Annotated in this window: 38 protein-coding genes and 1 pseudogene; 14 read left to right on the top strand and 25 right to left on the bottom strand. The window is 70.0% G+C overall.

All coding sequences use genetic code 11. The annotated features are described in order from the left end of the window. Positions 1 to 466: pseudogene (locus FL344_RS24565) on the top strand (hypothetical protein); the annotation flags it as partial. Between the two features lie 3 nt (positions 467 to 469). Continuing rightward, a complete protein-coding gene (locus tag FL344_RS24570; protein ID WP_090485852.1) occupies positions 470 to 1,033 on the top strand; it encodes a hypothetical protein in 564 nt (187 codons plus the stop codon). A 3-nt stretch (positions 1,034 to 1,036) separates the two neighbouring features. On the opposite strand, the gene FL344_RS24575 is transcribed toward FL344_RS24570, so the two are convergent. The 5 genes from FL344_RS24575 to FL344_RS24595 form a co-directional block, all read right to left on the bottom strand. Beyond that, positions 1,037 to 1,837 carry a hypothetical protein gene (locus FL344_RS24575; protein WP_141620228.1) on the bottom strand — a complete coding sequence of 267 codons (801 nt, stop codon included), beginning with the start codon at positions 1,835 to 1,837 and terminating at the stop codon, positions 1,037 to 1,039. Beyond that, entirely contained in the window at positions 1,834 to 2,784 is a 951-nt protein-coding gene (locus FL344_RS24580; RefSeq protein WP_194858560.1) for a hypothetical protein, read from the bottom strand. Before FL344_RS24580 ends, FL344_RS24575 begins: the two co-directional genes overlap by 4 nt. A gap of 1 nt (position 2,785) precedes the next feature. Then, positions 2,786 to 4,324 (bottom strand): pilus assembly protein, encoded by a 1,539-nt coding sequence (locus FL344_RS24585; RefSeq protein ID WP_141620229.1) that lies wholly within the window; start codon positions 4,322 to 4,324, stop codon positions 2,786 to 2,788. Next, positions 4,303 to 5,112: a TadE/TadG family type IV pilus assembly protein gene (locus FL344_RS24590; RefSeq protein WP_090485864.1), complete on the bottom strand. Its 810-nt coding sequence runs from the start codon at positions 5,110 to 5,112 to the stop codon at positions 4,303 to 4,305. The genes FL344_RS24585 and FL344_RS24590 overlap by 22 nt, the downstream gene beginning before the upstream one ends. 145 nt (positions 5,113 to 5,257) lie before the next feature. Continuing rightward, the gene (locus FL344_RS24595) at positions 5,258 to 8,311 is read right to left on the bottom strand and encodes a helicase-related protein (protein ID WP_194863236.1); all 3,054 of its coding nucleotides are present in this window, start codon (positions 8,309 to 8,311) and stop codon (positions 5,258 to 5,260) included. Positions 8,312 to 8,541: 230 nt separating this feature from the next. On the opposite strand from FL344_RS24595, the gene FL344_RS24600 reads away from it, so the two are divergent. From FL344_RS24600 to FL344_RS24635, 8 genes are all read left to right on the top strand, one after another. Beyond that, positions 8,542 to 10,386, top strand: a complete 1,845-nt coding sequence (locus tag FL344_RS24600; RefSeq protein WP_141620231.1) for an ATP-binding protein — start codon at positions 8,542 to 8,544, stop codon at positions 10,384 to 10,386. 225 nt (positions 10,387 to 10,611) lie between these two features. Beyond that, positions 10,612 to 12,507, top strand: a complete 1,896-nt coding sequence (locus FL344_RS24605) for a cytochrome C (protein ID WP_141620232.1) — start codon at positions 10,612 to 10,614, stop codon at positions 12,505 to 12,507. 29 nt (positions 12,508 to 12,536) lie between these two features. Further along, positions 12,537 to 13,697 (top strand): FIST signal transduction protein, encoded by a 1,161-nt coding sequence (locus tag FL344_RS24610; RefSeq protein WP_020478996.1) that lies wholly within the window; start codon positions 12,537 to 12,539, stop codon positions 13,695 to 13,697. Positions 13,698 to 13,700: 3 nt separating this feature from the next. Beyond that, positions 13,701 to 16,646 carry a response regulator gene (locus FL344_RS24615; RefSeq protein ID WP_141592798.1) on the top strand — a complete coding sequence of 982 codons (2,946 nt, stop codon included), beginning with the start codon at positions 13,701 to 13,703 and terminating at the stop codon, positions 16,644 to 16,646. After that, on the top strand, positions 16,639 to 17,049 hold the full coding sequence (locus FL344_RS24620; protein WP_090485883.1) for a response regulator: 411 nt from the start codon (positions 16,639 to 16,641) through the stop codon (positions 17,047 to 17,049). The genes FL344_RS24615 and FL344_RS24620 overlap by 8 nt, the downstream gene beginning before the upstream one ends. 85 nt (positions 17,050 to 17,134) lie before the next feature. Then, on the top strand, positions 17,135 to 17,983 hold the full coding sequence (locus FL344_RS24625; RefSeq protein ID WP_011550857.1) for a tryptophan 2,3-dioxygenase family protein: 849 nt from the start codon (positions 17,135 to 17,137) through the stop codon (positions 17,981 to 17,983). Beyond that, a complete protein-coding gene (locus FL344_RS24630) occupies positions 17,980 to 19,014 on the top strand; it encodes a methyltransferase (protein ID WP_141620233.1) in 1,035 nt (344 codons plus the stop codon). Before FL344_RS24625 ends, FL344_RS24630 begins: the two co-directional genes overlap by 4 nt. A gap of 198 nt (positions 19,015 to 19,212) precedes the next feature. Then, on the top strand, positions 19,213 to 20,001 hold the full coding sequence (locus FL344_RS24635) for a dienelactone hydrolase family protein (protein WP_228565339.1): 789 nt from the start codon (positions 19,213 to 19,215) through the stop codon (positions 19,999 to 20,001). A gap of 177 nt (positions 20,002 to 20,178) precedes the next feature. Here FL344_RS24635 and FL344_RS24640 read toward each other — a convergent pair whose 3' ends face one another. After that, a complete protein-coding gene (locus tag FL344_RS24640; protein WP_141620235.1) occupies positions 20,179 to 20,841 on the bottom strand; it encodes a response regulator transcription factor in 663 nt (220 codons plus the stop codon). A gap of 150 nt (positions 20,842 to 20,991) precedes the next feature. On the opposite strand from FL344_RS24640, the gene FL344_RS24645 reads away from it, so the two are divergent. Beyond that, positions 20,992 to 21,399, top strand: a complete 408-nt coding sequence (locus FL344_RS24645) for a response regulator (protein WP_026114312.1) — start codon at positions 20,992 to 20,994, stop codon at positions 21,397 to 21,399. Between the two features lie 13 nt (positions 21,400 to 21,412). Here the strand turns inward: FL344_RS24645 and FL344_RS24650 are convergent, their stop codons facing one another. From FL344_RS24650 to FL344_RS24735, 18 genes are all read right to left on the bottom strand, one after another. Then, a complete protein-coding gene (locus FL344_RS24650) occupies positions 21,413 to 22,717 on the bottom strand; it encodes an AarF/ABC1/UbiB kinase family protein (protein ID WP_141620236.1) in 1,305 nt (434 codons plus the stop codon). Positions 22,718 to 22,793: 76 nt separating this feature from the next. Continuing rightward, positions 22,794 to 23,840, bottom strand: coding sequence for a serine/threonine-protein kinase (locus tag FL344_RS24655; RefSeq protein ID WP_141620237.1), 1,047 nt, complete (start codon positions 23,838 to 23,840; stop codon positions 22,794 to 22,796). Between the two features lie 385 nt (positions 23,841 to 24,225). Then, entirely contained in the window at positions 24,226 to 24,759 is a 534-nt protein-coding gene (locus tag FL344_RS24660) for a hypothetical protein (protein ID WP_141620238.1), read from the bottom strand. 260 nt (positions 24,760 to 25,019) lie between these two features. Continuing rightward, positions 25,020 to 25,823, bottom strand: a complete 804-nt coding sequence (locus tag FL344_RS24665) for an ABC transporter permease (protein WP_141592790.1) — start codon at positions 25,821 to 25,823, stop codon at positions 25,020 to 25,022. 2 nt (positions 25,824 to 25,825) lie between these two features. Continuing rightward, a complete protein-coding gene (locus FL344_RS24670) occupies positions 25,826 to 26,602 on the bottom strand; it encodes an ABC transporter ATP-binding protein (RefSeq protein WP_141620239.1) in 777 nt (258 codons plus the stop codon). Then, positions 26,587 to 29,094, bottom strand: coding sequence for an ATP-binding protein (locus FL344_RS24675; protein ID WP_228565340.1), 2,508 nt, complete (start codon positions 29,092 to 29,094; stop codon positions 26,587 to 26,589). The genes FL344_RS24670 and FL344_RS24675 overlap by 16 nt, the downstream gene beginning before the upstream one ends. Positions 29,095 to 29,197: 103 nt before the next feature. Next, positions 29,198 to 29,470 carry a DUF5985 family protein gene (locus tag FL344_RS24680; protein ID WP_194858561.1) on the bottom strand — a complete coding sequence of 91 codons (273 nt, stop codon included), beginning with the start codon at positions 29,468 to 29,470 and terminating at the stop codon, positions 29,198 to 29,200. Between the two features lie 9 nt (positions 29,471 to 29,479). Beyond that, entirely contained in the window at positions 29,480 to 29,740 is a 261-nt protein-coding gene (locus FL344_RS24685; RefSeq protein ID WP_011550845.1) for a DUF5985 family protein, read from the bottom strand. Continuing rightward, positions 29,733 to 30,134, bottom strand: a complete 402-nt coding sequence (locus FL344_RS24690; protein WP_141620241.1) for a hypothetical protein — start codon at positions 30,132 to 30,134, stop codon at positions 29,733 to 29,735. Before FL344_RS24690 ends, FL344_RS24685 begins: the two co-directional genes overlap by 8 nt. A 55-nt stretch (positions 30,135 to 30,189) precedes the next feature. Next, positions 30,190 to 31,326 (bottom strand): two-component system response regulator, encoded by a 1,137-nt coding sequence (locus tag FL344_RS24695; protein WP_141620242.1) that lies wholly within the window; start codon positions 31,324 to 31,326, stop codon positions 30,190 to 30,192. Next, the gene (locus FL344_RS24700) at positions 31,323 to 31,883 is read right to left on the bottom strand and encodes a chemotaxis protein CheB (protein WP_141592785.1); all 561 of its coding nucleotides are present in this window, start codon (positions 31,881 to 31,883) and stop codon (positions 31,323 to 31,325) included. Before FL344_RS24700 ends, FL344_RS24695 begins: the two co-directional genes overlap by 4 nt. After that, on the bottom strand, positions 31,880 to 32,716 hold the full coding sequence (locus FL344_RS24705) for a protein-glutamate O-methyltransferase CheR (protein WP_141592784.1): 837 nt from the start codon (positions 32,714 to 32,716) through the stop codon (positions 31,880 to 31,882). Before FL344_RS24705 ends, FL344_RS24700 begins: the two co-directional genes overlap by 4 nt. After that, the gene (locus FL344_RS24710) at positions 32,713 to 39,168 is read right to left on the bottom strand and encodes a HAMP domain-containing protein (protein WP_194863237.1); all 6,456 of its coding nucleotides are present in this window, start codon (positions 39,166 to 39,168) and stop codon (positions 32,713 to 32,715) included. The genes FL344_RS24705 and FL344_RS24710 overlap by 4 nt, the downstream gene beginning before the upstream one ends. Before the next feature lie 231 nt (positions 39,169 to 39,399). Continuing rightward, positions 39,400 to 40,224 (bottom strand): hypothetical protein, encoded by an 825-nt coding sequence (locus FL344_RS24715; protein ID WP_141592783.1) that lies wholly within the window; start codon positions 40,222 to 40,224, stop codon positions 39,400 to 39,402. Positions 40,225 to 40,229: 5 nt separating this feature from the next. Next, positions 40,230 to 40,595 (bottom strand): response regulator, encoded by a 366-nt coding sequence (locus FL344_RS24720; RefSeq protein ID WP_011550838.1) that lies wholly within the window; start codon positions 40,593 to 40,595, stop codon positions 40,230 to 40,232. A gap of 28 nt (positions 40,596 to 40,623) precedes the next feature. Then, the gene (locus FL344_RS24725; protein ID WP_141592782.1) at positions 40,624 to 42,099 is read right to left on the bottom strand and encodes an ATPase domain-containing protein; all 1,476 of its coding nucleotides are present in this window, start codon (positions 42,097 to 42,099) and stop codon (positions 40,624 to 40,626) included. An 87-nt stretch (positions 42,100 to 42,186) separates the two neighbouring features. Continuing rightward, a complete protein-coding gene (locus FL344_RS24730) occupies positions 42,187 to 42,540 on the bottom strand; it encodes a DUF3703 domain-containing protein (RefSeq protein WP_228565341.1) in 354 nt (117 codons plus the stop codon). 64 nt (positions 42,541 to 42,604) lie between these two features. After that, positions 42,605 to 43,417, bottom strand: coding sequence for an AraC family transcriptional regulator (locus FL344_RS24735; protein WP_228565342.1), 813 nt, complete (start codon positions 43,415 to 43,417; stop codon positions 42,605 to 42,607). Between the two features lie 220 nt (positions 43,418 to 43,637). On the opposite strand from FL344_RS24735, the gene FL344_RS24740 reads away from it, so the two are divergent. Beyond that, the gene (locus FL344_RS24740) at positions 43,638 to 45,179 is read left to right on the top strand and encodes a PAS domain-containing sensor histidine kinase (protein ID WP_141620244.1); all 1,542 of its coding nucleotides are present in this window, start codon (positions 43,638 to 43,640) and stop codon (positions 45,177 to 45,179) included. 6 nt (positions 45,180 to 45,185) lie between these two features. Here FL344_RS24740 and FL344_RS24745 read toward each other — a convergent pair whose 3' ends face one another. Next, the gene (locus FL344_RS24745; RefSeq protein WP_141620245.1) at positions 45,186 to 47,309 is read right to left on the bottom strand and encodes an FUSC family protein; all 2,124 of its coding nucleotides are present in this window, start codon (positions 47,307 to 47,309) and stop codon (positions 45,186 to 45,188) included. 177 nt (positions 47,310 to 47,486) lie between these two features. Between FL344_RS24745 and FL344_RS24750 the strand changes: the two genes are divergently transcribed. Continuing rightward, positions 47,487 to 48,830 carry a short-chain fatty acid transporter gene (locus FL344_RS24750; protein ID WP_141620246.1) on the top strand — a complete coding sequence of 448 codons (1,344 nt, stop codon included), beginning with the start codon at positions 47,487 to 47,489 and terminating at the stop codon, positions 48,828 to 48,830. A gap of 82 nt (positions 48,831 to 48,912) precedes the next feature. Next, positions 48,913 to 49,413, top strand: coding sequence for a hypothetical protein (locus FL344_RS24755; RefSeq protein WP_141592777.1), 501 nt, complete (start codon positions 48,913 to 48,915; stop codon positions 49,411 to 49,413). The last annotated feature ends 293 nt before the right edge of the window (positions 49,414 to 49,706 follow it).

Genomic DNA, 49,706 nt, shown 5'->3' on the forward strand with positions numbered 1-49,706 from the left:
GCCCCGCACAAAGAAGGTGAAGGCCCCCGCGCCCGCGCCCTTCCACCCGGGGACGCCCACGGGCGAATTCGTGGAGGCCGCCTGGCGTTATTTGGAGGACGACGAGAAGACGCGCACGCGCTTCACCCATGCCTTCGAAAACCGGCAGGACGCGCTGCTGGGCGCGCTTGACGCGGCGGCGCTCACGGACGAAGGATATGGCGTCGCCCGCCACCTGCTCCTCGAGCTGTACGCCATGCTGGAGCTGGGCTGGCCGCCGGGACTCACGTCCATCAAGCCGGCGGTGCTGGAGGCGGACACGGATGCCCCGCCAGTGCCTCAGCCGCTGAAGGACTACGCGGACGAGGCGCTCTTCGAGGCGGAGCAGGACGAGGAGCAGCCCCTGTCCTCCCAGGAACTGGAGGTGGTGCGGCGCCTCGTCCATCGCGGACTGGCGGCGCTGTGGGGCGCTCGCAAGGAGAGATGAAGGATGGCCAAGGACAGGGACGACAACGGCGGCGGCGGCTTCTCCGGCAAGCGCAACAAGAGCTGGCGCGAAATCGACGCGGGGCGCGGCAAGGGCAGCAAGTACGCCTCCCGCCAGGACGACCCCGCGCAGCAGAAGCTGGAGCGCAGCGCGAGCTACCAGAAGTACAAGGCCGCCGCGGACGCGCTCTTCACCGGCGGCGAGCTGCCGGAGGGGCTGGCGAAGACGTTCGACCCCGAGGGCAAGCGCAAGGCCCAGAAGCAGGCCATGCAGAAGGTCACCGAATCGGAGACGCGCGCCGACTGGGTGAAGGCCGTGGTGGACTACCTGGAGAAGTACCCGGAGCTGCCCGAGGATGCGTACTTCCTCGACAGCCTGCTGGACCACCCGCGCGAGCGCATCGTCGACAAGGCGCTGGCGAAGCTGGAAGTGCTCGGGGAGGAAGGCAAGCTGAAGACCAAGGTGCCGCAGAGCCTGGACCAGCGCCTGAAGTCCGTCGAGCTGACGAGCATGGACCCAGACATGCAGGGCCGCGCCAAGGCGCTGCGCGAGAAGCTGCGCGCCTGAGCTTCAGCGCACGACGGCGGCGGGCCCAGGTGGCGGCGGTGGCACGCTTCGCCCGCCTCGGTACACCAGCACCACGGCCCGCTGATTCCCCTCGCCCGGCTCGTGCACCACGCGCAGCTCCTCGCCCGTGCGCACGTAGAAGGACGTCTCCCCTTCCTCCAGCCTCCAGCCCGCGCGCGTGAGCGCCTGGGCGTAGAAGGCGTCCACGGCCTCGCCAGACAATGGGACGTGGAAGGCGAGCGTGCGTGAGCTCTCGCTGTTGACGCGCAGCACCTGACTGGCCTGGGGCGGCATGGGCGCGAAGTCCCCCGCCGCCGCCGGGTCCCTGCGCAGGGCGTGATTGGCCTCACCGAGGTACATCATCGTGGTGCGGTCCGGCTGCGGCTGGAAGATGACGGTGTAGGTGATGCCCCGGTGGCCGTCGATGGCGGTGAGCATCACCGCGCCGCTGGCGAGCTGCGGCTGCTCGTGGCCCGGTGGCAGGTGCAGGCCCGCCTGGATGAAGGCGTCCGCGAAGCGCTGCACCAGGGCATCCATCCGCTCCTTGGCGTGCACGGCGCGCAGCGCGACAGGGATGCCCCCTGCCTCGACGATTTCGTTCGACTCGACGGTGTCGATGACCTGCACGCGGGGCCAGGCGAAGCGCGGCCGCGCGGGAGCCTCGGGCTGCGCCGGGGACGCGGCGGGTGCCTTGCCCGCCGGGCCCTGTGCGGCCACGGGTGCCTTCGCCGCCGTGCCCTGGGCCACCACCGGCGCCGCGCCGAGCAGGCACGCCGTGACGAGCAGCCCCCGGCGCCACGTCACCGCGGCACCCCGAGCCAGTGGTTCGCGCGGCCCACCTTGTACGAGCGGATGTTGGGCGCGTCGAAGGGCGTCACCTCCCAGCGCGTCTGGCCGCCGGCGTGCGTGGAGCCGAGGTTCTCCTCGTAGTTGTCCTCCTCGCCGCGGAAGCTCATGAAGAACTGGTCCTCGTTGACGCCGGCCGCGCCGGTGATTGCCGCGAGCATGGAGCCGGCGTTCCCCCCCGCACCGTTGGCCCGGTACACGCGCTGCGCCCACTCGTAGTAGTCCGGGTTGGCGCACCGGCGCGCGCCGTTGACGTTGAGCGCGCAGGCCCGGCCCTCCTCCACGCCGCCCAGCCCCCAGTCATCCAGCAGCATGCCGAAGCGCGCCGTGCAGCGGCCGCCCGAGGCGCGCCCGGCGGCGCACACCGTGAAGGCATCAGCGGCCCGGCGCTGGGACACCTTGAAGAACCCCTCCCGGCCATTCTCCAGATAGCGGCCAATCCGGACGCCGCGAATGCTCGAGGACGCGGTGCACCCCATGCCCTGCGTCCCCATGGCGATGGTGCCGGCCAGGTCCGGGTCGGCGTCCGCCATGGAGAGGCCGCGCACGGTGCCCGGCAGCTCCGGGCGGCAATCCACCTGGATGGGCTGCGCGCGGGCAATGGCCTGCTGGACGGCCACGCCCGTGCGGCCCATGCGCTGACGTCCGTCGAAGTCCGCGTAGCGGCCATTGGCCTCCGCCTCGGCGGCGAGCACCGTGCCCCGTCGGCCCCACTCGTTGTCCTGCGGGTCGTGCATCACCCGACCGGTGGCGTTCCACATCGCGAAGTTGGCGGCCTCCTGCACCTTGAGCGTCAGCGCGCCCACTTCGGCGAAGTAGATGCCGAACAGCAGGATGGTGACGAACACCATCACCCCCAGCGCCGTCTCCACCAGCGACTGGCCTCGTGCATGGCGAACCCGCATGTCAGTAGCCCCTGTCGCCGGGGCCACCGCCCCGGTAGCCCACGGAGTGCAGCTCTCGCAGCGCCCGCGCGTGCCCGGAGAAGCCAGCGGCGGACAGGCTGTCCGCGGGCCGGTCATCCCGGGCGCCCTCCGCGCTCACCAGCGTGGCGCGCCAGAAGGGGTTGAGGAAGTTGGGAGGCTCGCGCCAGCCGCCGCCCTGCGCCGCGGGCCGGGGCCGGTGGTAGTAGACCATGCCGGCGGAGAGGGCCACCTGGTTGCGGTGCACGTCCTCGCGGCCCGTGGGGCGGATGCGGCCCAGCGGGCTGCTGTTGTCGAACTCTGTTTCGGTCCCCGCGAAGCGGAAGCGGAAGAAGAGGTTCCACGGGTCCGGGCGGGCCCGGCGCTCCGCGCTCGCGTAGTCCCGGTACAGCATGCTGTACAGCTTGGGCTGGCCGTAGTGGTTGGACGCGCCCGCGTGCAGTTCGTCCACGTTGTAGCCAACGGAGTAGGGCCAGATGCCGGGGCACACCACGCACGCGCCCAGCGTGTGCGTCTCGTAGGTTGGCTTGCCGTCCTCCGGCGCCTGGCCCGGGGGCATGCGCGCGCCGTAGACGTGCTGGTCCTCGTGCGTCTGCTCCTCGTCGGACATCACCCACGCATCCGTCGCGATGGGCGGAAGCGTCGGAGCTCGGGTGCAGCGCGTGGGGATGACGACGCGCCCGTGGTCATGCGCCGTCGAGTTGCGGCCCGACACGGTGTCGTACGTCGCGGGGTCCATCTGCGACACCGAGCCGTAGCGGCGAAAGCTGGTGGAGATGGCGGCGCCGCCGGTGCCGAAACCGGCGGTGCCTCCCGGACGGTTGTGGACCCACGTCCACCCCATGCTCCCCATGGTGGCGTTGAGCGCGGGGGTGCCGCCGCCCGAAGGGCAGAGCGCGCCGTCCCCCACGCCGCAGCCATAGGTGCCCGCCTTGATGGACTGGATGACGGCATCGCGCTCGGGGACGTCGTTGCCACCATTGAGCTCGGAGAAGCTCTTGGCCGCGCCAGCGGACGGCGCGCGGAGCTCCGGGTTGACCGCCTGCGCGACACGCCGGGTGAGTTCCTGCTCCGCGATGTGCTCGCTCAGGAGCTTGCCGTAGATGTTGAGCCCGGCCTGGAACAGGTTGCCGGCCCGCCCCTGGAGCTGCTGCACCTGCACGGCGGCGGCCGCGTCCGCGGCGAACCACACCGGCGGCGGGATGGAGCCGGGGCAGGCCACGTCGTGCGCCGCGTATTCCTGGCTGCTGTGGCTGATGAGCGACTGGGTGCCGGCCATGGCCACCATGTGCGCCACCTGGGCGCGGTTCATCACCGCGATGGCGTTGAAGGCGCGCGCCGTGGCCACCGCCTGGCTGTAGGCGGCCGCGTCGGCGGCCATCTGGATTTCGACGCGCTCCTTGGCGCGCATGCCGAAGCCCAGCGTCATCAGCACCATCAACGTCAGCAGCAGCAGCGTCAGCGCGAACAGCACCAGCGCCTGACCTCGCCGCGAGTGCCTCACGAGCCGTGGAGATTGCACGCGGGACCTCCCATGAAGTACTCGGACATGACGGGCGTCATCATTCGCATGGCCGCGTTGACCTGGATGGGGAACACGAAGTGTCCCTGGTCGCTCCAGCGCACCATGCGCGTGCCCAAATCACCGCCGGGCCAGCCGTCGCGCCCCAGCGTGGCGCTCGTCTCACCCCACCACGCGGAGCGGCGCTGCACCGGCATCAGCGGGTTGGCCGCCGTGTAGCGCCGGAGCCGGAAGTGGGCCAGCAGCATGCGGCTCATCACCCAGTTCGCGAAGGGGACGCGCATGTAGTACCAGGCCACCATGCGTATCTCCAACGTGCGGGCTCGCAGCGCCGCCGCGTTGTCCGTGGGCTGATCAAAGAGCAGGTCCTCGCCCCCCGTCAGCTCCTGCGCCCAGCCGGCATCCGGCGACTCCCGGACGATTTCAATCAACGGCTCGTTGAAGTCGCGCCCGTAGGAGTTGCGCACCCGGAATTGGTTGTGACGGCGGGGGGAAAAGGCCGCCGCCAGGGTTGCCGAGCTGTCCGTGCGCGCCACCGTGGGCAGCATGGTCACCAGCGCCGCGTGCATCATCGGCAGGCAGTTGCCGTGGTTGATGCTACCCGCGCGCACCGCCCGGTATGCCGCCACCTGCGCCAGGATGCGGGCCTGAAGCATCATGAAGAGCTGCAGTGTCCCCAGGACAAGGAACACCACCAGCGGAAGGGTCAGCGCCGCTTCCACCGCGGCCTGTCCCGACTGACGTCGTGTGCGTGGGGTGCCTCGGTGGATCATACGAGCCTCCACCATCCTATTTCTCGTTGATTGAGGAATCGGTCAAATGGCCCGTTGTCCTGAAGACGCGCGATTTCACTAGGAGAACAAAACCAGCAATTCTTGAAGTCCCAGCAATACGGCGCAGCGCGTCAACAAGCGGACCTTGGGCGAGGCGCCTTCAGCGGTTGAGGACGAAGCCGCAGGCGGAGTCGAGCACCACCTTGGCACCTGCCAGGGCGTCCAGCAGCCGGGCGTAGTGGGTGCGCTCCGCGTCCAGTTGCGCCTCCACGGCCTCGGTGGAGAGGCCCTGGTGCCCCAGGGACAGGCGCAGGCGGGCCACGGCGGCGTCGCGCTCGGCTTCAATGGCCTTGCGCGCCCGGGTGGCCAGCTTCGCCAGCTCCGCCTCGGCGGCCTTCTGGCCCACGGGCACCGCCGCGTCCACGAAGTCCGCGAAGCCGGGGAAGGCAAGCGACACCTCGTCACCCTTGAGCGACTTCCCTTCCTTCTCCAGCGCGGGCAGCAGCGTGGGGTCGGACTTGGGCTTGCCGCCCGCATCCACCACCGCGACGTGCACCAACGTGCGCTCCAGGAAGCGCGCCAGTTGGCGGCTGGGCACGCGGGCTCCCGGGGACGTGTCCTCCGGCTCCGGCAGCTGGACGTGGAAGAGCAGCTCCACGCCGCGTCCCTTCTGGGGTCCACGCCGCTCGATGAAGCGGAAGGCGCTGCGCCCGTAGGGGCCGTCACGCAGGAAGCCGAAGAGCGCCTCCACCAGCGGGTGGCCGGTGGCGAAGTACTCCAGCTCCTCCGCCTCCACCGCGGTGTCGCGCCAGAAGGTGCCCAGCTGCGTGCGGTCCTCCATCACGTCGATACCCGGCAGTCCGTCCACCTTCAGCGCGTGGCCGAACTGGAAGGCCACCTGGAAAGCCTCCACCTGCTCGTCGGTGTCCACGCCGATGCCCACCCGGCGCGCCAGCTCCGTCACCGTCTCCTCCAGCCGCTCGTCCAGGTCGCGCGCGATGCCCCACAGGCCATCCTCCACGCTGGACGCCTCCGCCTCGCCGTCCTCGTCCTCCTCGTCGGCCTCGATGCCCATGCGCTCCTGGGCACGCTTCACCAGGCGCTCCACCGCGGGCCGGTCGAAGCTGCGCACGTCCAGGAGCGGGTCATAGGCGCGCTTCACCTGCGCGCGCGCCGCCTCCACGCGGGCCTTCAGCTCCTGCGCGTAGGCCATGCGGGCCTCGCGCGGCATCAGCGCCAGCTCGGCGAGCCGCGCCTCCACCTCTTCCAGCACCGCGTCCAGGCCGCCCACCGTCTCGCCGAAGACGCCCACGGCGTCCGCCAGCAGCATCAGCACGTCGGAGGCCAGCGTGCCCGCCGGGTCGAAGACGTGAATCTCCACCGGGTGCGTCTGGCCAATGCGGTCCAGCCGGCCAATGCGCTGCTCCACCGTGGCCGGGCTCCAAGGCAGGTCGTAGTGCACCAGGTGATGCGCGAACTGGAAGTTGCGGCCCTCGCCGCCCACCTCCGTGCACAACAGCACCTTGGGCCCTTCCGGGTCACGGAAGCGCGCCACCTGCCGGTCGCGCTCCACCAGGGGCAAGTCACCGTGGTAGCCCAGCGCCTCCACGCCCTCGCGGCCCAGCTCGGACTGGAGCGCGTCCAGCGTGTCGCGGCTCTCCGTGAAGACGAGCACCTTCGCCGCCGGCTCCGACTTCCAGACGCCGCGCAGCACGCCCAGGAAGGCGCTGAACTTCGCGTCGCGCGACGGCAGCCGCAGCGCGTCCGCGTGGCCCTTGAACACGGGGTTGGCGCGCACCGCGCCCGCGAAGGCCGCGGGGCTGGACTCCAGCCGGCGCAGCACGTTGCCCAGCGGCGCGCCGCGCAGGCTGGCCCCGGCGAGCACCGCCAGCGCGGCGTCGCGGACCTTCAGCTCCTCGGCGGGCAGCGTCACCGGGTGGCGGTGCAGCCGGCGCGTGGAGAAGCCGCCCACCACCGCGCGGCGGTTGCGCACCAGCCGGTCACTGAGGCTGTACGTCTCCGACAGGTGTTGCAGCAGCGCGTCCCGGTCCTTCAGCGAGGACAGCTTCGCGTCCTCGGGGAAGCGCTTCGCCAGCGCCTGCACCGCGGCGGACGGCTTGCCGCCCTCCATCAGCGCGCGCACCGCGGCCGACAGCTCCTCCTGACGCTTGAGGCGCTCCTCGAAGCCCGCGACGGAGGGCGCCGTGGCCGCGTCGATGAGGGTGAGCAGGCCGTGGTACTCCGCCGGGTCCAACTGCATGGGCGTGGCGGTGAGCAGCAACAGGCCCCACGTGTTCTTCGCCAGCACCTGCGCGGCCTCGAAGGCGCGCTCGCCCTTGAGGTGGTGCGCCTCGTCGATGATGACCAAATCCCAGAAGGCGTCCTCACCGGCCAGCGCGCGGCGGTGCTCCTCGCTGCGCTGGAGCATCTCCAGGCTGGTCACCACCAGCGGGAAGCGCGCCCAGGGGGACACCTCCGGCGCTTCCTTCAGGGACTGCGCGTAGCGGTCCGAATCCATCAGCGTGAAGAGCTGGTTGAACTTGTGGAACAGCTCCACCAGCCACTGCACGGTGAGGTGGCTGGGCGCCACCACCAGACAGCGGCGCGCCAGTCCGGACAGGCGCAGCGCGCTGAACACCATGCCCGCCTCAATCGTCTTGCCCAGGCCCACCTCGTCCGCCAGCACGAAGCGCGGACGGCTGGCGGACAACACGCGCTGCACCACGCCCACCTGGTGCGGCTTCACCATGATGCGGCTGGCCAGCAGCGCGCCCAGCGCGTCGCAACGGCGCTCGTCGTCCAGCACCAGCGCCTGCTTGCGCAGCGTGAAGGCCCGCGCCTCGCCCACGCGGCCCTCGCGCAGGGTGGACAGCAGGTCGGAGCGGGGCGGCAGCGCACGCAGCGAGGACTCAGGGAGCTCGTCCTCCTCGTCGTTTTCCACGTAGCGCAGCACGTAGCGGCGCAGGCCGCGCGCCCCCGGCTCCTCGCGCACCACCAGCGCCAGGCGGCCCTTGTAGGTGATGACCGGCTCGCCTGGAGGCAACGGGTACTGCACCAGGGCTCCACCCTTGGTGGACACCAGCACCGGGGCGTCTTCCCGAGCGGGAAAGGCGACGAGCGCCTTGGCGCCCTCCTCCTGCAGCGACAACAGATGCCCCACACCCCATTCGGGCTGCGGGAGGTAACGGACCTTCGAACCTTCGACTAGAGACATGGAGCGTCCGCTCATAACCCCCTGTCCGGACGAAGGCCATTCCATGACGGCTTCCCGTGACGGCCATTCGTCGGACGAAGCGCCCTCCGGAGGCCCGCACCGCACCGCCCGAGCGCCCCTGGGGTGGACCCACCCCGTCCACCAGGACGATGTCTTCCAGCAGGCAGTCTGGGTGATGCTTTCCTCACCGACGGCACGCCCGGAAGGATGCCTTGGGGGGGAGTCACCACATGATGCGCCGTTGGACGTTCGCCCAGCGAGTGAGCGCCGGCCTGTCCGCCTGCCTGTTCGCCGGGTTGCTGCTGCTCGCGACGCTGCTGTCCGCCGTCTACGCGCAAGCCAGCATGCCCCCGGGCCACGGCGCCCAGCCCCAGGCCGTCCTGGCGGGGCTGCTGGGTCTGGCCTGCGTGGCGGCGCTGGGCTTCGTGCTCCACCGCGCGCTGGCGCCGCTGCATGCGCGCCACCAATCCAGCGAGCAGCACCTGCAGCTCCTCATGGACGGGGTGACGGACTATGCGCTGTGCTTCCTGGACCAGCACGGCCGGGTGACGGCGTGGAACGCGGGCGCCGAGCGCCTCACGGGCTGGTCCGAGGTGGAGCTCGCCGGACGCGACGCGGACCGCATCTACCCGGTGGACGAGGTGGCCGCGGGCGTACCCCGCGCGCACCGTGAGCGGGCCGCGCGCGAGGGGCGCCTGCTGGCGGAGGGCTGGCGGGTGCGCCGCGACGGCAGCCGCTTCTGGGCGGAGACGCTGCTCACCGCGCTGTACGACGCGCACGGGCGCCTGCGCGGCTTCGTGAAGGTGACACGCGACATCACCGAGCGCCGCCGGATGGAGCGGGCCCAGGCGCTCTTCGCGGAAGCCGGCCGCGTGCTCCAGCCGCTGTCGGGCGCGCGCGAAGTGGGCGAGGCCCTCACCCGGCTGTGCGTGCCCGAGGTGGCCGACGCCTGCATCCTCTTCCTCTCCTCCGAGGACGGCACGGTGCGTCCGCACGCGGTGGCCTGCGAGGACATCGCCGCCACCCACCGCATGTGGGAGCCGCTGCTGCGCTGTCCGGAGGATGACGAGGTGGGCCCCTCCCGCGTGGTGCGCACGGGCCGCAGCGAGCTGCTCCCGGAGCTGGACGGCGCCCGACTCCCGCCGGCGCTGGAAGGCAGCGCACACGGCGAGCTGCTGTGCGCGCTGGGCGTGACGTCCGCCCTCACGGTGCCGCTGGCGGTGGGCTCCCGCGTGCTGGGCGCGCTGTGCCTGCTGTCCACCGGCACGCACCGCCGCTTCGGCCAGGTGGACCGGGCCTTCATGGAGGAGCTGGCGGCGCGCGCCGCGCTCGCGCTCGACAACGCCCGGCTGCTGGGGCAGGCGCAGGACGCGCTGGAGCTCATCGGCATCGCCGCGCATGACCTGGGCAACCCACTCAGCTCGCTCCAGCTACGGCTGCGGCGCCTGTCCATGCAGAGCGCCGGCACCTCCGACACGCGGCTGCGCGACGGCCTGGCCGGAGCCGAGGGCGAAACGCGGCGCCTGGGCCGGCTGGTGCACAACCTCCTGGACCTGTCCCGCCTGTCAGCGGGCCGCATGGTGCTGGACACGGAGCCGCTGGACCTGGCGCACCTGGTGCGCGAGGTGGTGGAGCGCCACCGCGACCAGGCCAGCGCCGCGGGCTGCGCCCTCAGCATCCGCGTGGAGGAAGGCGCCACCGGCCAGTGGGACCGGCAGCGCCTGGACCGCGTCGTCACCAACCTGCTGAGCAACGCCCTCAAGTTCGGCCGCGGCCACCCCGTGGAGCTTCGCGTCCAGGCCGACACCCGCTGCGTCCGCCTGGCCATCCGGGACGGCGGCATCGGCATTGGCGTGGAAGCACAGCAGCGCCTGTTCCGCCGATTTCAGCGCGTCCATGCCGGCGGGCAGCACCCCGGCACCGGCCTGGGGCTCTACATCGTCCGCCAGCTCGTCGAGGCCCACGGGGGCACCATTCACGTCCAGAGCCGAACCGGGGAAGGTTCGGAATTCACGATTGAGCTTCCACGCAGGACAAACAAGGAATCCTGCTCAGTGAATGAAGTGCAGGTATGACCTTGTGGGTGAGGCAGCCCTGCGGGGCAGGCATTCATCTCCTTGAAAACACAGCAGGTTTGACCCCAGGCGGATTGTTTTCCCAGAAGTTGAACAAATCTGTTCGTTGCAGATAATCTTCGTACGGCTAAAAAGACCTGAACCGGGGAAACCCGGAAACGGGAGAGGCCCGGCCCACACCGCCCCACAGGCGACGGGTAACACGGCCCACTGGCCCCAGACGCCATGGCGGCGTCGGCTTTTACACGTACGAGGAGTTGCACCATGGGTGGACTTGGAGCCCCCCGGGCCCTGCTCGCGTCGCTCGCAGGGCTGATGCTCGCCTGCGGCGGACAGGACACCCCGGACGCAGCCTCGCTGGACACGCAGGCGCCGGACGCGGTCTCGCTGGAGACACGCGCACTGGAGACACGCTCGCTGGACACGGGGTCCGCGGAGAAGACGCTGCTGGACGCGGATCCCCAGTCGCTGCTCGGTGGCTGGCCCTGGCCCGGCAACAAGACGCCCGCGGTGGCGCTGGCGCTCGAGGTGAAGAACGGCGTGGGACAGCCGCTGCGCGTGCGCGAGGGCTCCACCTTCTTCATCAACCAGATTGATATCCGCACCTTCGTCACGTCCACCAAGGACGAGGGCCTGCGCAACCTCATCGCCCAGAGCGACTTCGGCGGCCTGGGCTGGTGGGGCGTGCGTCAGGTGGACCAGGAGTCCATCGGCGCCCCGGGGCCCTACACCCGCCGCCGCTTCTTCCGGAACGCGGCGTGGATGGACCTGCCCAGCCACTTCATCGTGGAGCCGGTGGACTCGCGCGGCCGGCTCACCGGCGTCCCCATCCTGCTCAACGCGGGCACCGAGCATCAGCGCCGTGCGGGCATGGATGACTTCTTCATCCGCCGCTTCCGCGGCATCCAGACGGCCTCCGGCTGCGCCACGCCCGACGACTGCTCGGCCTCCACCCAGTTCGAGGAAGAGGCCATCCTGGAGCTGCGCAACGCGTACGAGCACGCCCAGCGTCAGACGCTCACGCTGCGCTCCGACACCCGCACGCTGCGCCTGCGCTGGAGCCTGCGTCCGGCCGCGCCCTACGAAATCCCGGTCGAGCAGGTGCGCGACGCGCGCTACACCTACGGCTTCCGCATTGGCGTGGAGGCCCTCACCCCGCCTCGCCCGGACGGCACCTATGCCCCCGGCACGGAAATCAGCTTCCAGCTCACCCTGCGGGACGGTGCGGGCAACCGGCTCCACGACAAGGGATACCTGCCGCCCTACAACGAAGTGGCCCCCGACGGCACCGAATCCGGGCTGCAGTACTACCGGGCCTTCTTCGACGCGACGACCACCTACTACCGGCGCAAGCACCGCGAGCGGATGCTGATGACGCAAATCATCGGGCCGGCGCAGAACATCCAGCCCATCCGCTCCATCGTCGCGCTGGAGGCGTTCCTGGACCCCGAAGTGGACGAGCAGGTGGTCGCCACGCCCGAGCGCGACGGCGTCTTCTCACAGTTCGCCACCCTGCCCTTCGCCAACGTCCTCTTCGGCGGCGCGTTCATCGACCCGAACCTCTGGAACCAACCCAACACGGACACCTGGCAGTTCAAGCTGCCGGACAACGCAGCCCCCGGCACCTACCTGGTGACGGTGAAGGGCCGCCGCGTGTACCTGGGCGAGGACCTCCCCGGGTCGACGACCATTGAAATCCAGGTGGGGACCCCGCAGCGCACCCAGCCCAAGCACACCACCGGCCCCTGCACCTCCTGCCACAGCAAGGGCGGTGAGCTGGGCGTGGTGCTGCACGCCAACGACAACCGCGCCGCGTGCGCCGGGTGCCACGCCCCGCTCGCCTTCGAGCTGGAGGGCCCCATCTTCGTGCGCACCCACTTCATCCACTCGCGGTCCAACCGCTTTGACGCACCGCTCCAACAGTGCTCGTCATGCCACCTGACGAAGGAGAGCATCCAGCGCACCAGCAAGGCCGCCTGCCTGTCCTGCCATAAGAGCTATCCTGACAGTCACGTGGCACAATTCGGCCCCATCGAGAGCATGTATGTGGGGGGCGGCGCCGAGTCTTTCCAGCAGTGCACCGGCGCCTGTCATACTCGGCACCCCGGCAGCGGCCTCTAACCCCCGCTCGCGCACCTCGGAGTTCCTCCATGGCTCAGGTCAAGATGCAGACGGCTCGCACCACGCTGAGGGAGCCAGATGCCGCCGCGGAGGACCTCCTGAGTCAACTGGGCAGCGACACGCCCCGCCTGGTGACGATGTTCGCCTCGCGGGAGCGTGACCAGCTCGCGCTCAACCGCGCCGTGCGTCAGCGGCTTCCGGCGGACACGCGCCTGATTGGCGCCACCACCGCGGGCGAGCTGGACAACACCGGCATCCACGAGGGCAGCGTGGTGATGAGCGCCCTCTTCGGTGACTTCGAGGTGGGCCTGGGCCTGGGCACCGGCCTGTCCGTGGACGCCATCAGCGCGGGCGCGGCCGCCATCAAGCGCGCGTGCGAGGACCTGGGCGTGCGGCAGCAGGACCTGGACCCGCGCCGGTTCGTCGGCCTCGTGATTGACGACGGCTTCCGCTACAAGAAGGAAGAGCTGCTGCTCGGCATCCTGGAGAAGTGCCAGACGCTGGTGCTGGTGGGCGGCGGCGCCAGCGACGCCAACCGCGACCCGGCCAAGCAGTCCGCCATGGTCCACGTGGATGGCGAGGTCGCCACCGACGCGGTGCTGGTGGCGCTCTTCAAGACGAGCGCGCCCTGGGCCGCGCTCCGCTCCCACTGGTACGTGCCCACCGGTGAGAAGCTCACCATCACCAAGGTGGATGAGAGCCACACCCGCGCGCTCGAAATCGACGGGCACCCGGCGGCCAAACGCTACGCGGAAATCCTGGGCGTGGGCGTGGAGGAGCTGGAGTTCGGCACGCCCCGGGGCTTCGCCGTGCGCCCCACCGCGCTGCGCGTGGGCCGGGAGTACTTCATCCGCGCCGCCTGGAGCCCGCAGGAGGATGGCTCCATCCTCTTCGCCAACCTGCTGGAGGAAGGCACCGAGCTGGAGCTGATGAAGCTGGGGGACATGGCCGGCATGACGCGCAGCTTCTTCACCGACGAGGTACCCCGCAGGGTCCAGAACCCCCAGGCCGCCCTGCTTTTTCACTGTGGTGGACGCATGTGGTACGCCAGCGCCACCAACACCGCGCAGCAACTGGCGGAAACGCTGAAGGCCGCGCCAACCGCCGCTGGGATGAACGTGCACTTCGAAATCTATTCGGGGTTCCACATCAACACCACGCTGACCGCGCTGGTCTTCGGGGCGAACTGAGCCATGGCCTCCTCGCAGCCTCCCTCTGACTCTCCGGCGGACAATGCATCGCTCCTGCTCGTGGCCAGCGAGCGTGAGTGCCAACGCGTGGAGGAAGCCCTCCAGCACGCGGGCGTGGCGGTGGTGACGGAGCGCGCCACCACGGCGGCCGCGGCGGAGGCCGCGCTGTCACGCACGTGGGGCCTGGTGCTGTGCGGCTCGGAAGTCCCCGACATGGGCTTCGCCGAGGTCCAGGCGCTGTGGAGCAAGCACGGCAAGGAGCTGCCCTTCGTGGTGCTGTCGCGCGACTGGTGCGAGGCCACGCTGGAGGCCAGCGTGCGCGCCGGAGCGCTCGACTACATCACCGAGGACCGCTTCAGCCGCCTGGCGCCCGTGGTGCAGCGCGAGCTGCGGATGACGGCGGACCGCCGCCGCCACACCGCCACCGCGGTGCAGTTGGAGCGCACCAACTACCTGATGGAGAACATCATCGACGCGATTCCGTTCGTCCTCTTCGTGAAGGACGCACAGACGCGCCGGTTGGTGGTGGCGAACAAGACGTTCGCGGACGCCTTCCGCGTCACCAAGGAATGGCTGCTGGGGAAGCTGGACCACGACTACTTCCCCAAGGAGCAGGCCGAGTCGTTCATCGCCATCGACACGGAGATTCTCGAAACCAAGCAGATGAAGTCCTTCGAGGAGGTGGCCCGCGCCGACGGCGTGGACCGCATCTTCGCCACGCGCAAGCTGCCCCTGCTCGACGAGCACGGCGTGGCCCGCTACGTGATGGGCGTCACCGAGGACATCACCGAGCGCAAGCATCACGAAGAGATGCTGCGCGCGTCCAAGGCGGAGCTGGAGGCGGCCAACAAGCAGCTCGCCGCCAGCCTGGAGGAAATCAAGCGCACCCGCGCCGTGTCCGCCCGCTCGCTGGCGTCCTACCAGCAGCGCGCGCTGCAGATGGAAATCATCCGTCAGCAGAACGAGGACCTGGACCGGCTGGCCCAGGAGCTGGCGGTGGCCAAGCGCAACGAGGAGGAGCGCGCCCGGGAAGCCGAAGCCGCCGCCCGCCTCAAGAGCGAGTTCCTGGCCAACTTCAGCCACGAAATCCGCACCCCGCTCAACGGCATCATCGGCTACTGCGACCTGCTGATGCGCGAGGAGGGCCAACGGCTGACGGCGCACGGCCGCCGCGACCTCAACGTCGTGAAGACGAACGCCAAGACGCTGCTGGCGCTCATCAACGACATCCTGGACCTGTCCAAGATTGAGTCCGGCCGCGTGGAGGTCGTCACCGAGCAGGTGGACGTGCAGGAGCTGGCCGAGGAGTGCCTGGCCACGGTGAAGGAGTACCTCAAGGGCAAGGACGTGGCCCTCACCACCAACATCGACCCGTCCGCCCGCATGCTCCGCTCGGACGCGCTGAAGCTGCGGCAGATCATGCTCAACCTGCTCAGCAACGCCGCCAAGTTCACCGACGCGGGCGAGGTGGCGCTGAGCCTGGTGCCCGCGGGCAGCGAAGTCATCATGACGGTGGAGGACACCGGCGTCGGAATCCCCTCCGACGAGCTGCCCTTCATCTTCGAGAAGTTCCGCCAGGTGGACGGCTCCACCACGCGCAAGGTGGGCGGCACCGGCCTGGGGCTGGCCATCGTCCGCGAGCTGTCCCGCGTGCTGGGCGGCAATGTCACCGTGACGTCCACGCTGGGCCGCGGCACCACCTTCACGGTGCGCCTGCCCACCACGCTGGAGACGCCGGACAACGGCGGCGGGCCGCACCTGGAGCGCGGCGTGCCCGTGTCGGAAGTGGCCCAGCACGTGGGCACCATGGCCCAGCCGGGCAGCACGGTGCTGGTGGTGGACGACGACCCGCTCATCCAGCAGCTGGTGGCCGGACAACTGGAGCCCGCGGGCTTCAAGGTGGTGGTGGCCGAGGACGGCATCGCGGCCCTCAAGCGGGCCCGCGAGCTGCGGCCCCAGGCCATCCTCCTGGACATCCACCTGCCCAAGCTGGACGGCTGGTCGGTGCTCAGCCAGCTCAAGAGCGAGCCCTCGCTGGCCGGCATCCCCGTCATCCTCATCTCCGTGGAGGAGCAGCGCGCGCGCGGCTTCTCCCTGGGCGCGTGCGAGTACTTGGTCAAGCCGGTGGAGCCGGACCGCTTGGTGGAGGTGGTGCAGCGCAGCCTCCATCAGTCCTCCGGCACCTCCACCAGCGTGGGTGAGGTGCTGGTGGTGGACGACGACTCGGCCACCCGCGAGCTGGTCAGCCGCAACCTGCGCCGCGCCGGCTTCTCCACCTCCGAGGCCCGCAGCGGCGAGGACGCCCTGCTCAAGGCGCGCGTGTCCCCGCCCGCCCTGGTGGTGCTGGATTTGATGATGCCCAACCTGGACGGCTTCGAGGTCCTGCGCCGGCTGCGCGCGGAGAAGCTCCAGGTGCCCGTGGTGGTGCTCACCGGCAAGACGCTCTCCGCGGAGGAAGAGGCCCTCTTGCGTGACGGATTCGCCGGCTTCGTGAAGAAGGGCGGCCACGCGCTGGAGGATGTCATCGCCCAGGCCAAGGGCCTGCTGCTGTCCCAGCGCGCCGCCAGCGCCGGCAAGCTGGCCCGCATCCTCTATGTGGAGGACAGCGCGCAGAACCGCGACATCGTCCGCCGCTACCTCAACGGCCACTTCGAAGTCATCGAAGCGGAGGACGGCGAGCACGGCTTGGAGCGCGCCATCCGCGACGCCCCGGACCTCATCCTGATGGACCTGTCGCTTCCCCGCCTGGACGGCTGGGAAGTCACCCGCAGGTTGCGAGCCCTACCCGCCGCGGCCAATGTACCCGTCATCGCGGTGACGGCACACGCGGGGCGGGAGTACCAGGACAAGGCGCACGCGGCCGGTTGCACCGCGTACCTCACCAAGCCCCTTGATCGTGACCAGTTGCTCGAGATGATTCGAAAGCATCTAGGGAGAACCCATGTCTGAAGAAAAAGCGCGCGTCCTGGTGGTGGACGACGACCCGGACCTGCTCGACCTCGTACAGCGCTCGCTGAGCGCCTACGGCTTCGAGGTGCTCACGCACACCTCCGCGCTGGGTGTCTCCAACCTCGTCCGCTCGGTGGAGCCGGACTTCGTCCTCATCGACGTGAACTTCCCCGCGCTCAAGGGCGACAAGGTCGTCAACCTGGCGCGCCAGTACGCGCTGCCGAAGACGAAGTTCATCCTCTATTCAGCATCCGACGAATCGAAGCTGCGCTCACTGGCGCTCGCGTCCGGTGCGGACGGATATATCTCTAAAAGCGTGCAGGGCGAGGAGCTGGCACAGCGCCTGCGCGCCTTCCACCTGAAGCCCCGGCCGCCCACCCCGACGCCCGCTCCCACCACCTGAACGCCGGATGACATGCCCGCGGGTCCCGTTGGGACGGGGCCCGCGATTCCACACCTTCCGAGCTCCCCCTACTCAGGAGGGCCGTATGAGCGCGTCCATCGATTACAGTCACGCCGAAAAACTACGACTCGAACTGGCAGAGCCTCTCTTCAACCCCCTCTTGAAGAAGTGGGTGGGCAAGGGCGAGCTCGATTACGAGGTCTACCTCAAGACACCCACGCTGCTGTCGCTGCAGGCGCCGGACGGCGAGCGCGTCGCCCACGACGAGCTGATGTTCCAGGTGGTGCACCAGGCGCAGGAGCTCTGGCTGAAGCTGGCCTCGCGCGAGGCGGTGGAAGTCGTGGCGGAGCTGGACCGGGACGCGCTGTGGGCCGCCTCGTCGCGGCTGGAGCGCATCTGCCGGGTGCTCCAGGCGGTGAAGCAGGAGCTGGCCATCCTGGAGACGATGACGCCGGACACCTACCAGGTCATCCGGCGCAGCCTGGGCAACGGCAGCGGCCAGGAGTCCCCCGGCTACAACATGCTGCGGCGGGTGGCGCTGGGGCTGGAAGGCGCCCTGGACCGGCTGCTCGCGCGGCGCGGGCTGGCGCTGGCGTCCGTGTACACCTCGGGTGGCCCGGACGACTTGAAGCGAATCTGCGAGCAGTTGGTGGACATGGACGAGGCCTTCCAGGGCTGGCTCCATGCCCACTTCCAGTTGGTGCGCCGCACCATTGGCGTGGACCGCACCGTGAAGGCCCTGGACGGCCTGCCCACGCAGGTGCTCGCGGGGCGGATGATGCTGCCGCTGTTCCGCCAGCTCTGGGACGTGCGGCTGGAGCTGACGTCCGGGTGGCAGCGCGAGGGCGGCATCGCCCCGGGTGCCAACCGGGCCCCTCCCGGCGGCGGCTGCCCCATGGCGCACGCCGCCAGGATGCAGGTGGAACAGCCATGAAGGGGGAGGCCACGGCCCTGGCTTCCACCCCTCGCGCACTGCTCCACCTGCTGTACAACGGCGCCCGCGCCGTGGACGTCCTGGAGGCCTCCCTGGACCTGGGACTGCTGGACGCCCTGGAGCCGGGCCCCGTCACCCTGGGAGAGCTGGCGGCGCGGCACCGGCTGGTGCCCGCGCGGCTCTACAAGCTGCTCGACTGCCTGGAGAGCCTGGGGCTGGTGCGGCGCGAGCAGCCCACCGACGCGCTGGAGTCCGCGCGCTACCAGGCCGTCCCGGGCCTGCGCGCCGCCGCCCAGGCCGTGCTGGGCCCACAGTCCCTGGAGAAGGACCGGGAGCGCTACGCCTGGCATGAGCTGCACGGGCGGCTTCCGCAGGTGCTGCGCGGTGAGCGCTCCATGCCCCCCGCCGCCTTCGACTGGCCTCCGCGCACCGCCGAGCAGGTGGCGGGCTTCGAGGCCAGCATGGCCGCGGGCCTGCCCCCCATCCTGGAGACGTTCCGCGCCCACCGCGACCGGCTCTGGGAGCGCGGCGGCCGCGTGCTCGACGTGGGCGGGGGCGACGGCACGCTGGCCGCTCACCTGGCGAGCGAGCACCCGGGCCTTCACGTGGACGTGTTCAACCTGCCCGCCACCGAGCCGCTGGTGGCGCGCACCCGCGAGCGCTTTGGACTCTCCCCCGAGCGCCTGGGCTTCCAGGGCGGAGACTTCCTCCGGGAGCCGCTGCCCGGCGGCTACGACACGCTCTGCTTCGTGCGGGTGCTGCATGACTGGCCCGCGGACACGGCGCGCGCGCTGCTCGTGGCCGCGCGCGACGCGCTCCCGCCCGGTGGCCGCGTCCTCATCTGCGAGGAGTTCCGCACCCCGGAGCGGCTGGCGGCCCAGTTCTTCTGGTCCTACTTCCTCATGGGCGTGGACACCTGCGTGAGCCGCCTGCGCGAGGTGGAGCACTACCTGCGCGTCCTGGACGAGACGGGTTTCAAGGACGCCGAAGTCCTGCCCGGCCCCTTCGAGCTCATCCTGGCCCACCGGTAAAAACGACAGGACCCCACAGGTGGGGTCACCTGCTTGTCCGCCACGTGTCACCGGCCCCACCGCACCGCGCCAGAGAAGCGCTGGTAGAATGGGAACACCCCGTGTCCGGTGAAACCCTGGCACGGCATCTGCAATCTTCCAGTCCGTAGCGCGTGTAGCACGGCAGCGACGCAGTCCGACGAAGAGGAGGGACTCCGCATGAAGAAGCAGGGTTCACGCAGGTCGGATGAAGGCTCGGAGAAGGCGGTCCGCGGGCTGGTGACCCAGCCGCAAGGCACGGGAGGCTGGACGCCGCCCGCCGCGGACGGAGAGGTCCGCATCCCCGTGGAGGAAGGGGTGGAACTGAGGGGCCTGCTCCAGGTCCCTCCGGGCGCCACCGGCGTGGTGGTGATGGTCCGGGGCCACGGCAGCAGCCGCCGCGGCGCCATGGACCAGGAAGTCGCCCGGCTGCTGCAGAACGAGGGGCTGGCCACCCTGGCGGTGGACCTGCTGACGGCGGCGGAAGAGGAGGCCTGCCGCGAGCGGGACCTGCGCTTCAACCTGGGCCTCTTCGGCGGACGCCTGGCGGGCGTGGCGCGCTGGCTGCGGCGCGCGCCTCGCACCAGCGCCCTGCGCATCGGCTACTTCGGGGCGTACACGGGCGCGGCCGCGGCCCTGGCCGCCGCGGCGATGCGGCCGGAGGCGGTGGACGCGGTGGTGTGCCGGGGCGGACGCCTGGCGCAGCCGGGGGCGGCGCTGGCCCGGGTGCGCGCGCCCACCCTGCTCATCGTCGGCGCCGAGGACACGTCCGCGCAGGAGCCCCACCGCCGCACCTACGCCGCGCTGACGACGGAGAAGCGCCTGGAGGTCATCCCCGGCGCCACGCACCGCTTCGAGGAGCCCGGCACGCTGACGCAGATGGTGGACCTGGCGTGCATCTGGTTCCTCCAGCACCTGGGCGCGCCGCGCTGGGATTCCCTGCCCGCGCCGCGCGCCGCCGGGAGCTGAAGCACCGGCTTTCCACACGGTGGGCCAGGGCAGCCAGCAGCGCTGCCCTGGCCCCCAGCGGACGCCCTGGCGTGGGGGGGAAGGCGCGAGCGCGCCTGACGCCCAGGCACCTCGACGGTGCCACCAGTCGTGGCGCGCTCCCAGTGGCCAGCGGTCTGACGCGCAAGCCCTCCGGGCTCAGAGGCTTGCCGGGCGCTGCACACCCAACTGGCACCCGAGGACCGCCAGCTGCGTGCGGTTCTCCGAGCCCACCTTCTTGTAGATGGCGGTGATGTGCGCCTTCACCGTGCGCTCGGTGATGCCCAGGCGTGCGGCGATCCGCAGGTTGTCCGCGCCCGCGGCGATGTAGCCCAGCACCTCGCGCTCACGCGGCGTCAGCCGGTCCAGCTCGCCCCGAGGCGACGCCTCCGGCCGCGGCCACGCCAGCCCCGCGGGCAGCAGCCGCTCGCCACGCACCACCCGCTCCACCGCCTCCACCACCTCCGCGCAGCCCACGTTCTGCTTCCACAGGTAGCCGGCCGCGCCCGCCTGGAGGCATTGCTCCACCACCTCCGCCTCGCGGTGGCCCGACAGCACCAGCGGCTTCACCGCCGGGAAGAAGTCATGCAGACACTGGAGCGCCGACATCCCGCTGGCGGACGCCTCCCACCCCGGCAGCTCCAGGCGCAGGTCCACCAGCGCGACATGGGGCAGCGTCTCGCGCACGCGCGCGAAGAACGGCGCGGGCTCCCCGAAGTCCGCCACCACGTCCATGCCCGCGCCTTCCAGCACAGCCACCAGGGCCTCCCGGAAGACCTGCTGGTCCTCCAGGATGGCCACCCGGATGCGTTCCGATTCCATGGCCCTTCCACCCTCCCCTGTTCGCCCCCTGCGATTCAACCCCGCTAAGGGGATTCCCTCATGTGGGGGGCGACAGGGAATGACGTCTGGAGGATACTTCCCCCGTCAGGAAACACCCGCAGTGCCATCCGCACGCTGAAGGGGGAAGCCATGCCGGAGACGAAGATTCGCGTCCTCATCGTGGACGATGACCAGGACCAGCTCTCCCTCGTGGAGCGCACCCTCTCCGCCTTCGGCTTCGACGTCCGCACCCACCGCTCCTCCCTGGGCGTGTCCAACCTGGTGCGCACCACCCAGCCGGACCTGGTGCTGCTGGACGTGAACATCCCCGCGCTCAGCGGCGACAAGGTGCTCACGCTCGCGCGCGGTCAGGCGCCCAAGGGCACGAAGTTCATCCTCTACTCCGCGTCGGACGAATCCCAGCTGCGCGCCCTGGCGCGCGCCTCGGGCGCGGACGGCTACATCTGCAAGAGCGTGCAGGGCGAGGAGCTGGCCCAGCGGCTGGAAGCGCTCCACCTCAAGCCCGCGGCTTCGGAAGCCGTACAGGCCGCGCGTTAGCGCGGCGCCGGCCTCACGCGGGCAGGTCCGTCACTTCCAGGAAGACCGCGCGGAAGTCCCCCCGCGCGCCGATGAGCCTCAGGTTCTGCGCCAGCCCGCCGGTGGAGCGGAAGAACATCATCGCCTCCGGTGGCGGCCTGATTTTCAGGAAGCGCGGCGCGTTGCGCGAGAAGTGGTGGCGCATGTCGCGGTTGATTTCGCAGACCGCGTAGTCGTAGTCCGGCAGGCGCATGGGCCGCCCGGCGATGCGCAGCACCTCGGTGATGAGGTCCTCGGCCTCCTCGTCCGGAAGCTCCACGGTGAAGCCCACCTCCCGGCTCAGGCTCAGGATGTCCAACGGCTCCATGCGCATCGTCTGCCGGAGCATGCGCTGGTTGACGTCCACGAAGCGCGGGGAGAAGCGCTTGATGGAGCCGAAGTCCAGCAAGCCCAGCCGCCCGTCCGGCATCACCATGAAGTTGCCCGGGTGCGGGTCCGCGTGGATTTCGCCCGCGCCGAAGAAGGGCCCGTAGGTGGCGAGGATGAGCTGGCGCGCCACGCGGAAGCGCGCCTCGTTGGAGGGATTCGTCGGCAGCCAGTCCTTGAGGGTGAGCCCCTCCAGCAGCTCCAGCGTCAGCACCCGCTTCGCGCTGTGGCTGGAGATGACGGCGGGCACACACAGCTCCGGCAGCTTCGCCACGCTGCGCGCGAAGCCCTCGGCCAGCTCGGCCTCGCGGCGGTAGTCCAGCTCCAGCAGCATCTCGTCGCGGAACTCCTGGAAGTAGGCGCCTGCATCGGACACGCGCAGCACCGTCGACGCCGTCTTCGCCACGATGCCCAGGTTCGCCATGTCGTTGGCCAGGGACACGTCGATGCCGGGGTATTGCACCTTCACCGCCACCGCCCGGCCGTCCTCCAGCACCGCGCGGTGCACCTGCCCCAGCGACGCGGCCGCCAACGGCTCCTCGCTGAACTCGCGGAAGAGCGACTCCGGCGGCGCGCCCAGCTCCGCCTCGACCACGCGCGACACCTGCGCGTAGGACATGGAGGGCGCCTGGTTCTGCAGCCGCGCCAGCACCTGCCGCACCTCGGGGGTGAGCAGGTCCGGATCCATGGAGATGGCCTGTCCCATCTTCATGGCGGCCCCCTTGAGCTCGCCCAGGGTGGAGACCAGCTTCTCCGCGGCCTCCTTGCTGAGCAGGTCGGGCGTGCTCCCGGACAGGCGCTTCGCGCCGCTCTTGAGCACATCCGTGCCCACCTGCACGGAGAGGCCTGCCAGCTTGCGCAGGCGGTTGAAGCGGCCCTGGGGAGGAAGCGTGTCGTCGGGGTCGGAGGCCATGGGAACTGAAGTGGATTAACGAGGAGGGCCCCGCCAGACGCAAGGCATGACGCCCCGCCGAGACAGCCAGGCCGCCCTACCTGGAGGCGGGCGCTGCCCCCGGCGGCCCCCGGAGCGTGTACCAACTGTGAAGCCGCTCCAGCTCCAGGGCCTCTGGAGGCGCCACGCCGCCGTCGAGCGCCACCGACGCCTGCAAGGCCGCGCGCAGCTCGGCCGCACTGGCATAACGGTCCCCCGGGCGGCGCGCCATGGCCTTGAGCAGCACGCGTGACAGCGCCGACGGGGTGCCCGCCGGCAGCGGTGGCACCTCCCGAGCGTGGCCAGGAGGCGGCTCCTCCGCCGCGTGCCCGCGCGAGGACAGCCGGCCCGAGACGAGCAGCGCGCCCAGCACGCCCACGGCGAAGAGGTCCGCGGCCACCGGCGGGTCGGCGGCGCCGTCGGAGGGAGGGAGCAACCCGGCGATGCCGAAGTCCAGCAGCTTCACGTGCTGGCGGCCATTCGCATCGGGGATGAGGAAGATGCTGGTGGGATTGAGGCTGCCGTGGGCGATGCCGTGCGCATGCGCGGCGCCCAGCGCGTCACACACCTGGGTGAGCAGGTCCACCACCAGCGCGGACGCCAGCGGCCCGTTCGCGAAGGCGGTCAGGCTCTGTCCCTCCAGGTACTCCCGGACGAGGTAGGGACGCCCGTCGCGAATGCCCAGGTCGTAGAGCGAGACGATGTGCGCGTGCTGGATGAGCGTCAGCGTGCGCGCCGCCTGAAGGAACCGAGCGACCTGCGCCGGGTCCTGCGTCGCGTGCGTGTGAAGCACCTGGATGGCCACGCGCTTCTGGATGAGCGCGTGCTCCGCGAGCAGCACGACGCCCAGGCTCCCCCGGCCCAGCTCGCGCAGCAGCCGGAAGTGGCCCACCTGCTGTCCCACCAGCGAGGCCGCCGAGGACGGGAGCGGGGCCTCCCTCGCGGGCGGCACCAGGAAGGATGGCGGACACCCCATGGACACACGACGCGCGCCCGCCCGGGCCGGACACTCGCAGACCTCCCCGTGCGCGGGGACACAGCCACACGGGGACCGGAAGGTCTGGGTGAACACGGGAACGGAGGTGGTGACGTCTGACCGGGACATGATGCCAACGTCCTTCGCGCGACAGGCGCCCCGCTCCGGCCAGCAGCCAGTGGGCCCACGCACGAGCCAGCGCGAAATGGGTTTCGGAAGAGGTGCCAGCGCCCGTTCGGAACGCGCGTCCTGGCGCTCCGATGTCCCCCTCCTTGAGCTGAAACCCTAACGCCGTCACGGCGCGTTTCGCGACGCACTTCAGAGCGTGCGTCGAACGCGCAACGACCGCTCTGTTGGGCGGAGCACGCACGCCTCGCGGGACCTCCAGGGTGGACGTCGCGCCACCGTCTGGAGCCTCGGCAAGTGTGCTGCGCTCAACGCGCGTCCGCGCCCGTGAGCCGAGCGCGGCGGACCTCCCCGCCCAGGTGCGGGCGGGGAGGTGCGTTCATCCACGTCAGCCGATGACGGGATCGCAGGTGTTGTCCTCGCCGCACATCAGCCCCAGGCAGCACTCGGCGGCCTCACCACAGGCCTCGCCAATTGGGGCGCACACCGGAGCACCCGCGTCCGGCTCCTCGCCGCCCGTGCCCGCGTCCGGCTCCTCGCCGCCCGTGCCCGCGTCCGGCTCCTCGCCACTGCCGGCATCCGGCTCCTCGCCGCCGCCTTCGCAGGGGCCCAGCGTGTCTCCATGCCGCTCATGCGCCGGCCAGGCCGACGTGGACACCGAGATGGTGTGCGCGTTGGCGGGGTTGCCCGGGGGAATGTGGCAGATGGTGACCTTGCCCGGCGTGGCGTCATCGTCCCCGGGGTACGTCGGCTCGTCGCCGAAGCCAGGGCCTCCTTCGCCGGCCTTGCCGCCCAGCCCGCCGCTCTGAGGGGTCTGCGTGTCCGGCTCACCGTCCGACGGTGAACCGCCACAACCGCCCGCGAGCAGTGAGCACAGGGCCATCACCACCGCGGACGAGAAAACAGGCTTGAGGCTTCGCATCGGTATGCTCCAGGTACGGGTGTACGATTGCTGCCACCCACGCCGGGCCTCATCCACGACGACCTCAGCCACCACCTTGCACATGTCGACACCAGTCCGCGGGCAGGGGCGCGGCATCTGGAGTCACAAGCGCGGTTCGTCCAGGACTCGGCCCCCCGCGGATACAGCAACCACGGAGATTAGACTCGCCCACGGCCCCATCGGCCACGCCTTTGCGCACGCCCTCCCCGTGTTGACAGCACGACTGAAAACGTCCTGAATCAGCTCACGCTCTCAGCGCTGTATCGCGCGATGAGTCCCGTGCGCACGGCCTGTCGGTGTACCCGCGTGAAGAAGGCACACGCGAGCAGGATTTCCACCACGGCGAGACCAGCCCCCCACAGCAGCGTGGACACCTGGAACGCGCCCCCCGCCGCGAGCGTGCGCATGCCCTCGAACACGTACGAGGGTGGTAGCAGATGGGACACCGCCTGCATCCACGCGGGCAGCGTGGACAGCGGGTAGAACACGCCGGCGAAGGGCGACAGCAGCGCGGGGATGGGCCAGACGAACCACTCCGACGCCGGGCCCAGGCGCAGCACCAGCGCGCAGCCGAAGATGCCCAGCGCGATGCCGAACAGGAACAGCACCAGCAGGAAGGGCACGAAGAGCACGCCGTAGGCGGCGAAGGACAGGCCGAAGACGGTGCTGGCCAGCACCAGCATCACCAACAAGCCCAGGGTGCTGGTGGCGATGCTGGAGAGCACCAGCCCGCCCAGGTATTCGGAGATGGTGAGCGGGGACGCGAACATGTTGAGGAAGTTGCGCGACCACACGTCCTCGAAGAACACCATCGTCACGCCCTGCATGACGCGGATGAAGAAGTCCCACAGCAGGACGGCGCCCAGCAGCACCGGGACGAAGTTGTATTCCTGAGCGGTGACGGTGTTGAGGTAGCGACTCATGAAGCCCCACAGCACCATGTCGATGGCCACCCACGCGAAGAGTGGCAGGAAGCGCGCGAGGCTCCCTCGCAGGAGGTAGTAGTGGCGAAGCGCGACGGCGGCGGCCCGGTGCAGGTGCATGGTCAGCTCCGCTCCAGCGCGAGCGGCTCGCGCGCCACGGCGATGAAGAGCTCTTCCAGCGAGGCCTGGCCGTGCTCGCCGGGCAGCGTCCGCGGGTTGCCTTCCAGGAGCACCCGGCCGCGCGCCAGGAACAGCACCCGGTCGCAGACCTCCTCCACCTCGTACATGTTGTGGGACGTCCACAGCACGCCGCCGGTGTCCCGCGCGGCGAACTCGCGAATCCGGGCGCGGATGTCCCGGGCCGTCGCGGGGTCCAGCGACGCGGTGGGCTCGTCCAGGAGCAGCAGGTGCGGACGGTTGAGCATCGCCTTCGCCAGCGCCACGCGGGTCTGCTCTCCGGAGGACAGCACGCCGCACTTCACGTCGCGGTACTTCACCAGGTCGAACTGCTCCAGCAACTCTGTGATGCGCGCCCCCAGGGACTTCACTCCGTAGATGAGTCCGAAGACGCGCAGGTTCTGGTACACGGAGAGGTTGCCCGGCAGCGGCGAGTAGACGGCGGCGAAGTTCGTCAGCGCCAGCGCGGCGGAGCGCTGCGCCGCCAGGTCCAGGTCCTGGATGTGGATGGTGCCGGACGTGGGCTGCAGCACGCCGAGCACCATGTTGATGGTGGTCGTCTTCCCCGCGCCGTTGGGGCCCAGCAGCCCGACAATCTCTCCGCGTCCCACCTCGAAGGAGACACCCTCCACCGCGGCCTTGCCGCCGTACTCCTTCCGCAGCTTCGCCACCGACAACACCTTGGGCACGTCCGCCCTTCCCACGGTCACCATGGCGCGCATTGTGCCGTGGACCGGGGCAGGCGCACGGTGAAGATGGAACCCAGCCCGGGCCGGCTCTCCACCTCGATGCGGCCCCCCATGGCGTCCACGATTTGCCGGCTGATGTAGAGCCCCAGCCCCAGGCCGCCATAGTGCCGGTCGGACACCGCGCGCTCGAAGCGGCCGAACAGGCGCGGCAGGTCCTCCGCGGCGATGCCGATGCCCTCGTCACGCACCGACACCCGCACCATCTCCTCGCCCTCGAAGGCCGCCTCCACCAGGACAGGCCGGCCCGCGCCGTACTTGGCCGCGTTGGTGAGCAGGTTCACCAGCACCTGGTCCAGTCGCAGCGAATCCCACTTCCCCGGCAGCGGGCCCGGCACCTCCACCCGCACCGGACAGCCCGCCAGGGAGAACACCTCCTCCATGCGGTCCACCGCGTCGCGCACCGCCTGGCCCAGGTCCACGTCGGACGGCTCCAGCATCAGCCGCCCCAGCGAAATCCGGCTGACGTCCAGCAGGCTGTCCACCAGCGCGCTCAGCCGCTGCACCTGCCGCACGGCCGTGGCCAGCCGGGGCCGCACCTTGTCCCCTACGTCTCCGAGAGCGGCGCGGCCGATGAGGCCGTGCTGGAGCTTCAAGCTGGTGAGCGGCGTCTTCAGCTCATGGCTGGCCACGGAGAGGAACTCGTCGCGCAGACGCACCGCGGCCTGCGCGTCCCGGTACAGCGACGCGTTCTCCAGCGCCACCGCCACGCGCCGCGCCAGCTCCTCCGCCATGGCCACGTCGGCGGTGACCAGCCGGCGGCAGGGGGCCGCGGTGCCCAGCGTGATGACGCCCAGCGTGCGTCCCCGCATGCGCACCGCCACCGCGAGCAGCGAGTGTGGATTCAGCGCCTCCAGGAGCGCGCGGTGCTCGGGCCCCTGGCACATGCGGTCGCGCAGCTCCGGCCCCACCTCGGGCAGGAAGCGCGTCTCCCCCGACAGGAAGCACTCGCGCGCCGGATGCAGCGTGCCGTCCACCCAGGGAAGGGACAGCGAGGCCAGCACCGACCCGTCCCGCTCCGGCTCCCGGTGGGACGCGGCCACACCGCGCGGCACGCCGTCCGCCCCCATCAGCTCCACCAGGCAGTACGTGGCCACGTTTCGCGCGGCCACTCGCGCCAGGTGCTCCAGCGTCCACTCCACGTCGTCCAGGTGCTCGGCCAGCGCGCGGCTCGCCTCCAGCAGGAAGAAGAGCCGCTCCTCGGCTTCCTTGCCCGCCTCCAGCGCCAGGTGCAGCTTGCCGCCGCGCTCACGCAGCGCCTCGTACAGCGCCGCGCGCTCCAGCGCCTGCGCGCACTGCTGCGCCAGCGAGGACAGGAAGCCGCGCTCCTCCGCGAGGAACACCTGCGGCCCGTCCCACGCGAACAGCAGGAAGCCCCGGATGCGGTGCTCCACCTTCAAGGGCAGCACCGCCCAGGCCCCGGTCCCCACGCCCTGGACGAGGTCCCGCGCCCACTCGGGCACGGCGCGCGGCACCGCCGCGGGGTTGGAGAACCACTGCGGCTCCAACTGCTCCAGCGCCAAATCCACGCCGGGCACCTGGTCCGCCCACAGCCCTCGCAGGGTATCCAGCACCGCCGGCGCGTAGCCGAAGGAGCCCAGCACGTGCAGCCGGCCATCCTCCAGCATGCCGAGCACCGCGCCGCGCGCCGGGCCCGCGGGCCGCAGCTCCTCGCGCATCAGCGCTTCGGCCACGTCCTCGGCGGTGGCCGCGCGGGACAGGGCCGCGGTGACGGCCTGGAGGCGCTCGGTGCGCAGTTGCGCGCCGCGCGCCTCCGCGTACAGCAGCGCGTTGTCCAGGGACAGGCCGGCGCGCCGGGCCAGCTCCAACGCCAGCTCCAGGTCGGACGCGCCGGGCCCCTCGTCCGAGTCGCCCCGGACCAGCGACAGCGCGCCGAGCACGCGGCCTCGCGCCAGCAGCGGCACGATGAGGCCCGCCCGGATGCCCAGGCGCCGCGCCACCTCCAGTTGCGCCTCCGTGAGCACCACGCCCGGCAACAGCGCGTCCAGGACTTCGGGCAGGAGGGCGGCCTTGCCAGTGCGCAGCACCTCCGGGATGCCGCCCTCGGCCGTCAGGTCCAGGGGCTGAAGGCGTGCCAGCTCGTGCACCAGCGGCACCTGCTCCACCAGGCGGTGCGCCGCGGCCACCCGCTCCACCCGCCCGTCCGCCGTGAGCACGTCCACCGCGCACCAGTCCGCCAGCAGCGGCACGGCCAGCTCCGCCAGCCGCTGGAGCACCGTGCCCGAATCCAGGGACGACGACAGCAGCTCGCCCGCGCTGGCCAGGAACGCGAGGCGCTCCTCCGCGTCGTCACTGCCGCGCAAGCGGACGGCCTTCCCGGCCCCACCCACCTGGGACTCCAGCCCTCGCGGCGGACACACCACGTCCGATTCCGTGGAGACGGACCGCTCGGGTTCGCGCTCGTCCACGGACGCGGGCCGCGAGGCTGAAGAAGGGCGGCGCGACATGGGGTGTCGGAGATAATGACGCCCCTCCACCTGCGACAACGGTGCCTGGCCGCAGGTACGAGGCAACTGTCAGCCAGATGACCTGCCAGACAACGGCGCGGCCCTACCCGGGGCCGTGGCGGTTCGCGCGGTTCTTGTCCCAGATGGCGTAGAGGATGAGCAGGAAGGCGAAGAGCCGCACCACATAGATGTAGTGGCGCCGCTCGTCATCCGCGTCCAGCAGCGCCGCCACCACCGAGTTGCCCGCCAGCATCGTGAAGGCCAGCGCGAAGAAGGCGAAGAGCCGGTCCTTCGACTGGACCCAGAAGCGCAGGAAGAACAGCGCGCTCGCCAGCCACGCCATCGCCACCGCACCGTTGAGCATGGGCTTGAGCATCACGGCACCTCAGGACGCGTCCCAGATGAGGCCATAGAGCAGGACAGAAGCACTGGACAACGTCGCGATGGCACGCGGCATGTACAGGTCGATGGTGGCGGGCAGCAGCACCAGGTCCACGAAGAGGAGCACGTTGCTGACCACCAGGCCCACGAAGCACAGCCCACTCCACAGGAGCAGCCGCATGCCCGTGCGCTTGTAGGCCCGGAGCAGCAGCACCGCGCACGCCACGCTCGTCAACGCACACAGGATGTAGACTGCTTCAGCCATGGCCGTCCTTGTCCTTCTTCAGGATGAATGCCTCGGCAAAGCCTCGCACCTTGTCCAGCGGCCTCGAGAAGATGAACGTGATGACGCTGACGCGCTTCGCGCCATACACCGCCGCCAGCTCCGTCACCGCCTGCACATCCTCCGACGACTCAGGACTGTAGCGATACGACGGAGGTGAGGCACCATCGCTCACCAACATGCGTCGGCTCGTCAGGTCCTCCAGCCTGGAGGCAGCGGAAGCATCTGTAATGCGCAGTTCCAGACTCACCGCCGATGCCGTCCACTCCCTGTCCGCCCGCGCCCGAAGCAGGAGGAGCACCTCCAGCTTCTCCAGGGAGTCGATGTGCGTCGAGATGAAGCGCTGGACCCGCTGTGGGATTCCGGCGTCACTCACACGGCCACCTTGCCCATGTTATTTTGTGCGTCAACCATTTCTCGACCGGCGATGTTCAGCGCGCGGGCCGAGGAGGATTGCCCGCCTGGCTGCTCTCCTCCGCTGGCAAGGAGCCCTCCTCGCGCTCCTGTCCGGGGCTCCCGGTGCTCAAGCCCGGAAGGTTCCGCAGCACCTCGATGAGCCGAGTGAGCGGGCCTGTGTCCTCCCCCTGTGCCTCCAGTGTAGCGATGTGCTCCGTCAGCGGCAGGGGGAGCCAGTCGTGGCGAGCGGCGGCTCGAAGCGCCGTGACGTCCAAGAGGCCCAGCACCATGGTCTCCGGGCGTCCATGCATGCGAGGCAGCCGCTCGCTGGACGCGAGCACCGAACCGCGCTGGCCGCCCACGCTCCACTCCACGGGGAACGCCTGGAACACCTCACCGCGCGCGGCGCGCATCAGCGGCAGGTCTTCATCCGCGAGCAGCCGGCCATCCGCGCCGCGGAAGCATGCGTCCGCATGCAGCACGCGCGCCTCACGGTAGGCCAGACAGCCCCCCGCCAGCCCTTGCGCCGCCCGGTTGGCCAGCAGGGTGTGGCCGCTTTCCGGCTCCACCAACGCCAGCGGCATGGGGAGCGCGGCGATTGCCGCCTCCAGCCAGCGCTGCTGGTTTCGGTTGGTTTCTGAACGAAGCCGCTCGGCCTCCACGCGCCGCTGCGCCTCCAACAACTCCCGCGCGTGCTCGCGCTGCTGGGCCTCGCGCAGCGCCTCCGCCTGCCGCCGCACCAGCTCCGTCTTGCGGTACAGCTCCACGAAGACGCTCACCTTGGAGCGCAGGATGGTCGGCTCGAAGGGCTTGAGCAGGAAGTCCACCGCGCCCATGGCATAGCCGCGCAGCTCCGGATGGGGCCCGCGCGACAGCCCGGTGAGGAAGATGAGGGGCGTGCCGCGGCTGCGCTCTCGTTCGCGGATGAGCTGGGCCGTCTCGAAGCCGTCCATGTCCGGCATGACGACGTCCAGGAGGATGACGGCGAAGTCCTGCGTCAGCAGGTGTCGCAGCGCCTCGCGGCCGCTGCTCGCGGTGACCAGCCGCTGCCCCAGGGGTGCAAGCGTCGCCTCCAGCGCCAGCAGGTTCTCCGGCTGGTCATCCACCAGCAGCAGGCAGACGGGCTCCGCCGGAATCGCCGGCAGGCGCTCGCGCGTGGGCGCGCCGCTCAAGGCAGCACCTTGGAACGCGGCACATAGGCCAGCCGCGCGAGCCACCCTCCCACGGAACCCAACGTCAATTGCGCCATCTCTCCCTCCTCACCACCATCTCCGCCCGTCTGGAGCGGGCTCACCACGGCCACCCGGGCGCCTCTCGCATGGAGCACCTGCAAGCCCGCCCCCCCATCCTCGTGCCCCGCGAAGAGCAGCCCCGCGGCCCTGGGGCCATGGCTGTCCGCCGCAGATTCGAAGAGCGCGTCCAGGCCGGGCCGCTGCCCATGCTCGGGCGGCTCCACGGACAGGGACACGCAGCCCCGGTCCACCAGCAAGTGGTAGCCCGCGGGCGCCAGGTACACGGCGCCGGGCAGCAGCGGGTCCTTGTCGTCCGGCTCCACCACCGGCAGCGCGCAGCGGCGGCCCAGCGGCGCGGCCAGCGCGTCCAGAGGGCCCCGGTGCAGCGCCAACACCACCGGCACGGGCAGGTGCGGAGGCAACAGCGCCAGCACCGACTCCACGTCCGCCGCCGCGCTGCGCGGCGCCCCCACCACCAGCAGGCCCAAGGGATTCATGCCACCCTCCTGAAGATGCGACCGCAGTCCTCCAGCATCTCGTAGGCCCCCGCGTGCGGCGTGCGCGCCAGCGACTCCTTGCGCCCCAGGCACAAGAAGCCGAAGCGGGCGAGGCTCTCGAAGAGGAGGCCGTGGATGTGGTCGTGCAGTGCCCGGTTGAAGGTCAGCAACGTGTCCCGGCACACGATGACGTGGAACTCGTTGAACGAGCCATCCGTGGCCAGGTGGTGCTGGGTGAAGAAGATGCCGTCGCGCAGCCGGGGCTGGAGCAGCGCCCAGTTGCCGTCGCGCGTGTAGTAGTCGGAGAGCGCGCCCTTCCCTCCCGCCTCCAGGTAGCGCTGCGCGTCCTCCTGCGTGGGCAGCGGCAGCACGCCGGTGCGCGCGTCCGCCAGCAGCCCTTCACTCGCGTCGGACGCATACAGCCGGCACTTGCCCCACAGCCCTTCCTCGTGGAGGAGGATGGCCAGCGCGTATGTGTCCTCGCCGGTGCCACAGCCCGCGTGCCACACACGCACGGAGGGCCACGTGCGAAGCACCGGCACCACCCGGGTGCGGAAGTCGCGGAAGAAGGCGGCCTCCGCGAACAGGGCGGGCGGTGTGCAGGACAGCGTGCGCAGCAGCGCGTCCAGCGCCTCGGCGTCGTGCAGCACGCGGGCCTGGAGTGCGGAGAAGCTGTCCAGCCGCTCCTCGCGGAGGTGGTGCCGCAGCCGCCGCAAGAGCTGCGGCCGGGAGCGGTTGCGCAGGTCGAAGCCCCATTGCCGGGCCACGCCCTCCAGCAGCAGGTCCACCTCCAGCGCCTCCAGCTCCGCGCCGCGCGCGCCGGGCCCCGTCATCCGGAGACCTCCGTGCGCGAACCGCGCGGCGGCATGCCCCGCGGCGCATGCAGCCACACGCGCAGCAGGCTGAGCAGCTTCTCGATGTCCACCGGCTTGGTGATGTAGTCGGACGCACCGGCCTCCAGGCACTTCTCCCGGTCCCCCTTCATGGCCTTGGCGGTGAGGGCCAGGATGGGCAGATGGACGAAGCGCTCCATGCGACGGATGGCGCGCATGGCCTGGTAGCCGTCCATCTCCGGCATCATCACGTCCATCAGCACCAGCTCGATGTCGGCGTCCTTCTCCAGTTGGTCCAGGCCCTCGCGCGCGCTCTCCGCGAAGGCCACCTTCATGCCGTAGCGCTCCAGCACGGTGTTGAGGGCGAAGATGTTGCGCACGTCGTCGTCCACGACCAGCACCTTGCGGTTCACCAGCAAGGGATCCTTCTCGCGCGCCTTCTCCAGCATGCGGCGCTTGGGCTCGGTCAGCTCCGAGGGCGAGCGGTGGAGGAACAGGCTCGTCTCCTCCAGCAGCCGCTCCGGGCTCTGCGCGTCCTTCACCACAATGGCCTCGGCCACGCGCCGCAGCTCCGTCTCCTGGGCGCGCGTCAGCTCGCGGCCCGTATAGACGATGAGCGGCGGCCCACCCGCGCCGTGCGCCTCATGGATGCGGCGGATGAGCTCCGTTCCGGGCATGTCCGGTAAGCCCAGGTCCAGCACCATGCAGTCGAAGCGGCGCTCGGCCAGCGCGGCCAGGGCCTCCGCCGCGGTCCCCACCGCCACCGTCTGCACGTCATCACTGCCCAGAAGCTCCGTCAGCGTCTGGCGGTGGACGGGGTCGTCCTCCACCACGAGCAGCCCGCGGCCCTTGCGCTCCACGAAGCGCTTGAGGGACTCCAGCGCGGCCACCGCCGCCTCCGGGTCGGCCGCCGCGCGCAGGTGGCCAATGGCGCCCAGGTTGAGCGAGCGCTCGCGGTGGTCCTCCACCGACACCGTGTACACCGGCAGCGCGCGCGTGGACGCGTCGTGCTTCAGCCGGTCCAGCACCACCCAGCCCGCCATCTCCGGCAGGTCCAGGTCCACCGCCACGGCCGCTGGCCGCGTGTTGCGGACAGCGTCCAGCGCGTCCTCCACCTCGGTGGACACCAGCACCTTGAAGCCCGTGTCCTGCGCCGCGGCCCGCAGGCGCGCGGCATGGTCCGCCAGGTGCGTCACGGCCAGCAGCACCTTGTCTCCAGGCAGGATGGAGTTCCGGTCATCATCGATGTCCATCCGGCTCAGCGAAGACACCCGCGACTCGGAGACTGGCTCCGCGATGGGCACGGGGAGCACCGTGGTGGCCAGCGCGTGGTAGTCCCAGCGCGCGTGCTCCTCCTGCGGACGCTCCGCCATGAAGGCGAGCGGCAGGTAGAGGGTGAAGGCGCTGCCCCTGCCCACGTCGCTCTCCAGCCGGATTTCGCCGCCGAGCAGTCGCGCGATTTCACGGCTGATGGACAGGCCCAGGCCGGTGCCCCCGTACTTGCGGGCGGTGGAGCCATCCGCCTGCTGGAAGGCCTCGAAGATGATTTGATGCTTGTCCTTCGGGATGCCGATGCCCGTGTCCACCACGGTGAAGGCGACCACCGAGGGCGCGGAGGACAACATGGCGTGGTCCGGAGACCAGCCGCCCTTCGCCAGACCGATGTGCAGCGACACCGAGCCGGACTCGGTGAACTTGAAGGCGTTGGACAACAGGTTCTTGAGCACCTGTTGCAGGCGCTTCGCGTCCGTCTCCAGCTCGCCGGGCAGCGAATCCCCCAGGCCGATGTGGAACTCCAACCCCTTCTTGTCCGCCACCTGCCGGAAGGTGCGGTCCACGAACTCGCGCAGGTCGCCGAAGCGCAGCGGCCCCACGTCCACGGCCATGGTGCCGGATTCAATCTTCGACAGGTCGAGGATGTCGTTGATGAGCTCCAGCAGGTCCGCGCCGGACGCGTGAATCGTCTTGGCGAACTCCACCTGCCGCGACGTGAGGTTGCCATCCACGTTGTCACTGAGCGTCTGGCTGAGGATGAGCAGCGAGTTGAGCGGCGTACGCAGCTCGTGGCTCATGTTGGCCAGGAACTCGGACTTGTACTTGGACGTGAGGCTGAGCTGTTCGGCCTTCTCCTCCAGGGCGAGCTTGGCCTGCTCCACCTCGCCATTCTTGCGCTCCACCTCCGTCTTCTGCTCGGAGAGCAGCTTCGCCTTCTCCTGGAGCTCCTCGTTGGTGCTGCGCAGCTCCTCCTGCTGACGCTTGAGCAGCTCCTCCGACTGCTGGAGCGAGGTGGCCTGCTGCTCCAGGCGCTTGTTCGTCTCCGTCAGCTCCTCCTGCTGCTTGCGGAGCTCGTCCGTCAGCGCCTGCGACTGCTTCAGCAGCGCCTCGGTGCGCATGTTGGCGGCAATCGTGTTGAGCACGATGCCGATGGACTCCGTGAGCTGCTCCAGGAAGCCCATGTGGACCTCACTGAAGGTGTGGAAGGAGGCCAGCTCGATGACGGCTTTGACTTCCCCTTCGAAGAGCACCGGCAGCACCACGATGTTGCGTGGCACCTCCTCGCCCAGGCCGGACGCGATGCGGATGTAGCTGTCCGGCACGTCCGACAAGAGGATGGGCTCCTTCTCCAGGGCGCACTGGCCCACCAGTCCCTCGCCGTACTTGAAGGTGTTCGCCAATCCCTTGCGCTGACGGTATGCGTAGGACGCCAGCAGCTTGAGCATCTGGTCGCCGCCGTCCGCGCGCTCGGAGATGTAGAAGACGCCGTGCTGGGCATCCACCAGCGGTGCCAGCTCCGACAGGATGACCTTGGACACCGTGAGCAAATCCCGCTGCCCCTGGAGGACACGGGTGAACTTGGCCAGGTTCGTCTTGAGCCAGTCCTGCTCCGTGTTCTTCCGCGTGGTGTCCTTCAGGTTGCGGATCATCTCGTTGATGTTGTCCTTCAGGGCGGCCACTTCGCCCTGTGCGGACACGGTGATGAACCGCGTGAGGTCACCCTTCGTCACGGCGGTGGCCACCTCGGCGATGGCGCGCACCTGCGTGGTGAGGTTGGCGGCGAGCTGGTTCACGTTGTCCGTGAGGTCGCGCCAGATGCCCGCCGTACCGGGCACACGGGCCTGACCGCCCAGCTTCCCTTCGATGCCCACCTCGCGGGCCACCGTCGTCACCTGGTCTGCGAACACCGCCAGGGTGTCGATCATGCCGTTGATGGTGTCCGCCAGCTCCGCGATCTCGCCCTTCGCGTCCACCACCAGCTTGCGCTTCAGGTCGCCGTTGGCCACCGACGTCACGACTTTGGCGATGCCGCGCACCTGCGTGGTGAGGTTGGAGGCCATGGAGTTCACGTTGTCCGTGAGGTCCTTCCACGTGCCGGCCACGCCCTTCACCTCGGCCTGACCGCCCAGCTTGCCCTCCGTGCCCACTTCACGCGCCACGCGCGTCACTTCCGACGCGAACGAGTTGAGCTGGTCCACCATCGTGTTGATGGTGTTCTTCAGCTCCAGGATTTCGCCCTGCACGTCGACGGTGATTTTCTTCGACAGGTCGCCCTTGGCGACGGCCGTGGTGACTTCCGCGATGTTGCGCACCTGGGACGTCAGGTTCGACGCCATGGAGTTCACGTTGTCCGTGAGGTCCTTCCACGTGCCGGCCACGCCCTTCACCACGGCCTGGCCGCCCAGCTTGCCTTCGGTGCCCACCTCACGCGCCACACGCGTCACTTCCGAGGCGAACGAGTTGAGCTGGTCCACCATCGTGTTGATGGTGTTCTTCAGCTCCAGGATTTCGCCGCGCACGTCCACGGTGATCTTCTTGGAGAGGTCACCGTTGGCCACAGCCGTGGTGACTTCCGCGATGTTTCGCACCTGAGACGTCAGGTTCGACGCCATGGAGTTCACGTTGTCGGTGAGGTCCTTCCACGTGCCACCGACGCCGCGCACGATGGCCTGACCACCGAGCTTTCCTTCCGTACCCACTTCGCGCGCCACGCGCGTCACTTCCGAGGCGAAGGACGACAACTGGTCCACCATCGTGTTGATGGTGTTCTTCAGCTCCAGAATCTCGCCGCGCACGTCCACGGTGATCTTCTTGGAGAGGTCACCGCGCGCCACCGCCATCGTCACCTCGGCGATGTTTCGCACCTGGGACGTCAGGTTGGACGCCATGCTGTTCACGTTGTCGGTGAGGTCCTTCCACGTGCCACCGACGCCGCGCACGATGGCCTGACCACCGAGCTTTCCTTCTGTACCGACTTCCTTCGCAACGCGCGTCACTTCCGAGGCGAAGGACGACAACTGGTCCACCATCGTGTTGATGGTGTTCTTCAGCTCCAGCACCTCGCCCTTGGCGTCGACCGTAATCTTCTTGGAGAGGTCACCCTTGGCGACGGCCGTCGTCACCTCGGCGATGTTTCGCACCTGGGACGTCAGGTTGGAGGCCATGGAGTTCACGTTGTCCGTGAGGTCCTTCCACGTGCCACCGACACCGCGCACGACGGCCTGACCGCCCAGCTTGCCCTCCGTACCCACCTCACGCGCCACACGCGTCACTTCCGAGGCGAACGAGTTGAGCTGGTCCACCATCGTGTTGATGGTGTTCTTCAGCTCCAGGATTTCGCCCTGCACGTCCACGGTGATTTTCTTCGACAGGTCGCCGTTCGCCACGGCCGTCGTCACCTCGGCGATGTTTCGCACCTGGGACGTGAGGTTGGACGCCATGGAGTTCACGTTGTCCGTGAGGTCCTTCCACACGCCAGCCACGCCCTTCACGTCGGCCTGACCGCCCAGCTTTCCGTCGGTGCCCACCTCGCGCGCCACGCGCGTCACTTCCGACGCGAACGAGTTGAGCTGGTCCACCATCGTGTTGATGGTGTTCTTCAGCTCCAGCACCTCACCCTTGGCATCGACCGTAATCTTCTTGGAGAGGTCACCCTTGGCGACGGCCGTCGTCACCTCGGCGATGTTGCGCACCTGGGACGTGAGGTTGGAGGCCATGGAGTTCACGTTGTCCGTGAGGTCCTTCCACGTGCCGCCCACGCCCTTCACCACGGCCTGACCGCCCAGCTTGCCTTCCGTGCCCACCTCGCGCGCCACGCGCGTCACTTCCGACGCGAAGGACGACAACTGGTCCACCATCGTGTTGATGGTGTTCTTCAGCTCCAGGATTTCGCCGCGCACATCCACGGTGATTTTCTTCGACAGGTCACCGTTGGCCACGGCGGTGGTGACATCCGCGATGTTGCGCACCTGCGACGTGAGGTTGGAGGCCATGGAGTTCACGTTGTCCGTGAGGTCCTTCCACGTGCCGGCCACGCCCTTCACTTCGGCCTGACCACCCAGCTTGCCTTCCGTGCCCACCTCACGGGCCACGCGCGTCACTTCCGACGCGAACGAGTTGAGCTGGTCCACCATCGTGTTGATGGTGTTCTTCAGCTCCAGCACCTCGCCCTTGGCATCGACGGTAATCTTCTTCGACAGGTCACCCTTGGCGACCGCCGTCGTCACCTCGGCGATATTTCGCACCTGGGACGTCAGGTTGGACGCCATGGAGTTCACGTTGTCCGTGAGGTCCTTCCACGTGCCGGCCACGCCCTTCACTTCGGCCTGACCACCCAGCTTGCCCTCCGTCCCCACTTCACGCGCCACGCGCGTCACTTCCGACGCGAAGGACGACAACTGGTCCACCATCGTGTTGATGGTGTTCTTCAGCTCCAGGATTTCGCCGCGCACATCGACGGTGATTTTCTTCGACAGGTCGCCCTTGGCGACGGCCGTCGTCACCTCGGCGATGCTGCGCACCTGCGCGGTGAGGTTGGAGGCCATGGAGTTCACGTTGTCCGTGAGGTCCTTCCACGTGCCGGCTACGCCCTTCACCTTGGCCTGACCGCCCAGCTTTCCGTCGGTACCCACCTCGCGGGCCACGCGCGTCACCTCGGAAGCGAAGGCGCCGAGCTGCTCCACCATCCCGTTCACCAGCCGGGCGGTGCGAAGGAACTCGCCTCGGAGAGGACGTCCATCCACTTCCAGGGCCATGGTCTGCGACAGGTCACCCTTGGCCACGGCGCCGATGACGCGGCCCATCTCCGTCGTCGGTTGCACCAGGTCGGCCACCAGCGTGTTCACCGACTCGACGCAGTCGCCCCACGAGCCCAGCGCACCCACCACGTTGCCGCGCTGGGTGATGCGGCCTTCCTTGCCCACCACGTTGCCGATGCGCTCGAACTCACGGGCCATGCGCTCGCTGAGCTCGATGATTTCGTTCAGCGTGTCCGCCACCTTGCCGGCGCTGCCCACCTTGTCCACCGGCATGCGCACGGAGAAGTCGCCCTTGCGGACGGCGGTGAGGACCCGCAGCAACTGGCGCGAGTCGAGCGACTGCGAATCATCCTCCCGGATTCGCGATGGAGGGGGAGCCGCGACAGCTGCACGGCGGGAGGAAACCTTCTTCGTGGCCATATGAGTTCCTGGTCGGTCCCGGGACGGCGAAGCACGGGCTGCCGTCCTGCGGGAATCTCGCAGCTGGAGCGTGTTTTCTCGCGCTTTCGCATACTTGGACCAGTCCCCCCGGGACGCCCGGCTGGCCATCAGGCGACATTCCAGGAGGACTTCGTCCGGCAGCCAACACTGGCTCGGACGCGGCGCTACTCGGTGTGAAAGCCGGTGCGCTCGCTGACGGAGCAGGCGAGCTCAGTGCCGGACGCGGGGCGCGGGCGCGCGGACGCGCACCTGCATCTGCTCGTCTCCGGCCACGACGCTGCTGAGCACCTCGCGCTGCTCCGGTGACAGCCGGGCCACCGCGCGCAACGACGCCACCAGCACCAGGGACTCCAGCGGAGACGGCACGCTGATGCCGTCCGGCCCCGTCTTCAGGGGCAGCGGCAGGCGCGGCGCGCGCCCCGCGGCGGTGAGCGCATCCACGGCATACGAAGGGGACGTGTCCAGCGTGACGGCAATCGCGGGCAGGCTGGTGGCGGCGTCACCCTGGCCACGCGCCTGCATCTCCATCAGCATCTGCAGCGCGCCCGGCTTGAAGTACAGCGCCAGCCCCGCGCGCCCGTCCCCCATGTGGAAGACGCACCCCTCGAAGGTGTGGTTCATCGGCCCGGTGACGGCCACCTCGAAGGGCTGGCTGTCATCCCAATGCGTCCAGGGCCGCGCATCCCAGTACTCCGTCGACGCCTGCACGAAGAGCAGCGCCTTGTCCGAGCCAAGCCCGGACAAGCCTCGCTGCCCCCACGCCACGAAGGTCGCGATGGCCGCGCAGGAAGACAGCGCTTGCGGTGAAGGCTCCGCCACGGCGAGCCCCAGCTCCGCGCCCGCGGCGGCCAGCGCCGGCACGCAGCGCACCTCCGCCGCGTCCACCCCTTCCAGCAGGGCCCGCAGCCCCGCTCCGTCGTCCGATTCGAAGACGGGCGCGGCGGGCTCTCCGGCGTCGGAGATACGCAGATACACCTGGACCTGCGTGTTGCCCTGACTGAGTGGCACGGGGCCCAGCTTGAGCAGATAGAACATGGGGCTCAGCCTTGCTTTCCGTCGAGGGCCTTGCGGACCTGTCGCATCAGCGCGTGGATGTCGAAGGGCTTCTGGAGGAACGGCATGCCAGGATACCGATGCCGCAGCGCGGACACGTCCACTGCGCTCATCCCCATGAGTGACACATCCTTGTAGGCCGGCTCAGCCCGGATGCGCTCGATGAGTGCCGGTCCGTCCAGGACGGGCATCATCCAGTCAGTGAGGACCAGGTCCGGCCGGAGCTCCGCCATCCGCTCCAGCGCCTCACGGCCGTGAGAGGCCGTCAGAACGCGGTAGCCCTCCTCTCGAAGGAGGTCCGCCAGGGCTTCCAGGATGCCCTGCTCGTCATCCACCACCAGGACCGTCTCCATACGGGTGGTACTACTCCTCGAGGTTCGTTCAGAAATGGCCAGTGCCCGGGTGCCGGGCAAGTCCCGTGAGCAGGGTATCCACAGCGACACTGAAGGGGGGCAGCACCTCGATTCCCTGGGGGGTGATGACGAACTCCCTCAGGGTGGGGTCATAGTGGGTGTCACGCATCTTGAAGATGCTCAGCAGCCTGCGCAGGCGGCCTTCGAGCTCGACATGTCTCAAGAAAAAGAGGTTCTCCGCCACAGCGGAAGGACCGACCTCCATCGGGACGTCCAGCACCGGACCGAAGAGCCGCGGTGTCTCCATGCCGAAGAGAGTGGTGGTCCCCGTGCAACGCAGCTCCTGGGTGAGGGCCGCGAAGAACGAATTGATGCGCGCGGGCTCGGGCGAGGACTGTTGCATGGCGCTGAGCCCGTCCACGAACACGCGCTTCACGTTGCGCCGCCGCACGTCCGACAAGAGCTGGTCCGCCAGCACGTCGAGAATGCATTCGGAAGGCGGCTGCCAGATGAGGTTGAGCCGTCCATCCGCCATGGCGCCGCCCAGGTCGATGCCCGCGGATGCCACCTTGCCCAACAGCCGGTTGGGCGGCTCGTAGAAGCCCATGTACAGGCAGTGCTCGCCCTGCTTCAGGCCCTCCGCCAGAAAGCTGCTGCCCAGCAGCGTCTTGCCCGCGCCAGGCGGACCGAGCAGCAGGGAGGTGGACCCTGCCGCCAGCCCCTCCGGGAAGAGCGCGTCCAGGGACGGAACGCCGAAGTGGAGGCGATGGGCGCCCGGGTCCGGCGGCGGCGTGCGCTGCACCCGCGACTCCAACCGGGGGAAGACCTCCAACCCGTCGCTGGTGATGCGGAAGGCGTGGACGCCGTGCAGCGTGGGGCTCCCCCGGAACTTGCGCACTTGCAGCTCGCGCCAGGAGCGCACGCCCTGGGTGCGCTCGCGCAGCTCCAGGATGCCATCCACCATGGTGTATTCCGGATGGACGGCGGGACCGTTGGCGCTGGTGAGCAGCAGCGCCGTGAAGCGCGTCAGCCCGGCGGCGACCTGGAGCTCGTGGATGAACTTCTTGAAGTCGCGGCTGCTGCCGGCCGCCTCCTGCGCCTGCACCAGGCCATCCAGCACCAGGATGCTGGCGTTGTGGTTGCGCACCTCGCGCCGCAAGAGCTCCAGCAACCCCGGCAGCCCGTGCTCCTCCAACGTGCGGAAGCCGCTGACGTAGTAGACGCCCTCGGGCAGCAGCGCCGAGTCGAAGAAGGCCATGTCCCGCATGTTGGCCAGCATGCGAGCGTGGGACTCCGCCAGCAGCGTGACATACAGGCACCGCGCGCCGGCGCGCCCCTGGTGGTAGCAGAGCTGGTTGGCGAAGAGGGTCTTCCCCGCGCCCGGCTCCCCCACGAAGATGTAGACACCCGACGACACGAGACCGCCGCCCAGCACGGCGTCAAGCCCAGGCACGCCAGTCGATACGCGTGCGTCCTGCCGCGCCGGTTGCTCGGAAGAGGACATGATGTCCGTTCCATACCGTAATTCGCCCCAGCGCGCGCCTCGGAATGTGAGAAGAGAACCGCGCGAGCCGTGAACAGCGAAAGGGCCTCAGCTATCGGCGTCCAGCAGGGCGCGCAGGTCGTCGGGAATGGGCATGGGCGTGAGGATGCCCACGTTCGCGCCGCCGGTGTTTCCCAGCGGTGCCCGCCCGAGCCATGAGCCTGGCGCGGCGACCAACAGCCGCACCGCCTGCCCCACCCACTCCGCGGCGTTCCGCCGGCGCCACCCGAACCCCAGCATGCGCCAGTGCACCCGCACGTGAGGGCCCGCGTGGGCCTGGCTGAGGACGTGGGCCCGCTCGAGGTGCTGCCAGGCACGCACATGCTCCGCACGCGACTCCGCTTCATGGGCCTCGCGCAGCTCCGCTTCGAAAGCGGCGCGCAGCTTCGCCTTCATCGACATGGATTCTCCCCGGTCATGTCGCCACCTTCGCGCCACGAAGCCCCCGCCGGCTTGTAAGAACGCGCTATCGCGAAGGCGGGCGCACCCACTCCACCACCCCGGCAATCTCCGAGGGCTTGAGGCCGAAGGTGCGGCGGAAGGCGTGGTTCAGGTGCGCGCTGTCGGTGAAGCCCGCGGCGTGCGCGGCCTCGGTGAGGGACGCGCCTTGTTGCAGGTGCTCGGCGGCCCGGTGCAGGCGCAGCCAGAGGATGTAGGGCCGCAAGGGGAAGCCCACCTGCGCGCTGAACAGATGCGACAGCCGGCCCACCGACAAGCCCACGCGCGGAGCGAGCGTGGCCAGACGCACGTCTTCCTCCAGCGCCTCTGGCAGCAGCCGCAGCAGCTTCTTCACCGCGGGGTGGGTGGGCTTCGCGACGCCCGCTTCGACTTGGAGCTCACGCAGCAGGACCTGCGTCTGCGCCTCGGCCTCCGCCCAGCGCACCGGCAACCGGTCGATGCCACAGGCCCTCAAACGTTCGCCCGCCGCGCCCCACGCGGCCGCGTCCGCGCCAATGCCCAGCGTCGCCAGCCGGCGGCCCACCAGGTCCTCCGCGGGGACGTGGAGCAGGACCGTGGCCAGGGCGCCTTCAACGATGGCGTGCTCGGCGTCCGGAGGAACGACGGCCGCCTGACATTCGACCTCCTGCTGACGGGCGTCGCGCAGGCGCACCGGCGCGTCCAGGGACAGCAGGACCTGAAAGGTGGGGTGGGCGTGCGGGTCCGTTGGAGCGAGCGGCCCCACGTACATCAAGCGCCGGGGGCCGAAGAAGACGCGCCCCAGCCACCGGTCCTCACGGGAAGACGGCACACGGGCGCGGGCGGGGCGAGGAGGCGTCATGGGGCGGGCTCGGTGCACCATCCTCGCATGTCTCCGCCTGCGCATTCCCCGCGAGGAAGCAAGGCCCTGCCCCGGGGCGCCCCGGCCTGCCCGGTTCCGGAGATTCGGCGGACGATGCACCCCTGGCCGTAAGGGGCCGGTGGCGCCCGGCTCCCCGGGTGTATTGATTGAAGAAGGTCCGAGACACGGGAGAGCCCCGCTCCAGGGGAGGGAGCGCGCCATGGAGGAGAGGGAGCCGGGCCTCGACGCAGCCGGGGACATCAGCCCGCCTGCCCGGGGTGGACATGACGCGCTGGTCGACAATGTCGACGGCATCGTCTGGGAGGCAGACCCCTGCGTCCGCTTCATCTTCGTGAGCAAGCAGGCGGAGCGGCTGCTCGGCTATCCGGTGGAGCAGTGGCTCACGGAGCCTCACTTCTGGATAGAGCACCTGCATCCAGACGACCGGGGCTGGGCCTCCACCTACTGCCACTCCGCGGTGGAGCAGTGCCTTCCCCACGAATTCGAATACCGGATGCTGGCCGCGGACGGCCGCGTCGTCTGGCTGCGTGACATCGTCACCGTGCTGTCCAAGGACGGCCGCGCCCACCGGCTTCAAGGCGTCATGGTGGACGTCACCGCGCAGCATCAGGCCCAGGAGCGGCTGGAGCAGACGGTGTCCCTGCTGGAGGCCACGCTCGACTCGACGGCGGACGGACTGCTGGTGGTCGACCGGGACGGACACATCACCGCCTGCAATCGCCAATTCGAGCAGCTCTGGGGACTGACGGGACTGGCGGCCTGCACGCACGACGCGACGCTGCTCGCGGCCGTGCGCGAGAAGTTGAAGACCCCGGACGCCTTCTTCTCGCGGGTCCAGTCCCTGTACGAGGAGCCAGGCCGGGAGAGCTTCGACATCATCGAGCTGCGCGACGGCCGCATCCTGGAGCGCTACTCCCTGCCCCAGCGGCGGCGCGGGCTCATCACCGGCCGCGTCTGGAGCTTCCGCGACATCACCGAGCGCGTGCACGCACAACGCACGCAGGAGCGGCTGCTGGCCGAGGCGCACGAGGCCATTCGCGTGCGCGACGACTTCCTCTCCATCGCCGCCCACGAGCTCAAGACGCCCCTGACGCCGCTGCGCCTCCACCTGGAGCTGCTGAAGCGGACGCTGGCGGCCAGGGAGCCCATCGCGCCCGAGCGCGTGGACAAGGCCATGGCGCAGGTGGACCGCCTGTCCGCGCTGGTCAATGATTTGGTGGATGCCACCAACGTGGAGGCGGGCCGGCTGAAGCTGCATCGCGAGCCCGTGTCGCTCCTGGAGGTGGCGAACGAGGCGTGCTCGGAGTTCCGCGGCATCAGCGCGGAGCATGCCTTCATGTGCGAGCTCCCCCAGGAGGACCTCCTGGTCATGGGCGACCGGGGCCGGCTGTCGCAGGTGCTGGCCAACCTCCTGGAGAACGCCGTCAAATACAGCCCGCTGGGCGGCACCGTGCGCGTCTCCCTGTCTCACGTGGACGGCAACGCCGTGCTCAGCGTGGCGGACGGTGGCATCGGCATCTCCCGGGAGGAGCAGGCGCACCTCTTCGGCCGCTTCTTCCGCGCGAGCAACGCGCCCGTATCCGGCTTCGGGGGCCTGGGCCTGGGGCTCTACATCTGCCGGGACATCATCGAACGGCACGGCGGTCACATCTGGGTGGACAGCGAGCTGGGCCGAGGCTCCACGTTCCATGTCTCGCTGCCCCTGCTGGCCGCGACGGCGCAACGGGAGGCCCGGCCCTGACGCGGCTCACCGCAGGACCGAGCCACTGCTGAGCCGCGACACGGCGCCGTGCAACATGCCCAACTGGCGGGGCACCCGTTCGAGCAACGCGCCGAAGACGGGGTCATCCGTCTTGCACGACACCTTCAACGGCGGCAGGGGCGGCGGCACGCGCCGGTCCATGAGCGCGTCCGCGAGCTCGTCGAGCGTGCGCCCCGCCTGGTGCGCCAGCTGCTTCAACTGGTCGGGAACCTCCGCCTCCGGCCGCTCCATGCCCAAGGCCGTCACCACGGTGGCGAAGCGGCGCGCATAGGTGATGACGGCCATGCCTGACTCGAGCTGCTGGGGCGGGCCGTGGTACTCGGCGGTGAGCCGCTCGAAGGAGGCCTCCGCGTCCAGCAGCGCCAGACTGAAGGTGCGCCGCGCGGCGCCCACCTCGGGCCGGGTGCCGCTGCGCCGGGAGATGACCTCGCGCAGGTATTCACCATCCGCGCGTAACGCGGTCGCCGCGGCTTCCGGGAAGCGGCGGCGCTCCGGCATGGGCCACAGCAGCCACGCGCCCGTCAGCGCCAGCGCGCAGGCCACCAGCACGCCCAGCGCGCGCTGGCCAGCGAGGCTCCAGTCCCCCGAGCCCAACGTGGCCAGCAGCAGGTAGTCGGGCGTGAGCAGGACCTGGAAGGCACCGAAGTTGATGGGCAGGAGGGACACCGACACCGCCGTGAGCAGGACGATGACGGCGAGCAGCGCGGAGGGAGAATGCACGCGCGTGGCAATCACCGCCGCCAGACATGCGCCCAGCAGCGTCCCGCCGACGCGCTGGAGCGCGCGCTCCTCCGTGATGGCCGAATACGGTTGGAGGATGGCGATGACGGTGAGGCTCACCCAGTGGGCGTCGCGGATGCCCAGCGCCCGCGTCACCACCAGCGCCGCCGTCGCCACCAGCCCCACGCGCAGCGCGTGCCGGAAGACGAGCGAGTCGGAGCGGAGGTGGTCGCGAAGCGGGGCCAGCCACGAGCGCGCGTGCCGAGGCTCCTGGCCCACCACGCTCCGCCCGCGGTCGGACACCGGGTCGCCATGGAGCAGGCCCGCGGCCGTCTCGTGCGCCACTCCTGCCAGCTCCCGAAGCTTCCCGAAGAGCGCCTCCACGTGGAGGGACAGCGGGTCCTCGCGGTTCCGGATGTCTGGAGCGGGCCGGTAGCGCCGTCTGCGCGAGCGAGGCACCAGCCGGGGCGCGCGCGGGACGCCTTCATTTCGCTCACGCACCAGCACCTGCTCCACCCAGCTCGCCATGGCCGCGTAGGCGTCACACAGCGAGTCCACGCGCGCGCGCAGCGGCAGGAAGCGGGGCTCGCGCACGGCCGCCTCCATGGCCTCGGCCAGGGCGATGAGCTGGGAGGACATCGGCTCGCACGTCTCGAGCAACACGAGCAGGTGCTCGCCGCGCCGGGACCTGCCCAGGTGGGTGCCGCGCATGGCCCCCAGCGTGGCGCGCGCCTGCTCCATGAGGGGCCGCACGCTCATGTGCCGCTCCGCGGCCTCCACCCACTCCTGGGAGCTGGCGCCCTCGCGCGACAGGCGGCCCAAATCCCAGCACGCCTCCGCCAGCTCCCCGTACACGCGCGCGATGGCCCTCCGCGCCGGGCGGTAGGGCCGCAAGGGCCACAGCACCAGGGACAGCGTCATGGCCCACAGGCCGCCGAAGAGCAGCCAGAAGGCGCGGGCCAGCGCGGCATCCACCCCCACCGCGGGCGCGCCCAGCGACACGACGAAGATGACCGCGAGCTGCCCTCCGACGGAGCCCGCCGTCTCTCCGTAGCTCCGCGCGAAGGCCGCCGCCGTCACCCCCAGCCACATCAGGGATACGTCCAGCCACGGCATGGACCCGCCCGGCGCGCCCAGCGCTCCCACCAGGGCCCCCAGCAGCGTCACCGCGCCCAGCTCCTTCGCACGCGTCCGGTACGAGCCGCCCTTGTCGGCCAATGACACCAGGAGGCCGGTCAAGCCCCCCCAGCCCGCGTCCTTCACGCCCAGCAGGAACGCGAGGACCAGGGGGACGGAGGTGGCCAGCGCGGTCCGCAAGCCCGCGCCAATGGCGGGCTTTCCTGGCCGGACGCGGAGGACGGAGCGCAGGTGTCTCAGCAGTCGGCGCATCCTGGAGCGTTGACACCGTGCGGCGCGGAAGGAACCTCCGCCCTCCCTCTCCGGGCACCCCTGCGGCCAGGGGAGCCTGCGTGCCCGGGCTCGTGCGGACAGGGCCCGCGACGGGATTGCGCCGCCGGCGCGCCGCACATGCCGTAACGTGCCGGCCCTGCCAAGGAGCGACACCTCGTGGAGACCCTTGTCCGAATCGCGGAGAGCCTCGGCCGCTTCTCTTCGCGCTTCGTCCCCAGCGCGTTCGCCATCGCCGTCCTGCTCACGCTGCTCACCATGGCGCTGGCCACCGGCTGGGCCGGCGCCGCGCCGCCCGCCGTGCTGGACGCCTGGGGCGGCGGCTTCTGGGAGCTGCTCGGCTTCTCCATGCAGATGGCGCTGGTGATGTTCACCGGCTACCTGCTGGCCCTCACCGGCCCCGTGCGCGCGTTGCTGGAGCGCGCGGCGCGGGTGCCACGCACGCCCCGGGGTGCGGCGGCGTGGATGGCCTTCGTCTCCATGGCCCTGGCCTACGTCAACTGGGGGCTGTCCCTGGTGGCCAGCGCCATGCTCGTGCGCTTCATGGTGAAGCGCCGGCCGGACGTGGACTACCGGCTGCTGGTGGCGTGCGCGTACTTCGGCCTGGGCGCCACCTGGCACTCGGGCCTGTCCGCCTCCGCGCCGCTGCTGGTGGCCACGCCGGGCCACTTCCTGGAGAAGAGCCTGGGCGTGCTGCCCATCGACAGGACGCTCTTCTCGCCCTTCAACATCGGCCTCACGCTGGCCGTGGTGGCGGGGCTGACGCTGCTGGCGTGGGTGCTGCATCCGAAGCCGGAGAACACCGTCCGCGTGGACCCGGCGGTGCTGGAGTCCCTGGGTGACTTCACCCCGCCCCCGCGCTCCGCCGAGCGCAGCTTCGCCTCGTGGCTGGACCACTCGCGGCTGCTCAACACCGTCATCGGCATCCTGGGGCTCGTGTGGCTGGCGCGGCACCTGTGGATGAATGGCGGCTGGCGCGCGCTCAACCTCAACGTGGTGAACTTCACCTTCCTGGTGCTGGCGGTGCTGCTGCACGGCACCCCCGCGCGGCTGCTCAAGGCCAGCGAGGAGGCCGGCACCGTGCTGCACGGCATCGTCCTCCAGTTCCCGCTGTACGCGGGCATCTACGGCATCTTCAAGGCCACCGGCCTGACGGAGCGCATCGGCGAGCTGTTCGTGTCGCTGTCCACGCGCGAGACGTTCCCCGCCATCGTCTACCTGTACAGCGGCGTGGTGAACTACTTCGTCCCCTCCGGCGGCTCGAAGTGGGCCATTGAAGCGCCCTACCTCCTGGACGCCGCGACGCGGCTGGGAGTGGCGCCGGAGAAGGTGGTGCTGGCGTATGCGTGGGGCGACATGGCCACCGACCTCATCCAACCCTTCTGGGCGCTGCCGCTGCTGGCCGTGGCGCGCTTGGAGTTCAAAGAGCTCCTGGGATTCCTGCTGGTGGCCTTCCTCGTGTACCTGCCGCTGGTGACGCTGGCCTTCTTCCTCTTCGGCTGAGCGGCGACGCGGGCTGTGGTAGACCCAGCATGGCAAGGCGGGCCTGGGGGCCTGTCACATCACGAGAACGAGGGGACTTGAGATGGCGAAGATGCTGACGCGGGGCCTGCTGTGCGCGGTGCTGGGAATGTCGCCGGTGGCCATGGCGCAGGACGCGGAGCCCGCCGCCGCACAGGTGAAGGCGCCGGACGCGAACGCGGTGCGTGACACCTGGAACTACTTCTACAAGGGCCAGGGCCAGGGCCCCGTGCTGGTGGAGGCCAAGGTCTGCACCGAGGTCGCCAAGGAAGGCCCCAACAAGTACGAGTGCACCGCGGAAGTCGGCCCGGAAGGCATCAAGGCCGGCACCAGCGTGATGCTGTGGCAGGCCTACCTGGTGCCGCAGGGCGACTCCGTCGAGGACATCATGGTGCAGTCGAAGCAGGGCACCGTCGTCCGTGAGACGAAGGACGTGAAGATCAAGGGCGAGGGCTGGCGCGCGCGGCAGTGGACGGGCCTGCGGCTGAACAAGCCTGGCGCCTGGACGGTGTCGGTGCTGCGCGGGGACCAGGTGTTGAAGGAGATTCAGGTCAAGGTGCTCTGATTCACCCCTGAAGCAGGTGGAAGCACCTCAGCGCCCGCCAGCGGCCCTCAGGCCACCTGGCGGGCGTTTGCGTTGGTGCACCCGGCACACACCTGCCCCCAAGGCCGGGCAGTCCGTCGTTTTTCCCCCGACGTTCCCTGTCGGACAGGGAGTTTTTTCAGCGCACCCGACACCCGCCTCTGCCCCGAGGGCAATGTTCCGTCCGTCTCCAGAGGGGAGCCGCCCCGCCACGGCGTCTGGCAATGCCCTTGCACAAGAGGTTCTCCGGTTGAGGGGCAGGGGGTTGTCGGGGC

The organism is Myxococcus sp. AB036A (genome assembly GCF_006547355.1).
GTDB classification, from domain to species: domain Bacteria; phylum Myxococcota; class Myxococcia; order Myxococcales; family Myxococcaceae; genus Myxococcus; species Myxococcus virescens.

Bases quoted from the DNA above. Each gene is read 5' to 3' on its own strand.
- FL344_RS24625 (WP_011550857.1), top strand. From the start codon at position 17,135: ATGAGCGCGTCCATCGATTACAGTCACGCCGAAAAACTACGACTCGAA.
- FL344_RS24705 (WP_141592784.1), bottom strand. From the start codon at position 32,716: ATGACGGGGCCCGGCGCGCGCGGCGCGGAGCTGGAGGCGCTGGAGGTG.
- FL344_RS24745 (WP_141620245.1), bottom strand. From the start codon at position 47,309: ATGCGCCGACTGCTGAGACACCTGCGCTCCGTCCTCCGCGTCCGGCCA.
- FL344_RS24755 (WP_141592777.1), top strand. From the start codon at position 48,913: ATGGCGAAGATGCTGACGCGGGGCCTGCTGTGCGCGGTGCTGGGAATG.
- FL344_RS24680 (WP_194858561.1), bottom strand. From the start codon at position 29,470: ATGCTCAAGCCCATGCTCAACGGTGCGGTGGCGATGGCGTGGCTGGCG.
- FL344_RS24670 (WP_141620239.1), bottom strand. From the start codon at position 26,602: ATGCGCGCCATGGTGACCGTGGGAAGGGCGGACGTGCCCAAGGTGTTG.
- FL344_RS24610 (WP_020478996.1), top strand. From the start codon at position 12,537: ATGGCTCAGGTCAAGATGCAGACGGCTCGCACCACGCTGAGGGAGCCA.
- FL344_RS24660 (WP_141620238.1), bottom strand. From the start codon at position 24,759: ATGCGAAGCCTCAAGCCTGTTTTCTCGTCCGCGGTGGTGATGGCCCTG.
- FL344_RS24615 (WP_141592798.1), top strand. From the start codon at position 13,701: ATGGCCTCCTCGCAGCCTCCCTCTGACTCTCCGGCGGACAATGCATCG.
- FL344_RS24620 (WP_090485883.1), top strand. From the start codon at position 16,639: ATGTCTGAAGAAAAAGCGCGCGTCCTGGTGGTGGACGACGACCCGGAC.
- FL344_RS24570 (WP_090485852.1), top strand. From the start codon at position 470: ATGGCCAAGGACAGGGACGACAACGGCGGCGGCGGCTTCTCCGGCAAG.
- FL344_RS24640 (WP_141620235.1), bottom strand. From the start codon at position 20,841: ATGGAATCGGAACGCATCCGGGTGGCCATCCTGGAGGACCAGCAGGTC.
- FL344_RS24685 (WP_011550845.1), bottom strand. From the start codon at position 29,740: ATGGCTGAAGCAGTCTACATCCTGTGTGCGTTGACGAGCGTGGCGTGC.
- FL344_RS24715 (WP_141592783.1), bottom strand. From the start codon at position 40,224: ATGTTCTATCTGCTCAAGCTGGGCCCCGTGCCACTCAGTCAGGGCAAC.
- FL344_RS24710 (WP_194863237.1), bottom strand. From the start codon at position 39,168: ATGGCCACGAAGAAGGTTTCCTCCCGCCGTGCAGCTGTCGCGGCTCCC.
- FL344_RS24725 (WP_141592782.1), bottom strand. From the start codon at position 42,099: ATGTCCTCTTCCGAGCAACCGGCGCGGCAGGACGCACGCGTATCGACT.
- FL344_RS24595 (WP_194863236.1), bottom strand. From the start codon at position 8,311: ATGTCTCTAGTCGAAGGTTCGAAGGTCCGTTACCTCCCGCAGCCCGAA.
- FL344_RS24605 (WP_141620232.1), top strand. From the start codon at position 10,612: ATGGCGGCGTCGGCTTTTACACGTACGAGGAGTTGCACCATGGGTGGA.
- FL344_RS24645 (WP_026114312.1), top strand. From the start codon at position 20,992: ATGCCGGAGACGAAGATTCGCGTCCTCATCGTGGACGATGACCAGGAC.
- FL344_RS24590 (WP_090485864.1), bottom strand. From the start codon at position 5,112: ATGGTGGAGGCTCGTATGATCCACCGAGGCACCCCACGCACACGACGT.
- FL344_RS24730 (WP_228565341.1), bottom strand. From the start codon at position 42,540: ATGTCGATGAAGGCGAAGCTGCGCGCCGCTTTCGAAGCGGAGCTGCGC.
- FL344_RS24635 (WP_228565339.1), top strand. From the start codon at position 19,213: ATGAAGAAGCAGGGTTCACGCAGGTCGGATGAAGGCTCGGAGAAGGCG.
- FL344_RS24720 (WP_011550838.1), bottom strand. From the start codon at position 40,595: ATGGAGACGGTCCTGGTGGTGGATGACGAGCAGGGCATCCTGGAAGCC.
- FL344_RS24650 (WP_141620236.1), bottom strand. From the start codon at position 22,717: ATGGCCTCCGACCCCGACGACACGCTTCCTCCCCAGGGCCGCTTCAAC.
- FL344_RS24700 (WP_141592785.1), bottom strand. From the start codon at position 31,883: ATGAATCCCTTGGGCCTGCTGGTGGTGGGGGCGCCGCGCAGCGCGGCG.
- FL344_RS24655 (WP_141620237.1), bottom strand. From the start codon at position 23,840: ATGTCCCGGTCAGACGTCACCACCTCCGTTCCCGTGTTCACCCAGACC.
- FL344_RS24665 (WP_141592790.1), bottom strand. From the start codon at position 25,823: ATGCACCTGCACCGGGCCGCCGCCGTCGCGCTTCGCCACTACTACCTC.
- FL344_RS24675 (WP_228565340.1), bottom strand. From the start codon at position 29,094: ATGTCGCGCCGCCCTTCTTCAGCCTCGCGGCCCGCGTCCGTGGACGAG.
- FL344_RS24580 (WP_194858560.1), bottom strand. From the start codon at position 2,784: ATGCGGGTTCGCCATGCACGAGGCCAGTCGCTGGTGGAGACGGCGCTG.
- FL344_RS24630 (WP_141620233.1), top strand. From the start codon at position 17,980: ATGAAGGGGGAGGCCACGGCCCTGGCTTCCACCCCTCGCGCACTGCTC.
- FL344_RS24735 (WP_228565342.1), bottom strand. From the start codon at position 43,417: ATGACGCCTCCTCGCCCCGCCCGCGCCCGTGTGCCGTCTTCCCGTGAG.
- FL344_RS24740 (WP_141620244.1), top strand. From the start codon at position 43,638: ATGGAGGAGAGGGAGCCGGGCCTCGACGCAGCCGGGGACATCAGCCCG.
- FL344_RS24600 (WP_141620231.1), top strand. From the start codon at position 8,542: ATGATGCGCCGTTGGACGTTCGCCCAGCGAGTGAGCGCCGGCCTGTCC.